Source organism: Pseudomonas sp. EggHat1 (genome assembly GCF_014892995.1).
In the GTDB taxonomy this organism is placed as follows: domain Bacteria; phylum Pseudomonadota; class Gammaproteobacteria; order Pseudomonadales; family Pseudomonadaceae; genus Aquipseudomonas; species Aquipseudomonas chaetocerotis.
Genome location: NZ_JACKQK010000006.1, coordinates 229052 through 271290 on the forward strand (window position 1 = coordinate 229052; position 42239 = coordinate 271290).

Consider the following 42239-nt stretch of genomic DNA (forward strand, 5'->3'; position numbering starts at 1 on the left):
GGACAACTCGACGGCCGGGCGCGGCTGACGCTTCTTCACATCGCTCGGACGCTCCGCTACCGGCGTGCCGCGACCGTTTTCACGACGCTCGCCACTGTCCTTGCGCGGGCCGCGCGGCGCGCGCTGCTCACCATCCTCGCGGCGCGGTGCACGGCTCGGGCGAGCATTTTCTGCGCCTGCCTGGTCCTTCGCCGGGCGCAGCACACGCTTGCCGCGCACCTCCACCGGTTTGGCGGACTTGCGCTGCAGGCGGTCGAGCTTCTCGCGGGTCTTTTCCTTCATCGCTGGCAGCGCCTGCGGGGTCAGGCCCACTTCGGCACTGAGAATGTCCACTTCACGCTGGTCCATCTCGCGCCAGCGACCCATGGTCAACTCGGAAGTGAGGAACACCGGACCAAAACGCACGCGTTTCAGGCGACTGACCACCAGGCCCTGGGACTCCCACAGGCGACGCACCTCGCGGTTACGCCCTTCCATCACCACGCAGTGATACCAGTGGTTGAAGCCCTCGCCGCCAGGCGCTTCCTTGATGTCGGTGAACTTGGCCGGACCATCTTCGAGCATTACGCCGTTCTTGAGGTTCTCCAGCATTTCCTCGGTCACTTCGCCCCGTACACGCACCGCGTATTCGCGGTCCATCTGGTAGGACGGGTGCATCAGGCGGTTGGCCAGCTCGCCGTCAGTGGTGAACAGCAACAGACCGGTGGTGTTGATATCGAGGCGACCGATATTGATCCAGCGGCCCTCTTTCGGACGCGGCAGGCGATCGAATACGGTGGGGCGACCTTCCGGGTCGTCACGTGTGCAGATCTCGCCGTCCGGCTTGTTGTAGATCAGCACGCGGCGAACCGAACCGGTAATTTCTTCGCGCTTGAGCAAGCGGCCATCGAGGGCGATGGCGTCGTTGGCATCGACACGCTGCCCCAGGGTCGCCGCAGCACCATTGACCTTGACCCGACCCTCGGTGATCCAGGTCTCGATCTCGCGACGCGAAGCAAGCCCGAGGCGGGCCAGGACTTTCTGCAGTTTCTCGCCTGCAGGACGCGGTTGTTCGTGCTCAGTCATCTTGGGCACCTCCCGGTGTAGTAGTTGATGATCGAAGGGCGCGCATCATACGCGCTGTAGAGCCCATAGGGTAGACGATACTGCGGCATTCGCCTGGTAGAAGCAGGAACACCGCACCGGATCGCAGGAGCCCCGCCCCGGGGCGAAGCTTTTGCGCACAAGCCTTGTACTATCGACGTCCCCGCCATTCACCTCGAGACGCGGCTCCTACACGAATGGGCGCTCAATACTTGCGCCTCCCGGTCGCCTCCAGCGCCAGCAAGCGCATATCGGCCTCGGCCAACAGCGCCAGGCGCTCACTCTTGTCCAGGCGTTTCCAGCCTTTGATTTCCTCACGGCTGCGGCCACAGCCCAGGCAGATATCGCGTTCGAACTCACAGACCTTGATGCAGGGACTCTTGCTCACTGGATCGCCTCGAACAGAAAGAATCGAATGCGCGCAGGATAAGGGCCTGAAACCGGCAAGAGAGATTGAAGTATTCGATACCCGGCTTAAACGCTGTCAATGCAACGATTCATCGCCGTCCAGGTCGGCGAGATCGTCTTCGACCGCTTCATCCTCTTCGTCCTCTACCAGACGCAAGTCATCGAAGTCGGTCTTGAGCCCCTGCTCCATGTCGTCCAGCTCGGCCAGCAGGCTGCGGAAGCTGGTTTCCTCACGCGGCTCGGCAGCTTCGCCGTCTTCCTGCAAGGCCAGATCGGCACGCGCCTGCAGGCCTGCCGGCACTTCGGCGTCATCATCCAGCGCCAGTTCAGGCTCCGGCTCCAACTCGCGCAAGGCAGCGAGCGGCGGCAGTTCGTCAAGGCTTTTCAGGTTGAAGTGATCGAGAAAACCCTTGGTGGTGGCGAACATCGCCGGGCGCCCCGGCACGTCGCGATAGCCCACCACGCGAATCCACTCGCGCTCCAGCAGGGTCTTGGTGATGTTGCTGTTGACCGCCACGCCGCGCACGTCCTCGATCTCGCCACGGGTGATGGGCTGGCGATAGGCGATCAGCGCCAGGGTTTCCAGCAGTGCACGGGAATAACGCTGCGGGCGCTCCTCCCAGAGCCTGCCGACCCAAGGCGCGAAGCGCTCGCGCACCTGCAGGCGGTAACCCGAAGCCACTTCTTTCAACTCGAAGGCGCGCCCTTCGCAGGACTGACGCAGGAGTTCCAGCGCTGCCTTGAATTGCTCGGGCTCGGGCCGTTCGCCCTCTTCGAACAGCTCGAAGAGACGCTCGAGCGACTGCGCCTTACCAGAAGCCAGCAGAAAGGCCTCGAGCAATTGGGCCAGGTCTTTGGGGTCGTTCAGGTTCATTCGGCACGGGCTCGGACGTGGATGGCGGCGAAGGGTTCATTCTGCACCAGCTCGACCAGGGATTCCTTGATCAATTCGAGCACCGCCATGAAGGTCACCACCACGCCAAGCCGGCCCTCTTCGGCGGCGAACAGCTCGACGAAAGGCACGAAAGCGCCGCCCTTGAGGCGCTCCAGCACTTCACTCATGCGCTCGCGGGTGGACAGCGCCTCGCGGGTGACCTGGTGGCTTTCGAACATGTCGGCGCGGCGCAGCACCTCGGCCATCGACAGCAACACTTCCTCCAGGCTGACGTCCGGCAACAGCTTGCGTGCGCGAGCTTCGGGCGCATCCAGTTTCGGCACGGTCAGGTCGCGGCCGACGCGCGGCAGTTCGTCGATACCTTCGGCAGCGGCCTTGAAGCGCTCGTACTCCTGCAGGCGGCGGATCAGCTCGGCACGCGGGTCGTCTTCCTCCTCCTCGGCCTCGGTCGAGCGCGGCAGCAGCATGCGCGACTTGATCTCGGCAAGCATGGCGGCCATGACCAGGTATTCGGCGGCCAGCTCCAGGCGCACCGTATGCATGAGTTCGACATAGCCCATGTACTGCTTGGTGATCTCGGCAACGGGGATATCGAGGATGTCGATGTTCTGCTTGCGGATCAGATACAGCAGCAAGTCCAGCGGCCCCTCGAACGCTTCGAGGAAGACTTCCAGGGCATCCGGAGGAATGTACAGGTCCAGCGGCAGCTCGGTGACCGCCTCACCGTAAACCAGGGCGAACGGCAGCTCCTGCTGGGCGCCGGCCTGGCTGTCCGGGACTGGTGCGGCGGGCTCACTCATCGACTGGCGCTCCTTCAACGATAATTCAGACCCATGGCCATGCGTACTTCGGCCAGGGTTTCACGCGCTTCGTCACGCGCCCGTTCGGCGCCTTCGGCGAGGATGCTGCGCACCAGGTCCGGGCTATCCTCATAGTCGACGGCCCGCTGCTGCAGGGGCGCCAGCTCGCTCTGCAGCGAGGAGCACAGCGCGCTCTTGCAGTCGAGGCAACCAATCGAGGCGCTGCGGCAGCCCTCGATCACCCAGTGCAACTGCTCGTCAGTGGAATACAGCTGGTGCAGCGGCCAGACCGGGCAACGTTGCGGCTCACCCGGATCGTCACGGTGCACCCGAGCTGGATCGGTGGGCATGCGCCGCAGTTTTTCCTCGAGCTCGGCATCGCTATCGCGTAGGAATATCGCATTGCCACTGGACTTGGCCATCTTCTGCCCGTCCAGGCCAGGCACGCGCGAAAACTCGGCAAGAATCGGCTGCGGCTCGCTCAGGATCACCTTGCCGCCACCTTCCAGGTAGCCGTACAGGCGCTCCTGATCGCCCAGGGTGATGCTGCTCTGCTCCTTGAGCAAGGCCCGCGCCGTCTCCAGCGCTTGTGCGTCACCCTGCTCCTGATAGGCCTTGCGCAGGTTGCTGTAGAGCTTGCCGAGCTTCTTGCCCAGCTTGCCGACAGCAGCTTCGGCCTTCAGCTCGAAATCCGGCTCGCTGCCGTACAGGTGATTGAAGCGGCGCGCCACTTCACGGGCAAATTCGATGTGGGGGAGCTGATCGGCACCGACTGGAACCTGTCCCGCGCGGTACAGCAAAATATCTGCCGCCTGCAGCAAGGGGTAACCGAGAAAGCCGTAGGTGGACAGGTCCTTGCCACTCTGATGCTCCTGCTGCTCCTTGTAGGACGGCACGCGCTCGAGCCAGCTGAGTGGGCAGATCATCGACAGCAGCAGATGCAGCTCGGCATGTTCCGGCACCTGCGACTGCACGAACATTGTTGCGGAGCTGGGGCTTACGCCTGCAGCCAGCCAGTCCACCGCCATATCCATGACGTGCTGGGAAAGCTGGCCTGCATCGGCGTATTCGGTGGTCAGGGCATGCCAGTCGACGATACAGAAGAAGCAGTCGTACTCATGCTGCAACCTGACCCAGTTTTTCAGCACACCGTGGTAGTGCCCGAGATGAAGACGACCGCTGGGACGCATCCCTGACAGCACCCGACGTTCGGAGTCGTTAAGGCTCAAACCGTTCTATCCAAAATCCAGACAAGGCCACGGAGTATAGGGCAGCTACATCCACAACGGAAAAGACGGTGTCAGAGATCGTTGAACGGCGTCGGGTCGCCGCAACCGACGCGCAGAACTTCCGGGCTGTCGTCAGCAAGATTGACCACGGTGGACGCTTCCAGCCCGCCAAAACCACCGTCGATGATCAGGTCGACATGGTGTTCGAGAATCTGGCGCATTTCGTAAGGGTCGGACATTGGCAGCTCGTCGCCCGGCATGATCAGGCTGACGCTCATCAGCGGCTCGCCCAATTGCTCCAGCAAGGCCAGCGCTATCGGGTGGCTGGGTACGCGGATGCCGATGGTGCGACGCTTGGGGTGCAGCAGCATCCGAGGTACTTCGCGGGTGGCATTGAGGATGAAGGTGTAGGGACCCGGGGTGTGATTCTTCAACAGGCGGAAGGCCGCAGTGTCGACCTTTGCAAACAGCCCTATCTGCGAGAGATCGCGGCAAACCAGGGTGAAGTTGTGCTTGTCGTCGAGCTGACGCAGGCGACGAATGCGCTCTACCGCATTCTTGTCACCGATCATGCAGCCCAGCGCATAGGAGGAGTCGGTCGGATAGACCACCACGCCGCCGCCACGAATGATTTCCACGGCCTGTTTTATCAGGCGTGCCTGTGGGTTTTCCGGGTGAACCTGGAAAAATTGACTCACACTTGCTCCCAGCTCATGAAGTGACAGCGGATGGCTGTGCATGTTCGAAGCGCTCCCAGAGCGCAGTCAGGTCATCAGGCAACGGGCGATACATGCCCAATTCGGACCAGTCGCCAGGCGCATGGAAATCGCTGCCGACACTGGCCATCAAGCCGAACTCGCGCGCCAGAATCGCCAAACCTCCGACTTGTTCAGCGGGCTGCATGCCATTGACCACTTCCAGGGCATGACCGCCAGCCGCCGCGAAATCGGCCACCAGACGTCGACGCTTACTGCGAGTAAAGTCGTACTGCCACGGGTGCGCCAGGCTGATCCAGGCTCTGGCCGAACGCAGGGTGGCGATGGTTTCCTCCAGCATAGGCCAGTGCTGCTTGACGTCACCCAACTTTCCCGAGCCCAGCCACTTGCGAAACGCCTCGGCGCGATCACGCACATGGCCGGCGCGCACGAGAAATTCGGCGAAATGTGGCCGGGCCGGCGCATTACCGCTATCGCCCAGCTCCTGCTGAACAGCCCGCGCGCCCTCCAGAGCGCCTGGCATACCTTTGGCCGCGAGGCGTCGGTCGATTTCTTCAGCACGCTGCCAACGTCCATGGTGCAAGGCATCGATGGCAGCACACAGCGCCGGCGCCTCACGCTCGAAGGCATAGCCCAACACGTGGATGGTCGCTCCACCCCAGGTGCAGGAAAGCTCGATGCCATTGATCAGTTGCATATTCAGAGCCGCTGCTGCGCGGCCTGCTTCATCGAGCCCTTCCAGGGTGTCGTGATCGGTCAGTGCCAGCAGCCGCACGCCACGCTCGTGCGCCCGGGCCACCAGTACGGCGGGGGCCAGGGCGCCATCGGAGGCGGTGCTGTGGCAGTGCAGATCGACAATCATGGCGGCGCTTTCGTTGAGATTGATGTTTGTTATTATGCCCCACATCCGCGCCAAGGCTGTTACCGCGTGGCGAAAATGCTTCATCCCTCCCCGCTTCGACCCTAAATAAGGATTGAGATGCTCTACGCCATCATCGCCACCGACGTCGAAAACTCCCTGGAAAATCGTCTGGCCACCCGCCCTGCTCACCTCGCTCGTTTGGAGCAGTTGAAGCAGGAAGGTCGCCTGCTGCTGGCCGGCCCTCACCCGGCCATCGACAGCAATGATCCAGGCCCGGCGGGCTTCAGCGGCAGCCTGGTGGTTGCCGAGTTCGACTCCCTTGAAGCTGCCCAACAATGGGCCGATGCCGACCCGTACCGCACAGCCGGCGTGTATGCCAACGTTTTGGTCAAACCCTTCAAGAAAGTACTGCCCTGACGAAGTGCCACCCACGCTGCTTTCGCACACAAGGAATCGCGATGCGCTCGATCCCGCTGTCCCTGCTGGTCACCGTGATGCTGACCTGTGCTTCGGCACAGGCAGAAGAACAACCCGCTCAGCCGTCTGTCCCGGCAGCCACGCTCGACAGCCAGGTGTTGGAACAGCGCCTGGCGCAGAGTGAGCAACTGCGCAATGAGCAGGAAGCGAGCAGCACCGTGCAATTGCAGCGCCTGCGCCAGGAAAATCAGCGCCTGCGCTTGCAGCTCAAGGAGAGCCAGGCGCAGGCTCAACCCCGGCTGCTCAGCGAGGAACAGACCTGGTTCGCCCTGGGCGCCGCCCTGAGCCTGATCTCGATGCTATTCGGCGTCCTGTTGCGTGGCTCTCGCAAGACTCGTCGCGAGTGGATCAACTGAGCCATGAACCGCCTGCTGCTGATCGATGATGACCAGGAACTCTGCGAACTGCTTACTCGCTGGCTGACCCAGGAAGGTTTTCAGGTCACCGCTTGCCACGAAGCCGGCGGCGCGCGTCATGCACTTGCCGCACAGACGCCTGATGCGGTGGTGCTGGATGTCATGCTGCCAGACGGCAGCGGCCTGGAGTTACTCAGGCAATTGCGTGGCGAGCATCCGGACCTCCCGGTACTGATGCTCTCCGCCCGCGGTGAACCGCTGGATCGCATCATCGGCCTGGAGCTGGGCGCCGATGACTACCTGGCCAAGCCCTGTGACCCTCGCGAGCTGACCGCACGCCTGCGTGCCGTTCTGCGCCGCACCGTGCCCGCACCGGCCAGCAGCCAACTGGAGCTGGGCGATCTCAGCTTCAGTCCCAATCGCGGGGTGGTCAGCATTGGCGAACATGACGTTCCCCTGACGCTTTCCGAAAGCCGCCTGCTCGAAGCCCTGCTGCGCCAACCCGGCGAGCCGGTGGATAAACAGGCATTGGCGCAACTCGCCCTGGGCCGCAAATTGACCCTGTATGACCGCAGCCTGGACATGCACGTCAGCAACCTGCGCAAGAAGATCGGCCCGCACCCGGATGGCCGCCCACGCATTCTCGCCCTGCGCAGCCGCGGCTATTACTACGCGCAGTGAGTGCTCCCTGGCGCAGCGTAAATAACCCGCAACATTGCCTTTACCCAAGCTTTACCCACGGCTGACTGCCCTTGACCTTGACCGCCGCATAATGAGCCCATCCGGTACTTACCGGCCTCGGAACCTGTTTACGACCTGCTGCGCGTCGGCCCTGCTGCGTTGAAAACAGACTCGGAATGCTCATGTACAACAGTACACTCCGCTTCCTCGTCTGTTTTCGCCTTGCATGACTCTAGCTCGCTAGATCGTAAAACAGGTTCTCAAGACAAGGAGAATCACCATGCGCAAGACCCTTACCGCCCTGCTGCTCGCTGCCACCCTGCCGACCCTGGCATTCGCCATGCCCATGCATGACGGCAGCCCTCGCCACCATGATCGCGACCATGGCATGTTCAAGGAGCTGAACCTGAGCAAGGAACAGCGCCAGGAGTTTCGCAAGCTGATGGGCGAGCAGATGAAGACCCATCGCGACATCACCAAGCGCTACCTGGACAAGCTGCCGGAAGCCGAAAAGCAGGCCATGAAGAAGGAACTGGACAAAGCCCGCGCCGACCAGCACAAGGCCCTGCGTGACCTGCTCAACCCCGAGCAGCAGAAAGCCTTCGACGAGCACCAGAAGAAAATGGAAGCTCGCCGCGCGGAAATGGCCGAATTCAAGGCCTGGAAGGCCGAGAAGGACAGCAAAGGCAACTGATCGACTCCCCCTAGACCCGCCGCCGCGCTCCCTGAGCCCGGCGGCTTTTGCATGAGGAATAACCGTGCGTTCACTGTTCTGGCGCATTCTGGCGACCTTCTGGCTGGGCATCGCTCTGGTGGCCGCTCTGTCGCTGCTGCTTGGCCGCGCCCTGAATCAGGACGCCTGGATTCTGAGCCTGCACCCGGGCCTTGATGATCTCGATAGCAAGTGGGTCAAGCGTTATGAACAGCAAGGGCCAGCAGCCGCCCAGGACTTTCTCGAACAGCGCAAGCGCAAGTACCGTATCGACACTCAGGTGCTTGGCGAGAGTGGCCAGCAACTGGTCAAAGGCACCTTTCCGTCCCGTGCCGCCGCCTTCGAGGCGCGTCACGGCGACGACCGTCGCTTGCCATGGCGGCGCCTGACCGCCGAATACACCAGCCCGGAAAGCGGCGAAAGCTACCTGTTCATCTACCGTATTCCACACCCGGAGCTAGCAGCCTGGCACCGTGGCAGCCTGTTCTGGCCACTGAGCGCCATCGTCATCGCCCTGGTGGTGCTAACGCTGTTCAGCCTGATGCTGACACTGTCGATCACCCGTCCGCTGGATCGCCTGCGCGGTGCCGTACATGATCTCGGCCAGACCGCCTACCAACAGAACAGCCTGGCTCGTCTGGCCACGCGCCGCGACGAGCTGGGCCTGCTGGCCAAGGACTTCAATCGCATGGGTGAGCGACTGCAAGGCTTGATCGGCAGCCAGCGCCAGCTGCTACGCGATGTTTCTCACGAACTGCGCTCGCCCCTGGCGCGCCTGCGTATTGCACTGGCACTGGCGGAGCGCGCCGATGCTGCGGAACGAGAAAGGCTCTGGCCTCGTCTGAGTCAGGAGTGTGATCGACTGGAAGCACTGATCAGCGAAATTCTTGCCCTGGCCCGCCTGGACGCGGACCCGGGTGCCGCGCAGCCCGTCGATCTGGCCGCCCTGCTCGGCAACCTGCAGGAAGACGCTCGCCTGACCGCCCCGCAACAACAGCTGCAGATCGATCTCGACCCACGCGCACGCCTGGAAGGCTGGCCAGACATGCTCGAGCGCGCGCTGGACAACCTGCTACGCAATGCCTTGCGTTTCAGCCCAGCGGATCAACCTGTCCTCATCAGCGTGCAAAGCCAGGGGCACAGCGTAACGCTGAGCGTGCGCGATCACGGACCTGGGGTCGCCAGCGAATACCTGGGGCAACTGGGTAAACCGTTCTTCCGCGCACCGGGCCAGAATGGCTCCGGCCATGGCCTCGGCCTGGCCATCGCACGCCGGGCGGCGCAGCGTCACGGTGGTGAACTGCTGCTGAACAACCACCCGGAAGGGGGCTTCATCGCCACGCTCAGCCTGCCGGCAAAACAGCAGGCAAGCTGAATCGACGCGCGATCAGCCCTCCCAGGCGCTGACGAAGTCTTCGACGGTGACTTCTGGCGCTCGCCGCAGCTCACGCTCCGGTTTACCCAGGTAGAGATAGGCGATGATCTGCTCGTCCGCCGCCAGGCCCAGACCTTTGGCGACATGGGCGTTGTAGGCCATGTCGCCGGTACGCCAGACGGCACCGATACCCTGAGCATGGGCGGCCAGCAGCATGCCGTGCGCGGCACAGCCGGCTGCGATCACCTGCTCGGAGGCGGGCACCTTGGGGTGAGCCTGAACCCGGGCGATCACCACCACCAGCAACGGCGCGCGCAGCGGCATGCCACGTGCCTTGTTCAGCGCCTCCGGCGCAGCCTGCGCATCGGCGACCTGCAAGGCCTCGGCGAACAGCTCGCCCATGCGCTCACGCGCTTGCCCCTCTACCGTCAGAAAACGCCACGGCCGTAGCTGACCATGGTCAGGCGCACGCAGGGCCGCGCGAAACAGCATCTCGCGCTGCGTCGCATCCGGAGCTGGTTCGACCAGGCGAGGCACGGAAACACGGTTGAGTAGAGCGTCGAGGGCATCCATCGGCCACCTCCAAAAACAAAGATGGCGCATTCTCAATGCTGCAAGCTGCAAGCTGCAAGCTGACCAATGCACGGAGCGGATGTCAGAAGCCTGTCGAGCCGTAGCCCGGATACAATCCGGGGATCGCTGACCCCGGATTGCATCCGGGCTACCCGCTAACCTGCAGCCACCATCAGGCTACCCGGTCAGGCGATATCACCGGTTGCACTGGCGGAGTGAGCGGCGGCAGACCGTAAGCCTTGCGCGCATCGTCGCAACGCGGGTTGTGCTCACCGTTCGCCCATGACGCTTCGAACTCGCGGCAGCTACTCGAGCGCTGTTCGTACATGGTGCAACGCACACCACAACCGACATCGCCCAACAGTTGCGTGCAACGTGCCGGTTTGCTCTCCGTGCCACGCATGGCGACGTAGTGGGGGCTGATCTGGATGACCTGCTCGTCCGGAACGCTACCGCCCGCGGATTGGCACTCGCCCCAGAAGAAGGACACACGAAAAAACGCGCAGCAGGCGCCGCACGTAAGGCAGGGATTAGCTTCGGACATTTGAGGAGAACTCGGAAACCGACGGACGTCGGCAGCTGGCGGCTATTCTATGCACGGCCATGCGCTTGTAAAGCCCCCCACCGTTGCGGTTTACAGCCGCTCGTCCGCAGGTAGAATGGCGCATTTTCCAACCCGCCAGAGCCCTCTACATGGCCTTGCCGACGCTGCGCATCATCGGTTTCATCATCGGCATATTCCTGATTACCCTGGCGATCAGCATGGCCATCCCCATGCTGACCCTGCTGATCTTCGAGCAACCTGAAGATCTCAATGCCTTTCTCTGGTCAAGCCTGATCACCCTGATCGCCGGGCTCGCACTGGTGATTCCCGGCCGGCCGCAGAACGCTCAGTTACGCCCGCGTGACATGTACCTGCTGACTACCGGGAGCTGGACCTTGGTCTGCAGCTTCGCCGCGCTGCCCATGATGCTGATCGCCCATATCAGCTACACCGACGCTGTGTTCGAAACCATGTCCGGCATTACCACTACGGGCTCCACCGTACTGACCGGGCTGGATGACATGTCGCCCGGTATTCTGATCTGGCGTTCGATGCTGCAATGGCTCGGCGGTATCGGCTTCATCGGCATGGCCGTGGCGATTCTGCCGCTGCTGCGCGTCGGCGGCATGCGCCTGTTCCAGACCGAATCCTCGGATTGGGGCGAAAAGGTCATGCCGCGCTCGCACATGGCCGCCAAGTACCTGCTGCTGGTCTACCTGGCACTCACCGGGTTCGGCTTCCTGGCCTACTGGGTCGCTGGCATGTCGCCTTTCGACGCCATCAACCACGCGATGACCTCGATTTCCACTGGCGGTTACTCCACCTCGGACTCATCTCTGGCCAACTGGCAGCAACCGGCCGTGCATTGGACGGCAGTGGTGCTGATGTTGCTCGGCGGCATGCCATTCATGCTCTATGTCGCCTTCGTTCGCGGCAATCGCCAGGCGCTGTTCAAGGACCATCAGGTTCGCGGCTTCATCGGTTTTCTGCTGCTGACCTGGCTGGTGTTCGGCACCTGGTTGTGGATCAACTCGGACCATGCCTGGCTCGACGCCTTTCGCATCGTCGCAGTGAACGTCACCTCGGTGGTCACCACCACCGGCTTCGCCCTCGGCGACTACACCACCTGGGGCAGTTTCGCCGTGCTGCTGTTCTTCTATCTGACCTTCGTCGGCGGCTGCTCCGGCTCGACATCGGGCGGCCTGAAGATCTTCCGTTTCCAGGTTGCCTACGTACTGCTCAAGGCCAACCTGATGCAGCTGGTACACCCACGTGCAGTGATCAAGCAGCAGTACAACAACCACAACCTGGATGAAGAGATCGTCCGCTCGCTGATCACTTTCTCCTTCTTCTTCACCATCACCATCGGCGTGCTGGCCCTGGCCCTGACCCTGGTCGGCCTGGACTGGGTCACCGCGCTGACAGGCGCCGCCACTGCGGTGTGCAACGTGGGCCCAGGGCTTGGCCCGATCATCGGTCCGGCCGGCAACTTCGCCAGCCTGCCGGATTCGGCCAAATGGCTACTCAGTGCCGGCATGCTGCTCGGCCGCCTGGAAATTCTGACCGTACTGGTGCTGGTCACCCGTAGTTTCTGGAAACACTGACCGATGCCCCTAGCCAGCCTGCGCATCCTCGCCTTCATCAACGGCATCTTCCTCGTCACCCTGGCGCTGAGCATGCTGGTACCGGTGATCACCCTGTTGATCTTCGAGCAGCCGCAAGGCATCAATGCCTTTCTCTGGTCGAGCCTGATCACCGCACTCACCGGCATCGCCATGATCGCTCAGGGCAGACCCCAGCAAACGCAACTGCGCCCACGCGACATGTACATGCTGACGGTTTCGAGCTGGGTGATGGTGTCGATCTTCGCCGCCTTGCCATTCATCTTCGCCGAACGGGCGAGCATCACCGACGCGTACTTCGAGAGCATGTCCGGCATCACCGCTACCGGCGCCACGGTATTCAGCGGCCTCGACGACATGTCTCCGGGTACGTTGATCTGGCGTTCGCTGCTGCACTGGCTGGGCGGCATTGGCTTCATCGGCATGGCCGTGGCGATCCTGCCGATCCTGCGCATCGGGGGCATGCGCCTGTTCCAGACCGAGTCGTCGGACCGCTCGGAGAAGGTCATGCCGCGCTCGCACATGGTCGCCAAGTACATGGTGCTGGCCTATGTCGGCCTGAGCACACTCGCGGTGCTGGCGTTCTGGTGGGCCGGCATGGGTCTGTTCGATGCGATCAACCACGCCATGTCGGCGATCGCCACCGGCGGTTTCTCCACATCCGACTCTTCCCTGGGTAAATGGCAGGAACCGGCGATTCACTGGGTCGCTATCATCGTGATGGTGCTCGGCAGCCTGCCCTTCGTGCTCTATGTCAGCACCCTGCGCGGCAACTACCGCGCACTGTTTCGCGACGCGCAGGTGCGTGGCTTCCTGGTGCTGCTGGTGGGAAGTTGGTTCGTGCTGGCTGGCTGGAAATGGCTCACCACCGACCTTTACTGGCTCGATGCGCTGCGCCTGGTGGCGGTGAACATCACCTCAATCATGACCACCACCGGCTTTGCCGTGGGCGATTACCACCTGTGGGGCCCGTTCGCCAGCATGATGTTCTTCTACCTGGGTTTCGTCGGCGGCTGCTCCGGCTCCACCGCCGGCGGCCTGAAGATCTTCCGTTTCCAGGTCGCCTACATCCTGCTCAAGGCCAACCTCAGGCAGCTCATTCACCCTCGTGCAGTGATCAAGCAACAGTACAACCGCCACCGACTGGATGAAGACATCGTTCGTTCGATCCTGGCCTTCGCCTTCTTCTACACCATCACCATCGCCACCCTGGCGCTGGCGGTGGCGATGTGCGGAGTGGACTGGATCACTGCCCTGACCGGCGCTGCGGCGATGGTTTCAGGCGTTGGCCCGGGGATGGGCGAGATGGTCGGCCCAGCCGGCAACTACGCCACCATTCCCGACCTGGCCAAGTGGCTGCTGAGTTTCGGCATGCTGCTCGGGCGCCTGGAAATCCTGACCGTGCTGGTGCTGTTGTTCCCGGCCTTCTGGCGCCATTGAGCGGCAGGTGAACCCTAGCCGACCAGACCACGACGGCTGCGATACTCACCGGGCGTTTCACCGAACCAGCGGCGAAACGCCCTGAAGAAGTTGCTCGGATCGGCAAAGCCCAGCAGATAGGCAACTTCCAGCAACGTCAGGTCGACCTGACCGAGATACTGCTCGGCCAGCTCGCGGCGGGTATCGTCGAGCAGTTGCTGGTAGCTGGTGCCCTCCTCCTGCAGACGCCGCTGCAGAGTACGCTGCGACAGGTGCAGCGTTTGCGCCACCACCTCACGCCGTGGTTCGCCCTGGGGTAACAGGCGACACAGTACCTGACGTGCCTGATGGGTGACACGGCTGCTGCAGAAACGCGCCAGGTATTCGCCGGCAAAACGGTCATGCAGCTGCGCCAGCGCCTCGTTGGCACTGGGCAATGGTGTTTCCAGATCAGCACGCTCGAAGATCAACCCATAGTGCTCGGCATTGAACTTCAGAGGCGCCTGGAACACCTGCTGGTAGGGCGTCAGATCGACAGGTGGCGGGCCTTGCAGACGAATCTCGCGCGGGCGAATGGGCTTGCTGGTCATCCAGCGGCAAAACGCCAGACAGTACGCCAGCGAGGCCTCCGCGCTCTGCCGGGCCGGCGGCAGGCGGTCGCCATGAATGGCCAGCGTCAGCGCATAGCCGTCGGGTTGCGGCATAAAATTCAGGTCCGCACCTTCACCGATGATGCGCTGATAGCGCACCAGACGAGTGAAGCCATCACGCAGGTTGCGGCTGGACATCAGCGCGTAGCCCACGACATGGAAGGACGCAGGGCGCACCACCTGCGCCATGTTCAGGCCGATCGCCGGGTTGCCCGACAGCGCCACGGAGCGCTGCCACAGACGGGTCATGCCGTCCTGCGGGAAGCGCGCATCCGGGTCATTCAACGCGGCGTAATCCATGCCCAGCTCGGCGAACAGGCTGGTGCAGTCGACGCCGCCCAGCTCCAGCGCCTGCACGATGGCCAAGGCCCAATTGGAAGAGGTAGTTCTTTCGCTCATCGTCTTGTTCTTGTGATCAATCAGCAAGGCCATGGTTGGCGGCGCAAGGATACTAGACTGGCACTTTAAGTCAGTGGCCCGCGGAGACAGCGCATTTACACTGATAGTGACAATAACAGGAGGTGCGCCATGACCGCCCAGACCACCGAACGCTACCAGAGCTTCGCCGAGTTCTATCCCTATTACCTGCAGGAACACAGCAACCCTGTGTGCCGCCGTCTGCACTATGCCGGTAGTCTGCTGGTGCTGGCGATCCTCGCCTACGCCCTGCTCACTCAGCAATGGCTCTGGCTGCTGGCCATGCCACTGGCCGGTTATGGCTTCGCCTGGGTCGGCCATTTCGTCTTCGAGAAGAACCGACCGGCCACCTTCGACTATCCGCTGTACAGCCTGATGGGCGATTGGGTGATGCTCAAGGATGCCTTCACCGGCCGTATCCGTTTCTGATGAAACGGATGTACGCCTCTCTACAGAACAACAAGAACGAGAACGCCCATGAATAGCCGCGCCCGCTTTACCCATATGCAAGACGGCCAGGCCGAGGACTGGGCCATCATCGCCCAGGACTTCGCCGCCTACGCCGCTCAGTTGCCTGCTCGCATCCTCGACCACCTGCGCCTGCTCGACGGCGATTTCGGTGGTTTCCCGGTGGACCGCCTGACCCACTCGCTGCAGACCGCCACCCGCGCCTATCACGACGGCCGCGACGAGGAGTACGTGATCTGCGCGCTGCTGCATGACATCGGCGATACCCTCGGCAGCTACAACCACCCGGACATCGCCGCGGCCATCCTCAAACCCTTCGTCAGTGCCGAGAACCACTGGATGGTGGAGAAGCACGGCATCTTCCAGGGCTATTACTTCTTCCATCACCTGGGCATGGATCGCCATCTGCGCGAGCAGTTCAAGGATCACCCCCAGTACCAAGCGACCATCGAGTTCTGCGCCAGGTACGATGCGGCCGCCTTCGACCCGGACTATGAAAGCCTGCCACTGATCTTCTTCGAGCCCATGTTGCAGCGCGTGTTCGCCCGGCCGAAGAACTCCATCTATCTGGCTGCAATGGAAAAGACCAGCGCCTGACCGCCGGCCACTGTTGCGCCACCGTTCGGCGGCCATGCTTGGCTGGCCGCCACCCCCTTGGTTATGATCCCCGCCCAGCGAGCCTCTGGCTCAGGTCTTGCAGACCAGCCAGGCGTCCAGCAGAGACGCCAGAAATCCAGCAGGGACAGTTCCAGCAGATGAAGCCAGCAATCACCAGCCGTGCCAACGGGCTACCGACGCCGCCGTTGCGTGAATACTATTCGCGCGTACTGGCCTATATCGCCACGGCCGCCAGCATCGCCGCCGGCACCTATGTCGGGCACTTCGCCTACGACATTCTGTGGATGGTGCCCTACGCCCTGCTCTACCCTCATCTGGCGCACAATCTCAGCCGCCGCTTCAAGCGCGACTATCCGCAGCAGACTGACCTCGCCCTGCTGTTCTTCGATGCCCTGCACGCCGGCGCATCCTGCGTGCTGCTGGGTTTCTCCGCCGTACCCAGCCTGATGTTCCTGCTGATTCTGTGTTTCAGTGCACTGGTCGTCGGTGGCATGCGCTATCTCGGCATGGCGCTGCTGGTGGCCGCCAGTGGCCTGGCGCTGTGCGCCGCGCTGGTGGGGGTTCATCCCAATACCGACACGCCGACCCTGGTGGCGCTGGTCAGCATCCTCTTCACCACCCTGTACATCTGCATCACCGCCTATTTCGTCAACCAGCAGGGCCTGCGCCTGGCCCAGGTACGCAGCGAGATCAAGCGTGAGCAGGAAAAGGCCGCACGCCTGGCGCGCAACCTGGCCAAGTACCTGTCACCACAGGTCTGGGAATCGATCTTTACCGGCAAGAAGAGCGTGCGCCTGGAAACCCAGCGCAAGAAGCTCACGGTGTTCTTCTCCGACATCAAGGGCTTCACCGAACTGTCGGAAGAACTGGAAGCCGAAGCCTTGACCGACCTGCTCAACACCTACCTCAACGAAATGTCGAAGATCAGCCTGAAATACGGCGGCACCATCGACAAGTTCATCGGTGACTGCGTCATGGTGTTCTTCGGCGACCCGAGCAGCAACGGCGCCAAGAAGGATGCGGTCGCTGCGGTGTCCATGGCCATCGCCATGCGCAAGCACATGAAGGTGCTACGCCAGCAATGGCGCGCACAGGGCATCACCAAACCGCTGGAAATCCGCATGGGCCTCAATACCGGCTACTGCACGGTGGGCAACTTTGGCGCCGACACGCGCATGGACTACACCATCATCGGCCGCGACGTGAACCTGGCCAGCCGCCTGGAGAGCGCCGCCGAATCCGGCGAGATCCTGATTTCCCACGAGACTTATTCACTGGTCAAGGACGTGATCATGTGCCGCGACAAGGGCCAGATCGCCGTCAAGGGCTTCACCCGTCCGGTACAGATCTACCAGGTGGTGGACTTCCGCCGTGACCTGGGTGCCACCTCCAGCTACGTCGAACACGAACTGCCGGGCTTCTCCATGTACCTGGACACCAACGGCATCCAGAACTTCGACAAGGAGCGCGTGATCCAGGCGCTAAACCAGGCCGCCGAAAAGCTGCGCGACAAGGTCATTCTGTAAGGGCACCGAGGTGTAGAGCGAACCGGAACGCCGGCCGCTCGTAGCGAAGCGAACAGTCCGCCGTTTTCCGGTGCTCCACACGTACGGCGGCGTACTGCTTCGCGAGTACGCCCTACGCCTCCAGTGCCTCGGTCAACACTGGCTCACCATCGATCAGCGCCTGCAATGCCAGAAACTCCAGCGCCGAAGCGCGCCAGGACTGCGCTGCCGCCAGCTCTGCACAACGCCCCCGATCCAGCTCCAGCGCAGCCAGACAGGCAGCGCGCAGATCCTCGTCCATCACCCCGCTCTGCCCTTGCAACAGCACATCCAGCGGCCCGGCCACGGGAAACGCAGCCACCGGCGTACCGCAAGCCAGCGCTTCCAGCATCACCAGCCCATAGGTATCGGTACGCGAGGGGAAGACCAGCACCGAGGCATCCTGATAGGCCTCGGCCAACGCCTGGCCATGGCGATAACCGAGAAAGCGCACCAGCGGATACTGCTGTTGCAGCGCCTCACGCTGCGGGCCGTCGCCGACCACGCGCTTCTCTCCCGGTAAATCCAGATCGAGAAAGGCCTGCAGGTTCTTTTCCGGAGCGATGCGTCCGACATAGAGAAACACTGGCCGCACCGGACGAGTGCGCGTCTCGTCCGGCCGGAACAATCGGGTATCCACCCCTTTACGCCACAGTTGCAGCCGCTGCAGAGCCCAGTTGGCGAACTCCTCGCGCAACCGCTCGGTGGTCACCAGCACGGCCTGACTGGGGCGATGGAAAGCGCGCAGGAAGGCATAGCCCCAACGCGGCGCAATCCAAGGCCAGCGGGTGCTGACGTACTCCGGAAAGCGCGTATGGATAGCCGTGGAAAACGCCAGCCCACGCTTGACCAGCCAACGCCGCGCTGCCCAACCCAGCGGCCCCTCGGTCGCGAGGTGCACGCAGTCCGGACGAAAGTCGCGAATCGCAGCACCGACACGCCAAAGGTCCCACACCAGCGGAATCTCAGGGTAAGTGGGACAGGGCACGGCGCGAAAATCGGCGGGCGACAGCAGTTTCACCTGATGGCCCAACCCACGCAGTTCGCTGACCAACGCGGTCAGGCTGGTGACCACGCCATTGACCTGAGGCGCCCAGGCGTCGGAGACGATGAGTATCCTCATGCGCCGGTCTCGAGGGCGACGGCCGGCTCCTCGCTGGCCAGTTGCGCTTCGGCCAGGCGATAGAGTTCGATCTGCCCGTCCCAGTGCTCGATCAGCGCCGTGCAGGATTCCACCCAGTCGCCGCAGTTCATGTATTCCACACCGCTCACCTGGCGAATCTCGGCATGGTGGATATGGCCGCAGACCACGCCCTGCAAGCCGCGTTTGACGCACTCGTGAGCGATGGCTTCCTCGAAATCGCTGATGAAGTTCACCGCCGTCTTGACCTTGTGCTTGAGGTAGGCCGACAACGACCAGTACCCGTACCCCCAACGACTGCGCCAATGATTGAGCCAGCGATTGAGGGTCAGGGTGAACTCGTAGGCAGAGTCACCGAGAAAGGCCAACCAGCGGTGATAACGGGTGATCACATCGAACTGATCGCCATGGATCACCAGCAATTGACGGCCATCGGCCGTGACGTGCACGGCCTCGTCCACCAACTGGATATTGCCCAACAGCAGGCTGGAGTAACGGCGCAGGAATTCGTCATGGTTGCCGGTGACGTAGATTACCTCGGTACCGCGTTTGCTCATGGTCAGCAGGCGACGGATCACGTTGGTGTGCGCTTGCGGCCAGTAAATGCCACCGCGCAGTTTCCAGCCATCGATGATGTCGCCCACCAGATAGATGCGGTCAGCGTGATAGCGCTTGAGAAAGGCTGCCAGGTGTTCGGCCTGACAATCGCGTGTGCCGAGGTGCACGTCGGAGATCCACAGGGTACGGACACGTTGCTTGCGGCTGGGCTTGGCGAGCTGGGCGCTGGTCATGGGCGACCTCCGGCTGGGTTTAGTCGAGCTTGAAGGGTCGCGGTGAAATGCTTGTGACAGGAAAAAGACCGTTCGATGACGCAGCATCACCTCGGCCCAGGCGTTACACTCCGGCGGTTACCGAGGAAACCGCCATGCTCCCGACCCTGTCCCTGCGTCATTACAGTCACGAAGTGCTCAGCCATAGCCACGACCATGCGCAACTGGTGTTCGGCCTGGCGGGCGAGCTGCAATTCGAAGTGGATGGTCAGGGCAGCCAGGTACTGCGCCACCATCTGGCCGTAGTACCGGCCGAAGCCCGCCATACCTGCGGCAGCCCACGTGGCAGCCAGTGCCTGGTGCTGGACCTGCCGGCCAACGACTGGCTGGAACGCCAGCTCGGCCACCATGCGAACGATATCCAGCGTCTGCTGGACAAGCCCAACGCCCTGCAACTCGATGCCTCGCAGGGCCAGCTCCTCAACTGGCTGGCCAGCAGCCCGATCAATGACCCGATCATCGCCGGCCAGGGTGCGGCCTTGCTACTCGGCAGTCTGGCCTGCAGCCGCCGGCATGCCGAAGCGCCCGGCTTGCCGATGGCTGCCGTGGATCGCTACATCGAGCAGCACGCGGCGCATCCGCTGCAGGTGGCTGATCTGGCGCGCCTGGCCGGTCTGTCGGTGGCGCGCTTCCACGCCCGCTTCCTCACCGAGACCGGGCGCACGCCCATGGAACACATTCGCCAACGGCGCCTGCACCTGGCCGAGCAACTGCTGCGTGGCAGCGACCTGGCCGTTGGCGAAATCGCGGCCCGAGTCGGCTACAACTCACAAAGCGCCTTCACCGCCGCCCTCTCCCGCCATCTTGGCATGACCCCGCGACAGTTGCGCCGCACGCGCTAACAACCTTATTCGCGCCCCGCCCGTGAAATCGCCCCGGATTTCATCCGGGCTACAGCGGGTTCGCCGCACGCACCCGAGATGCTAACGAGAGTCTGGCGACAAAACTCATCACTCCCGCGACAGACAGCTGCCGTCTGCGCCGCCTAGACTGCGCCGCATCATCGAGGAGTACCCCATGCAAACCATCGAATGGCAGGATTTCGAGAAAGTGGAGCTGCGCGTCGGCACCATTCGCAGCGCCCGCCCCAATGAAAAAGCGCTGAAGCCGGCCTACGTGCTGGAGGTGGATCTCGGCGAGCTGGGCATCAAGACCTCCAGCGCCCAGATCACCGCGCACTACAGCTGTGGCGAGCTGCCAGGTCGCCAGGTGCTGTGCGTGTGCAACTTCGCCCCCAAACGCATCGCCGGCGTGCGCTCGGACGTACTGGTCACCGGGGTGTATGACCGCGAAAACCGCGTTGTCCTCGCCGGTTTCGACCAGCCATTGCCCAACGGTGCGCGCCTGGCATGACGGAACGTAACGCCCTGTTGGCGATTCACCTGGGTGCACTGCTGTTCGGCCTGTCGGGCATTTTCGGCAAACTCGCGGCGACCACCCCGAACATGATTGCAGGCGGCCGCGCATTCTTCGCCGTGCTGGCCTTGAGCCTGGCTGCGGTGCTCTGGCGCAGTCGCAACGCGATTCGCCCGAGCCTGCGACAGATGGCTTTGCTGGCACTCGGTGGCCTGCTGCTGGGCACGCACTGGGTCACCTTCTTCGAAGCGGTGAAGGTCTCCGGCGTGGCCATCGCCACCCTGGGTTTCGCCAGCTTCCCGGCCTTCACCGTACTGCTGGAGGGGATGCTGTTTCGCGAACGCACCCGTCCCAGCGAGTTCGCCATGGTCGGCGTGGTGTGCGTGGGGCTGATCCTGGTTACGCCACAGTTCAGTCTGGACAGTGATGCCACAGTCGGACTGCTGTGGGCGGTGCTGTCGGGGTTCCTGTTCGCTCTGCTGTCGCTGCTCAATCGCGCCAGCACCCGCGGCCTCGATCCGGTAAAGGCCGCGCTGTACCAGAACATCACCGTACTGCTGTGCTTTCTGCCGCTGGCCTGGCCGCTGCTGCCCAGCGTGCGCGCGGTAGACTGGCTGTGGCTGGCCATGCTCGGCATCTTCTGCACGGGCCTGGCACACAGCCTGTTCGTCGCCAGCCTGCGCGTGCTCAAGGCGCGCACCACGGCAGTGATCTTCGCCCTGGAACCGGTTTACGGGATTCTGTTCGCCTGGTGGCTGTTCAGTGAACAGCCGACGCTACGCATGCTGGCCGGAGGTGTGCTGATCGTCAGCGCCATCTTCGTATCGGCGCGCATGGCGCGTTGAAACGAGCGGTGCGCACGGCGCACCCTACCGGTCGTTGTGGCCCAGGTCGCGGGTTGGATCGATGAGATCGCGCACCCGTTGCTTGAGCAACTTGGCCTCGGGGAAGCCTCCATCAGCCTTGCGTTCCCAGATCTGCTGGCCATCGCAGAGGATGCGGAACACGCCGCCCGTGCCCGGCTCCAGGCTGACCCGGCCCAACTCGTCGGCAAAGGTACTCAGCAGCTCCTGAGCCAGCCACGCGGCGCGCAGCAACCACTGACACTGGGTGCAATAGGTGATGACGATTTCGGGCTTCTGATCGGGCATGGCAGCGGCTCTACTGTGGGGCTTGATGCCTATAATAACGGTCTTTGTCTCTGCTCCTGCCGGAATCCATCATGCGCCGCCTGCTCCTTTCGCTGCTTTGCCTGTTCGCTCTGTCCAGCCTGCCTGTCATCGCCGCCGAACGTGTCGGCCTGGTGCTGTCGGGCGGCGCCGCTCGCGGCCTGGCACACATTGGTGTGCTCAAGGCGCTGGAAGAACAAGGCATTCGCATCGACGCCATCGCCGGTACCAGCATGGGCGCCATCGTCGGCGGGCTCTATGCCGCCGGCTATTCGGTGGCTGAGCTTGAGCGCCTGGCGCTGGAACTGGACTGGCAACAGGCGCTGTCCGACTCACCGCCACGCGAGGACATCCCCTTTCGCCGCAAGCAGGACGACCGCGATTTTCTGATCAAGCAGAAACTCAGTTTCCGTGACGATGGCAGCCTTGGCCTGCCGCTGGGCGTGATTCAGGGCCAGAACCTGGCGCTGCTGCTGGAAAGCCTGCTGGTGCATCGCAGCGCCACACGCGATTTCGATCATCTGCCGATCCCCTATCGCGCCGTGGCCACCGATGTGGTCACGGGTGAACAGGTGATCATGAGCAGCGGCCACCTGCCGCAGGTGATGCGCGCCAGCATGTCGATCCCGGCGGTGTTCGCCCCTGTGGAAGTGGACGGCCGCCTGCTGGTCGACGGCGGCATGGTCAACAATGTGCCAATCGACGTCGCGCGGCAGATGGGCGTCGATCACGTCATCGTCGTCGACCTGGGTATGCCACTGAAACCGGCCAAGGACCTGCTCACCGTGGTCGACGTGATGAACCAGTCGATCAACCTGATGATGCGCAAGAACTCCGAGGCCCAACTCGAAACGCTGGGGGCAGACGACGTATTGATCCAGCCTGCTCTGGCCGGTTTTGGCGTCGCCGACTTCAATCGTGGCGAACAGATGATGGACGCCGGTTACCGTGCCACGCAGATCCAGGCAGAGCGCCTGGCCCGCTTGCGTACCAGCAGCGCCGGCAGCCCTGCGCTGGCCATGGCGCGCTCGCGCGAACAGCGCACACCGGTGATTCGCGAGATTAAGGTGGAAAACGACTCGAAAGTCGGCGACGCGGTGATTCGTCGGCACATTCGCCAACCCCTCGGCGAGCCGCTGGACATGAATCGCCTGCAGAAAGACATGGGCACGCTGTACGGCCTGGACTACTTCGAGCGCGTGCAATACCGCGTGGAGCCGCTGGACGAACAAGGTAGCGCGCTGGTGATCGATGCGCGTGGCAAGCGCACCGGAACCGACTACCTGCGCCTGGGGCTGAATCTGTCCGACGACATGCGTGGCGACAGCGCTTTCAACATCGGCGCCAGCTACCGCGTCAACGGCATCAACGAGCTCGGCGCCGAATGGCTGACACGCCTGCAGTTGGGTGACCGCCAGGAGCTCTACAGCGAGTTCTATCAGCCGCTGGACGCCGGTTCGCGCTACTTCGTCGCGCCCTACCTGTTCGGTGAGGCGCAGAACGTCGAAGCGATCCTGGACAACGACCCCATCGCCGAATACCGCCTGGAGCGTTACGGCTATGGCCTCAACCTCGGCCGGCAGATTGCCAACAACGGCGAGATTCGTTTCGGCATTGCTCAGGCCTGGGGCGAAGCGGATGTCCGCGTCGGCGAGCGCGACCTGCCCAGCTTCAGTTTCAGCGAGGGTTACTACGAACTGCTGTACTCCTTCGACACCCTGGACAACCTCGACTTCCCGCGCAGCGGCGAGGACATCGGCCTGATGCTGCGCAAGTACGACCGTGGGCTGGGTTCGGACGAGGAATATCGACAATGGCAGCTGAAGCTGGACAAGGCCTACAGCCATGGCCCCAACACCTGGCTGTTCGGTGGTCGCTACGGACGCACCCTGGATGAGGCGGAAGTGGTCACCTCGGGCTTCATTCTCGGTGGCGCCCAGGAGCTGTCGGGCTTTCGCCAGGACTCGCTGAGCGGCCAGAACATGGCGCTGGCGCGGATGATCTACTACCGACGCATGACACCAACCTCGATGTTGCCGCTGAACTTCCCGCTGTACCTGGGCATGTCGCTGGAGCGCGGCCGCGCCTGGAACAACGACAACGCCTTCGACAGCGGCTACATCAACGCCGCCAGCATCTTCCTCGGTCTGGATACGCCGCTGGGGCCGCTGAACTTCAGTTACGGCTTCAACGACGAGCGGGAAAAAGCGCTGTACCTGAACCTGGGCAAGAGCTTCTGAAACGAAGAGGCCGCGCATGTGCGCGGCCTCTTCACATGACAGCGGGGTCGATCAGGCGATTTCTGCCAGCAACTGGCGAGCGGCCTTTTTCTGCTCGTCGTCACCGTGATCGATCACCTCGTTGAGGATGTCGCAGGCGGTGGCGATATCGCCCTGTTTGATGTAAGCCAGCGCCTGGTTGAGCTGGGCCATATGCTCCGGGTTTCCCGCCAGGTGGTCGATGTCGCCCTGCAGCGCGGCAGTGGCATCGGCATCGCCGGCGAAAGCGTCGAGGAAGTTGTCATCCAGCCCCGGCGTGTCATCGCTCAGCACCATTTCCATCTCACCGAAGGCACTCAACTGTTCGTCTTCATGATGCAGCTCGAACACCTCGGGCAGCTCCTGCAGGTTGCTGGCGAACGACGCATCGAACTCCGGCTCCGCAACAGCCTTGGGTCTGGCCTTGGCGGCAGCCGGAAACGGGCTGACCAGATCCCAGTCGGCATCCAGCGACAGATCATCGAGATTGAGCTGAAAATCAGGTTCAGTCGCTGGCACTGCCGCAGGCTGCAGCGCAGCGACAGGCTCGAGAGGTGCCTGCTGAGTCATCAGCAGATCAGGATGACGTGCCTTCAGCGCATCGATGCGCGCGGCGTCGAACGCTTCGGCACGCAGCACCGCTTCCTCGCGCGCGAAGCCCGCTCCATCGCCCAGCAGCGCCAGAACTTCCAGCAGACGGAAGCGCAGATCGCTGCGCTGCGGGTCCTGAGCCAGCGCCTTGCTCAGCTCACCACGCGCCTCGCTGACACGGCCGTAGGCGATGTAGACATTGGCTGCCTCGAGCGGGTCGACCGGCCCTTGAGCACGCACCGGAGCCGGCGCCGGTACTGCCCTGGCCACCGGAGCTGCGCCAACGGCAGCGGCAACCGCCGCGAGTTGGGGACGAGGCGGTTGCTGAGGCGGCTGCGCCTTGGGTTGAACCTGCACCACCGGCCTGGTTTTCTCGCCACGCCGCCGCACGGCCCAGAAAAGCGCACCGAGCAACAACAGAAGCCCAATACCACCGGCCAACAATGTCGACCACCAACCGTGCTCCGCTGCTGCGGGCTCCTCGACACTGACCGGCGCGGCGGCAATGGGCTGGGCGACCGGCTCGGCCGGCGTACGCGCAGCCAGCTCAGCCAACTGAGCGTCCTTCTGCGCCAATTGCTCCTGCAACTGCTGCAGTTGCAATTGCAGTTGCGCCAAGCCTTGTTGCAGCTGCAGATTTTCCGCCGCCTGATTGGCCAGCTCCAGATCGACCTGACGCTGCTTCTCGGCCAGCAGCTCCAGGCTTTCGCTTTGCTGCGGTGCTGGCTCCAGGGCAGCCAGAGGCGCGCTAACGGGTCCTTCGGCAGTGTTTTCAGCGAGCGCAGGTGCGGCCTCGGCAGCAGCCGGAGCAGCAGTCGGCTGGGCAGCCCCCGCACGCGCCGCATCAGGCAGCAGCAGGTCGGCGCCAGCCTGTAGACGACTTGGATCGCCGCCAGCAAAGGCATTCGGGTTGAGAGCAAGAATGCCCTCCATCAGCGCCTGCTGAGATAGCGTACTGCCCTGCTCACGCAGACGCGCAGCGATGGACCAGAGGCTGTCGCCACGGCTGACCTGATGACGGTGCCCTGCAGATGCACTCGGTGGTGTGACCGTGCTGACCGGCGAGAGCGGTGCTACGGCGCGAGTGGTAGGTTGCGCAAGGGCTGCTGCGCTTGGCGCAGCCACAGCGGAGTAAGCCGAAGAGCTGGGAGGGTCCAGCAACACGGTGTATTCACGCAGCAACTGGCCATTGGGACGCGCCACTTCGACGATGAAGTTCAGGTATGGCTCACGAACCGGACGGTTCGACACCACGCGGATCACGCTACGTGACCCCTGCAGAAGCGGCGTGAAACGCAGATCATTGAGAAAGTAGAAGCGCTCGACACCCGAACGGCTGAACACTTCGGCCGGTGCCAGAGCGACACGCAGATCCTGCGCGCCCAGATCGCCCACTTCCAGCAGCTCGATTTCAGCCTCGAAAGGCTGATTCAGCGCCGAATGCAGCGTTATTTCACCCAAACCCAGCGCCGGCGCCATTCCCGAATAGAGAGCGGATCCCGACGCCAAACCCAACATCAACTGACGCACCCGAGCCATGTGACCTCCAGGGTTATCCGGCTCGAACGCCACCTCCTCGACTTCCTGTCTGAGCATCCCTTGGCCGGGAGGCTGGCGCCCTTGATAGTTTCGAAACGGGTGACAAGGTCCTTGTCGAGGCCGTCTCGAATTGCATTATGGCTACTAATTCACAAAGTAGCGGCTTGGACGCCAGTTTGCCGACGAAAGCACGGTGCCATCAAGGTAAATCAGTCAAAAATTAGGCACAGAAAAAACCCGATCAAAAATTGATCGGATTTTTGACAGTGCAGGCGTTTCACTTCATCAGGTTGCCGAGCACTCGAGCATGCACCTGCTGACAGCGACGCAGGTCCTCCTCGTCGATGCCGGCGAAGACTTCATGGCGCAGTTGGGTGGAAATCGCTTCGATCTTCTCGATCAAAGGCTGCGCGTCCGGCTGCAACGCAATCTTCTTGGCACGGCGGTCTTCGGGTACCGCCACGCGAATGACCAGCCCCTGGCTTTCGAGACTGTCGAGCAGGCGCGCCAGCGTCGGCCCTTCCACGCCGATGCTTTGCGCCAATTCACGCTGGGTCGGCATTTCGCTGAAGCGCGCCAGGTGCAGCAGCACCAGCCAGCGAGCCTGGGACAGGCCCAGCCCTACCAGGCGTCTATCGAGTTCGGAACGCCAGGCACGGGATAGCTGGGCAACCTGCATGGCAAAGCGATGTTGATCGGGGTAAGACATGGGCAAGCGGACTCATACAAAGGTCAAAAACTAATTATTAGCCAGCTAGCCATAACCCGATGCGCAGGGCAAGCGCAGATTGCGTCACGAGCATTGCAGAATGCGACCGACTCGCAGCCCCGGCTCCAGCTCAGGCCGCTACCAAGGGACGCTTACACCTCGAACTCGGCCTGCAGTGCTGCACGCACGCAGTAGAGCACCGCCTCGTCGACCCGCCCAGCGAACAGCGGGGCGATCTCGCTGACTGTCGGCAACTCGCCCTCGCCATCGAGGAAGGCTTCCTGAATCTCGCCCAGCAGTTCCTCCGGAAGATCCAGCGCCTGTTCCAGGCTCAATTGCTGCTGGGCGATGGCCTCGGCCAGCAGGCTGTAGACGTTTTTCTCAGTGCACCCCAACTGGCCGGCGATCTGCGTCGGGGTCATACCCGCGCGAGCCAGGCTGACCAGCTCGTGACGCAAATCGGCCACCGGAGCCGGCGCGTCATCTGCGCCGCTGCCGTTGAGCACTTCCAGGAAGGCCTGGCCGTAGCGCTCCAGCTTGCGCGCGCCAACGCCACTGACCTCGGCCATATCGCTCAGCGAGCTGGGCTGGCTGCGCAGCATCTCCAACAACGTGGCATCGGGGAAGATCACGTACGGCGGTACGCTGTGCTCCTCGGCCAGCTTACGACGCAGACTGCGCAGCGCCTCCCACATTTCCCGCTCATGACCACGCACCAGTTGGCTGGCGGCGCTGCTGGAGGCCTTGGCCGCCTGCGCCGGCTTGGGTTCACGGCGCAGTTGCAGGCTGACCTCACCACGCAGCAGTGGCCGGCAGGTCTCACTCAGGCGCAGACCGCCGAAACCGTCCAGATCGACATCGGCCAGGCCGCGAGCGACCAACTGGCGGAACAGGGTGCGCCATTCGACTTCGGAAAAGCCCTTGCCCACACCGAACACCGCCAGGTGCTGATGACCAGCGGCGCGAATCTTCTCGTTGTCACGGCCCAGCAGAATGTCCACCAGATGGCCGACGCCATAGCGCTGGCCGCTGCGATAGACGGCCGACAACGCCTGGCGCGCCGGCTCGGTGGCATCCCAGGTCTCGACGCCATCGATGCAGTTGTCGCAGTGACCGCAAGGGTTGGGCAATTCTTCATCGAAGTAGGCCAGCAGCGCCTGACGGCGGCAGCGTGTCTCCTCGCACAGGGCCAGCATGGCATCGAGCTTGTGCTGCTCGATGCGCTTGTGACGCTCATCGCCGTCAGAATTATTGAGCATCTGCTTGAGGAAGATCACGTCCTGCAGGCCGTAAGCCATCCAGGCATCGGCCGGCAAGCCGTCGCGGCCGGCGCGCCCGGTTTCCTGGTAGTAGGCCTCCAGCGACTTGGGCAGATCCAGGTGACAGACGAAGCGCACGTTGGGCTTGTCGATGCCCATGCCGAACGCGATGGTCGCCACCATGATCAGGCCTTCCTCATTGAGAAAGCGCTTCTGATTGAAGGCACGCAATTCGTTGGGCAAGCCGGCGTGATAGGGCAACGCCGGGAAGCCCTGACTGCTGAGAAAATCGGCGACCTCCTCGACCTTCTTGCGCGACAGGCAGTAGACGATGCCGGCATCGCCCTTGCGCGCGGCGAGAAAGCCGAGCAGTTGCTTGCGCGGCTGATCCTTGGGCTGGATGCGGTAGAAGATGTTCGGTCGATCGAAGCTCGACAGAAAGCGCTCGGCGTTGTCCAGATGCAGGCGCTGGACGATTTCCTCGCGGGTACGTTTGTCCGCGGTAGCGGTCAGGGCGATGCGCGGCACATTGGGAAAGAGCTCGGCAAGCTGACCGAGTTGCAGGTACTCAGGCCGGAAATCATGACCCCACTGCGACACGCAGTGCGCCTCGTCGATGGCGAACAGGGCAATATCCAGGCCCTGCAGGAAGCTCAGCATACGCGGCTGCACCAGGCGCTCGGGCGCCAGGTAGAGCATCTTGATCTGCCCGCGACGGATACGGTCGGCGATCTCGCGCTGCTCGTCAGGGCTCAGCGTGGAATTCAGCGCCACGGCTGCCACACCCAGCTCGTCCAGGGTGGCCACCTGATCATCCATCAAGGCGATCAGCGGAGAGACCACTACTGCCAGGCCCTCGCGCATCAGTGCCGGCACCTGGAAGCACAGCGACTTGCCGCCGCCGGTAGGCATCAACACCAAGGCATCGCCGCCGCCGGCCACACGCTCGATGATCGCGGCCTGATTGCCGCGAAAAGCGTCGTAGCCGAAAACGTCTTTGAGAATGCGCATGGCGTGGTCGAGCATGAAGGCCTCCAAATCTAGCCGCGCATTATGCCGCAGGATCGCAGGCAACAGGGCACCTACCCGTCCGAAGCCGCTGAATCACCGTTAGTAGAGCGCCCGTGCTGGTCGCAGAGGCGGCGGTGAACTAGAATCCTTCCTCGTTTATCCCCTAAGCCTCAAGGTAACCCCACGATGTCCTTCGCTGAGCAACTGTCCCGCCTGCAAGCCTTTCTCGATGCCGATGAGCTGCACGAAGAGGCGTTGGACTACGTGGCCGCCCATGGCTACCTGACCGCCCTGGCGATCTGCCCGGATCAGGTACCGGAGCGTGAGTGGATCGATGCGCTGTTCGCCGAGACGCCGAACTACCGCAGCGACGCCGAACGCGAAGAGATCGAAAGCACGCTGGTCCACCTCAAAGCCCACATCGCCCGCCAGCTGGCTGGCGAGGAAGAGCCCGAGCTGCCGTGCGACCTGGACCTCGGTGACGAGCCGGATGACTCCGATCTGCGCGGCTGGTGCATCGGCTTCATGGAAGGCGTGTTCCTGCGTGAAGCCGTGTGGTTCGAAGATGCCGAAGACGAAGTCAGCGAATTGTTGCTGCCAATCATGGTCGGCTCGGGCCTGTTCGACGAACAGACCGAGTTTGCCGAGATCGCCCGCGACCGCGACCTGGTGGACAGCATGATCGACCAGATTCCCGAACTGCTTACCGCCCTCTTCCTGCTGTGTCAGGCTCCGGAAGAAAAACCCGCACTGCTCAAGCCCCGCCACTGACCTTACCAGCCGGGGCACTGCCCCGGCCGCCGCCAAGACCCGCACATGCCGCGTGACATCCAGCCAAGCCGCCATCGCAGTGTCCGCTACCTGCTGCTGACCATCGGCTGGCTGAGCGTGGCACTCGGGGTTATCGGCATCTTTCTGCCGGTGCTGCCGACCACGCCGTTCCTGCTCCTGGCGGCGGCCTGTTTCGTGCGCAGCTCACGGCGCTTCTACCTCTGGCTGGTCACTCACCCGCGCCTGGGCCCATGGATTCGCGACTACCTGGAGGGCCAGGGCATCCCGCTAAAGGGCAAGGTCTACGCCCTGGTGCTGATGTGGGCCAGCATCAGCTTCTCCTGCTATCTGGTGCCCATGCCCTGGGCGCGAGCCTTCATGCTCGGCAGTGCGGTGCTGGTCAGCCTGTACATCCTCAAGCAGAAGACCCTGCCCAATCCCTGAGTGCTCTGCGTAGCCCGGATTCAATCCCCCAGCGCCAGCCCCCCGGATTGCGTCCGGGCTACGGGAGCCAGTCACCTCCTCGACAACCTTTTGACACTGCTTTCTCGTTCCAGCGAAGCGGCCGGCAAAAAGCCGACACCTCGCCTAGACTCTGCCAATCGAGCCTGGAGACGACGACCCCATGCGACGGCTGCGCGTTCAGGGATGGCGTTGGCGGCTGCTGATCCTGTGGATCGGCGGCGGGCTGCTGGCCGCGCTGGCAGTGGCAGATTGGGACTTCGCCGTGATCGTGAAGAACGCGGAAAACCGCTACGGCAACCTCGGCCCGGCACGCAACCGCATTCTCGACTGGGAAGAGTCGATCAAGAGCAGCACCAGCCTGAACGAGGCGGACAAGCTCAACGAGGTCAATCGCTTCTTCAACCGCACCATCCGCTTCGTCGATGACAGTCAGCTCTGGCGCGAGAACGACTACTGGGCAACCCCCGTGGAAATGCTGGTCAAGGGCGCAGGCGATTGTGAGGACTACTCCATCGCCAAGTACTTCACCCTGCGCCGCCTCGGCATCCCCAGCGAGAAGCTGCGCATCACCTACGTCAAGGCACTGAACTACAACCAGGCGCACATGGTGCTGACCTACTACGCCAGCCCCACTGCCGAGCCGCTGGTGCTGGACAACCTGATCAACGACATCCGCCCTGCCTCACAGCGCAAAGACCTGCTGCCGGTGTACGCCTTCAACGCCGAAGGCCTCTATCTCGCAGGTTCCAATACGCGCAAGAGCGACACCAAGAAGCTCTCTCGCTGGCAGGACATTCTGAAAAAAATGCGTGCGGAGGGCTTCGCCATCGGCGAAGGCTAGGAGGAATCCCATGTCTCTACTCAAGCAGCTGTTTCTCGCCATCTGCCTGTTTCTGGTGGTGGCCTTCACCGGCAGTTTCATCGCCGGAGTGGAGAGCTCGCGCGAACAGTTGATCAGCCAGCTGCGCTCGCACGCCCAGGACGCTGCCACGGCGCTGGGGCTGTCGATGACCCCGCACGTGGACGACCCGGCAATGATCGAGCTGATGGTCAGCTCGATCTTCGACAGCGGCTACTTCGCCAGCATCCGCGTGGTGCGCATTGCCGACGACGGCGTGATCGTCGAGCGCAGCACCGAGATCAGACCCGAAAATCTGCCCGGCTGGTTCGTCGATCTTGTCGATCTGCAGCCCCAGGGCGGCGATGCGCTGATCATGCGCGGCTGGGAGCAGGCTGCCAGAGTGGAGGTGCTCAGCCATCCGCAATTCGCTCTGGCCAAACTGTGGGACAGCGCCCTCGGCAGCCTGTTCTGGCTGCTGCTGTGTGGCCTGGTCAGTGCCGTGCTCGGTGGCTGGCTGCTGCGTACCCAGCTGCGGCCGCTGGACAACATGGTGCAGCAGGCGCAAGCGATCAGCCGCCGCGAGTTCCTCACCCTGCCGCGAGTGCCGCGCACGCCGGAGCTCAAGCGTGTGGTGCTGGCCATGAACCAGATGGTCGACAAGCTCAAGACTCTGTTCGCCGAAGAAGCCGCGCGCAGCGAGAAACTGCGCGGTGAGGCCTACCAGGACACCCTCACCGGCCTGGCCAACCGCCGCCAGTTCGACATACGCCTGAGCAACCAGTTGGTGATCAACGAGCAGCATCCTGATGGCTACCTGCTGCTGCTGCGCCTCAACGACCTGGGCGGCCTCAACCAGCGCCTCGGCGGCCAGCGTACCGACGCGCTGATCGCCGCATTGGGCGATCAACTCAAGCAACTGCTGGCGTTACCGGAGCGCAGCCAATGGCTGGCATCGCGCAACCGCGGTGGCGAGTTCACGCTGCTTGCGCCCGGCCTCAATGGCGAGGACGCAGAGCGCCTGGCCAGCGAGCTCAGTGAAGCCCTGAACAGTCTGAAGCAGACCGGTGCCAGTGACTGCGATCCCGTTGCCCACATCGGTATTGCCGCATTTCGCCCCGGCGAACAGAGCGAAGCCGTGCTGAGCCGCGCGGATCAGGCGCTGGCTCAGGCACAGAGCAACACAGACAGGTGCTGGGAACGCCTCGACGACTTCACCGCCCGGACCACTCAGGGCCTGCACGACTGGCGCGCCTGGATCGACGATGCGCTGACCCAGGGCAAATTGCAGCTGTATTTCCAGCCTGTCGCCGAATGCGCTACGGGCACGCTCATGCAAAACAAGGTGCTGGCGCGTCTGCTCGATCCGGCTGGCGAAGCCATCACGGCCGGGCGCTTCCTGCCCTGGATCGAGCGCCTGGGCTGGGCCGCACGCTTCGATCTGGCAATGCTCGAACATAGCCTGGCCCACCTCACACAACATCCTCGTCCGCTGGCGCTGAGCCTGTCTGCCGCAACCCTGCGCAATGAACAGGACAAAGCGCGCCTGCTCGATGTACTGAACCGTCATGAGGACGTCGCACACCTGATGACGCTGGAAATCGACGAACGCCACCTGCCACCGCCTGCCGAGCTGGAAGCGCTGAGCCAGGCGATTCGTGAGGCGGGTTTCAACCTGGGCCTGCAGCATTTCGGTGGGCGCTTCAGCCTGATTGGCAACCTCACCCACCTGGGCCTGGCCTACCTGAAGATCGATGGTACCTACATCCGCGCCATCGACCAGGAGAGCGACAAGCGGCTGTTCATCGAAGCGATCTTCCGCGCCACCAACAGCATCGATCTGCCGTTGATCGCCGAGATGGTGGAGACCGAAGAGGAACTTGCAGTGCTGACCGAACTGGGCATCCACGGCGCCATGGGCCGCCTGATCGGCGCGCCGGCGCCCTGGGGCAACCAATAATTGCAGGAGCCCCGCCCCAGGGGGAGTTTCCAGAGGTTACAGGTTGTCGCACCGACTGCTTCGCCGCGGGGCGCGGCTCCTACAATGGCGGGTTCTAAACCAGATCGTGCTCGTCGTCGCCAAGCAGGCCGCTGAGGCCCTCGATTTCAGCACGGGCGATGGCACGCTGGTCGAGCTTCTGTCGCGCGGCCTCGGGCAGGTCGGTGTAGCGGATAACACCTCGTTCGACCAGCACGCTGACCACGTCTTCCAGTACGCGCACCAGCTCCAGGTCAGACTGTTTCAGGCTGTCCAAGCGCGCTTTGACCTCTTCCTTGGCCTCGAGCCAGCTATGCAGCTCTTCGCTCTCGACAGCCAGGTTCTCCGTCATCCCCTCGAAGGGTTCATGTTCGACTCGCAACAAACGCCCGGCCGCGTCGCGCTGTACGTAAACCATTGCTGCCTCCAGCAAACGCCATAAAAAAACCCGCTACTCGGAACGAGTAGCGGGCTTACTCTAGTTGAGTGCACCAACTAAGGAAACTCTGACAAGCATTTCCCCTTGCCTGAAAGGCCGCCAGCGCAGCGCTGACGGCCTCCCTTACACCTCAGGCGACCAACTGATTCTGGTCCAGCATGCCCTGGATGATATCCGCAGTATTGCCACCGGAGAGGATGGTGTTCTCCAAGGTGATGGTCTGATCCACCGGTGTGCCACCTCCTGCGCTGGCGATGTTGATCACCGTACTGCCCGGATCGCTGGCGAAGTCGAAGCTCAGGTACTGGGTCAACACATCGGCGCTCCCCGGATCAGTGACGCCCTGCAGCAGCTGGGACAGATCCAGTGCATCCTCGCCATTGCCGAAGTCCTTGACGATATCGTGATAGCTGCCGCCGCGATCATCGACGGTCCACACGAAGGTGTCGTTGCCGGCACCGCCAATGAGGATGTCGTTACCCTTGCCGCCGACCAGGGTGTCATTGCCATCACCGCCCTCCAGACGGTCATTGCCACCCAGACCGTCGAGCGTGTCGTTGCCACCCAGACCGAGCAACACGTCGCTGCCTTCACTGCCCAGCAAGGTGTCGTTGAGCGCGTCATTGCCCATCACCACATTGGGTTGCACTGCAGCGCTGGAGCCGATACCGACCACCAGACGCGCCGTGCTGACATCGCCGTCGGGCTGGGTCAGCTGATAGGTGAAGACATCTTCCCGGCCCAGGTTGGCGTAGTCGGGATCCGGCGTGTAGATATAGGCGCCGTCGCTGTGCAACAGCAGGCTACCCCACTGCCCGTCGATGGTTTTCGAGGTGCCCACGGCGACGAAGCTGCCGTTGTCCAGCACGCTGAGCGTCGCCCCCTCGCTCCCCTTGCTGTCCACCGCGCCCCATGGATGGTCGCTGTAGAGGTACTTGTTGGCATCGGTCAGCACGTTGCCCGCCACCGCCGTGGCCGTGTCGACCAGCATGGCAGCAGCCACGGTGATCAGGGTGATGTTGTCTACCCGAACACGGAAACTGCCGCCGTTGTTGGTGCGATCATTGACCTCGAAATAGAGGCGATAAGTACCCTCGCCCACGCTGTTGCTGGTGACGGTAGTCGAGTTGTTGGAGGCATGGGTGCCGCTCTGCACCAGCGCCCAGGCACTGCCGCTCTGCTTGTACAACGTCCAGGTGAACTGGTCTCCCGAACCGCTGCTGCTGAAGTTACTGATATTGCCCAGGTTGAAAGACACCTTGGCAGTGTTGCCCTCGGCCACCTCGAAGGTCGGTGTTGCAGCCTTGGTACTGACGCCGGCATTACGATTGCTGTCGACGAGCTGCAGGGTACTGTTCTGCACGCTGACGCCATTGGACGAGCTGATTGCGGTCACGCCCCATTTGCTACCCGAAACATCCAGCACACTGGCTTGCGTGATCACCGTGGTTTCATCGCCTGTCACGTTACCGTCGTTGCTGGTATCGAATATCCAGGGGTCGTAGTCAGGCCCTGAAGACGCCGAGTTTTTGACATCGGAAAAGTCCGCCAGTACCTTGGTTACCGGGTCGGGCGTGACCCATTTCTGCCCGACGATAGCCTGGTTGTAGTTGTCGTAGACATAGACCTCGCTGCTGTCGGTAATGGTCAGATTCAGGTCGGCAGACACCGCATCGCCATCGCGATCGATCAGGGTGTAGCGGATGGTATCCGTCACATCTTCGGCGACATCGTCATTGAAGATGTAGGTGTAAGCCCCGCTGACCAGGTTGACGCTGAACGAGCCACCACCTGCCGTGTTGAAGGTCAGCGTATGGCTCGCCTCATCGTAGGCAGCCGACTCACTGGTGTAAGTCACACCGTTGTGGGTGATAGCGGCGATTGGCTGCAGACCCGGACCATCGGCACCGAAGCCATTGCTGCCTTCGCTGATCAGGTTGCCGGAGATCACCGTCCCCGTCACCGTGCCCTGCAGGGTGTCGTTGAGCTGGTTGAGGTTGGAGACCAGGATGCCATCGGTGTTGACGCCCGCCTTGCCGTCATAGGCAATGGGGTTGAGCAAGGTCTTGTCGAGGTCACTGCCCAGCCCCATACCCAGCGCATAGGACTTGATGTCCTTGGCCGTGAGGAAGGCGATCCAGTCCGCCTCTTCGCCGGTACCGATGCCATCGCCCAGTTCCGGGTTGTACTGGCTACCACTGTTGTTGCTGCCCGGGTTGGCGTTGGACAGGGTTGGTTGACCATCGGAGAGGAAGTACGAAACGTTCTGTACCTCTGCGCCGGTGAGCTTGCCGGATGAATCGTAGGCATTCATCGCCTTGATCAGCGCATCGTCATAGTTGGTCGCACCGTTGCCAGCGTTGTTGGCCAGGTCAGTGAGCCAGGCCTTGGCATCGACGGCGCTCATCCAGACATTGCCCACAGCACTCGCGCTGTTGGAGAAGGTCACGATGCGTACCATCACGTCACCGAGGTTGTCGTAGCTGTCGATCAGACGTTGCACGGCATCCTTGGCCAGCGCCAGCTTGCTGCTGAGACCGCTGACACCCGACGGGGCGTCGTCCATGCTGCCGGACAGATCCAGCACGACCATCAGGTTGGTCTGGATGCCTTGCGGCTCGCTGGCAGACTTGGCGATGTCGTCGGGCGTGGCCGGCGAGTCGTCATCCACCGTGATCGTCAGGCTACCCGTGGCCGGAGCCGAAGGCGCAGCAGAGTCCCAGAGCGTGTAGGAGAAGGCCAGGTTCAGGTCGTTCTCGTCTGCCGTACCATCGACGTCTGGTGCCGGATGGTCGAGCGGCTTGAACAGCTTGAAGCTGTATTGCCCGGTATCCGAGTTGGTCAAGCTGAGGGTGAAGACCGGATTGCCACCGGCATCGAACGCACTCAGCGTCTTGCCATCAGCGCTGAGCTGATAGTTGAGCGCCGAACCGCCTGAAGACAGGCTGCCAAGACCACTGGTATCCCAGGCGAAACCACCGAAGCTGTCCACCTGATAACCGAGCGCACCACCAGCCGTGGTGGCTTCACCAGCCAGGTCGTTGGGACCTCCGGTCAGCCCATGGGTCAAGCCATCCTCGTCGACGCTGCCGGAAGCCTGGCCGCCGACCGGGTCATTGCCGCCAAGCGTGAGAGTCACGGTGGCCGTGGAAACGTCGCCATCGCCGTCGGTGATCTGATAGGTGAACACCTCCGAACCGGCGCTGGCACCACTGCCAGCGCTGTAGACCAGATTACCGCCGGCATCGATGACCAGCGTACCGCCCTGGCTGCCCTGGCCGATGATCTGCACCGGCGAGACGCTTGCCTTGCCATCGTTACCAAAGTTGTCGTTGCCGATGAGAGCGTTGATGTTGCCGACGACCTGATCGACCGCCGTGCGTGAGACCTCACCGGCAATCTCATCGTTGACCGCCATCGGTGCGTCATCACGGAAGCCCAGCACCTGGCCCAGGTCGATACTGGCCGAGGCCTGATCGTCGTCGGCATCGGTGATGGTGGCCTGCAGTCCGATCTTGTCACTGCCCAGCAGATGCAGTTCATCCGGCTGGGCAGTGGGATGAACCACGGCCCTCAGTTGCGTCAGGGTCACCAGCCCCGCAGCATCGACCCTCAGGGTGAAGACCAGCTCATTGCCGGTTTCGGTACGACCTTCGAGCACCGAACCGTTGAACACCAGCTTGACCGCTTCATCGCTCTCGGTATCGACCAACCCGGAGTCTGGCGATTTGATCACCAGCTCATAAGTCAGGGAACCAGGACCATCGGCACCATATTCGGCGTTGAAGGCCGAACTGAAGTTGCGGCTGACCGTCGCATCCGGTGTCCCCAGATAGGTCTCGTCCACCTGCAGCGGCATACCCCAGGTAACGTTGGTGTTGACGTCGTTGTAGTCATAGTCGGGAGCGTCGGTGAGATCCTCCCAGTTCTGGTTGCCTGGTTCGGCGTTGTCCTGCAGATGCGAGCCGCCCGGATTGAACTCGGCACGGTCGAACAGCACGTTGGCACCACCAGCGCCAGTCAGTGGCACTCCGCCCAGCAGGGCCTGCCAGTTGCCATCAACATCCTGCTCGAAGGTCAGCTCGGCACCATTGCTCAGCGCAACATTGGCTGCACCATTGGGGATGATGAAGAAGCCGATCTCACTCGGATCGAGCCCATCCAGATCGAAGGTGGCGCCTGCCACCTGCGCCTTCACATCAGCCCAGATCACCTTGCCAACGGATGGATTGCCGTCGGCATCTCGCGAGTAATAGCCATAGCTGTTTTGATAACCGGCATCGCTGCCGAGGAAAGTGGCCTGCGATTCGAAGCCCGGCTGCATGGCCTGGATGGTCGGGGTGTCGTCGTCGACGGTGACCACGAGCTTGCCCTCGGCGGTATCACCGTCACGGTCGGTCACGGTGTAGCCGATCTGCAACTTGATGTCGTTTTCATCCTGGCCAGCCGGATGCATCAGAGGTTGATGCAACTCCAGCTCGTACTTGCCGAGCGCCGGATCGGTCAACACCACGGTCACCAACGTGCCGCGCTCGGCACTGCTGATGGTCAGCGTGTTGGTGACGGCGTTCCAGGTCGAGGTGACATCCTCGCAGCCCAGCACGCTCGGCCCGGACAAGGCGATACCACGCAGACCATCGGAGCCGGCGTCGAACACCAGCGTGCCGGTGACCGTGGTATTCGCCCCAGTTACATCACCCTCACCACCATTGATGCCATTGGGCAGGCCTTCATCGTCCAGCGCATGGGCCGCCTGAGTGATGCAAGCGGAAGGGCCGTCGTCCTCGAAGCCGACGACCTTGCCCAGATCCAGGTTGGAGCTCCACGAGTCGCCGTCCTTGTCATAGACAGTCACACCAAGCTTCAGCACACCGGCACGAATCAGTGCCAGTTCGTCATGGTTGCTGGTCTTGCCGTGGACGATGGCTTCGTATTGCACGAGGGTCACACTGCCATTGCCGGCATTGACGCTGATCTTGAATACGGTCACGCCATCGGCGACACCCAGCACGTTGCCGTCACCGTCCTTGTAGAGGCGAATGTCGCCGCCAGCAGTGGCATCCAGCCCAGAGTCCACGCCGTCCTGACTCAGATTCAGCTGGTAACGGGTACGCGATGCGTCCAGGCCATCCGACCCCGCATCCACGGTGAGCCTGAACAGGTCTTTGCCGTCGATGCTGGCGTAGCCGAGCACATCGCCGTGGCCTTGCTCATCGTTCGGCGCAACATGGCCCTGCTCGTTCTGGCTGGAACCTGTGGTGTCGACCGATTCGTCGACGTACAGCTTGGTACCGTGGCGCAACTCGAACTTGGTGATTTTCGGGCCGTCGTCTTCGAAACCGACAATCTTGCCCAGATCCAGGCTGGCGCTCTGCGAGTCGCCGTCCTTGTCATAGACGGTCACGTTCAGTTTCAGCACGCCATCCTTGAGCAGCGCCAGCTCGTCATGGTTGCCGGTATCACCATGCGCGATGGCCTTGTATTGCACCAGGGTCACGCTGCCGTCAGCGGCGTTGACGCTGATCTTGAACACAGTAACGCCATTGGCCTTACCCAGAATGCTGCCATCGGACTCCTTGTACAGCAGAATGTCGCCACCGGCCGTGGCATTTAGCCCCGAGTCCACAGCATTGCCGGCAAGGCTCAGGGAGAACCGGGTACGGCTACTGTCCAGGCCATCGGAGCCGCCATCGGCGATCAGCTTGAAAAGGTCCTCGCCATCGACTCGCGCATACCCGAGCACATTGCCATGGTCGGGCTCATCGTTCGGCGCAACATGACCTTGCTCGTTCTGATTGGAGCCGCCTTTGCCAACTGACTCGTCAACGTAGAGCTTGACGCCATGCTCCAGCTCGAACTTGCCGATTTTCGGACCATCATCCTGAAAGGAGAAGTAGGACGAATTACCGCCAGCAAGCTCGATCTTCGCGGTACGGGTCACCGCGTCACCATCACCGTCGACACGGGTGACCTGGTACTGCAGCTGCAATGAGCCCTGGTGTTTGATCAGCAGGTCGAGCGCCTCGTCAAAGCGCTGATCATTGTCTGGATGACGGATCGCTTCGAACAGCGTGGTCTGCAGTTGCGGCTGACCATCGACGGTGACGATGGCAATGGTAAAGACCGTATCGCCAGTGGCATCGACACCCTTGATAACCTGACTGTTGGCCGGGTCAACGAACAGCCGGATGGCACCGCCAACGGTGGCCGACAAGGTCGTGGCCAGCCCGTGGGGCGGCACCCCGGAGAAGCTCAGCGTGCCATTGAGCGAAGCCTCGCCATCAGCCCCTGCCGCCCCGCCGACGGTGAACAGCGAGGTCAAGCCGCCAGCGAGCTGAGTGGTGACCCTGGCCAGCGCACCATTGTCGTCATTGGTGTACCCAGGGTTCTGGTCATCCTTGGCGGCGTAACGATCCTGATTGCCACGGGTTTCGTCCAGTGCCACTTCCAGTTGAGCCAGTGCCTGAGTGTTGACCCCCAGACTCAGCGTCGGTACATCGTCTTCGATGTTGATCACGAACAGACCGCCAGCCCCCTGCGGTATCTGCAGCGGGTCGCCATCGCCATCGGTGATCGCCAGCAACTGGGTGAAATCGATGCCGAACTGGCCGTCGCTCGACCACAGTTCACTGTCGTTGCCATCGGCCTGCGGATGATCGATCGGCCCCTGCAAGGTGAAGCTGAAGCTGCCATCGGCATGGATAACCAGAGTGAATACCGGATAGCCACCCACGTCTGCGGCAGCCATAGCGGTCAACGTGGTATTGAGCAGAATGCCGTCGCCATCGAAGTTTTCGCTGACCATGTAGACCAATGGTTTTTCGCCAGAGGTCAGCCCCTGCTCGTTGAGTTGCGAAGTGACCGTGGCGCCGTCTACCAGACCGAAGCTGCCAGGACCATCGGCACCGAAGGCAACCAGCGAAGCCAGCGTGCCGGCACCACCAGCAGTACTGATAACCAACGTCTGCCCGCCCTCCTGATTACCGACATTGGGTGCCGTCAGTTTATCTTCGTGCACCGTGCCACCGATGGCAGGTGGCGCCTTGGTAGTCCAGGTGGCCTTGATATTGACGTCGTTGTAGTCGTTGTCGCTGTTGCCGCCGTTGACATCCTCCCAGTTCTGGTTGCCGGGCGCGGCGTTGTCTTGCACATGGGTCTTGCCTGCGGGGTTGAGCGCCGGGTTGTCGAACAGCACATCAGCGCCACCACTGCCGGTTAGCGGCTGACCATCAGCCACCGCCTGCCACTGGCCATCGACCCACTGGAACGTGAGCGCAGTGCCGTCAGGTACGTCATTCGAGGCACCATTGGGGATGATGAAGAAACCCACTGACGCGGGATCAAGCCCCTGCAGCGTGATGGAATCACCGATCTGCATGGCGGTGGTATTACCCCAGACCAGCACGCCATTGACCGGTATGCCATCAGGCCCCTTGATGTAGTAGCCGTAGCTATTGAGGTAGCCGGCATCACCGCCCTTGTAGGTAAGGGTCAGACAGTGACTGGAGCCACCATCCACCAACTCAGGCACATCATCCTGTACGTTGATGACGAACAGTCCGGCAGCATCGAGCGGCATATCCAACGGGTCACCATCGCCGTCGGTGGCGGTGATCAGCTGGGTGAAATCGATGCCAAACCCGCCTTCAGACGACCACAACTCATCGTCGTTACCATCCTGAACCGGATGATCGATGGGCCCCTGCAGTTCGAAGCTGAAGTCACCGTTGGCCTTCACTATCAGTTCAAATACCGGATAGCCTCCTACAGCAGTGGCCGTGAGCGTGGTACTGAGCAGATTGCCACTGCCATCGCACTCTTTGGTCACCACGTATTCCAGGGGCTCACCGCCGGAGGTAAGGCCTTGGGCCCATAGCAGGCTCTCTGCCGTCTCGGCATCCACCAGGCTGAACGCACCGGGGCCATCTGCGCCGAACGACACCAGGGCGGAAAGGCTTCCGCCACCAGTGGCAGTGCTGATCACCAGTGTCTGCAACGCACCATCGGGGTTACCCGCATGCGGTTCGCTCAGCAAGTCTTCGTGCACAGTGCCCCCCACAGCAGGTAGCTGCGGATTGGGTTCGTTGAGCGTCGGCACATCATCTTCGATATCGATCACGAAACTGCCGGCATCGAAACCGTCGATCAGCGGGTCGCCGTCACCGTCGGTGGCCACCAGCAGGCCGGAGAAGTCCAGTGCCAGGCTGCTGTCACCCAGGGTTTCCGTGTCGATACCATCGGGTTCCGGATGATCCAGCGGGCCCTGCAGGGTGAACAGGTAGCTGCCGTTCGGATTGACCACCAGGGTGAACACCGGTGCACCGCCCTCGCCGGCCGTCGCCGTCAGGGTGCTGCCGTCGGCCGAGACGGCGTAGAACAGCTCGACACTGCCCGAGGTCAGGCCCAGGTCCTGCAGGCCGATCAGCGCGCCCGGGG

36 protein-coding genes (1 of these 36 cut by a window edge) are annotated in these 42239 nt (G+C 62.5%); 18 read left to right on the plus strand and 18 right to left on the minus strand.

All coding sequences use genetic code 11. From position 1 onward, the window contains the following. The 7 genes from rluB to INS93_RS12505 form a co-directional block, all read right to left on the minus strand. Positions 1-1065, minus strand: the 5' portion of a protein-coding gene (gene rluB / locus INS93_RS12475) for a 23S rRNA pseudouridine(2605) synthase RluB (RefSeq protein ID WP_160016736.1). 93 nt of this gene lie to the left of the window's left edge; the window shows 1065 of its 1158 coding nt (coding positions 1-1065); it begins with the start codon at positions 1063-1065; the stop codon falls past the left edge of the window. 223 nt (positions 1066-1288) lie between these two features. Continuing rightward, entirely contained in the window at positions 1289-1471 is a 183-nt protein-coding gene (locus INS93_RS12480) for a DUF1289 domain-containing protein (RefSeq protein ID WP_192982354.1), read from the minus strand. Positions 1472-1567: 96 nt separating this feature from the next. Then, positions 1568-2365: an SMC-Scp complex subunit ScpB gene (scpB, locus tag INS93_RS12485; RefSeq protein ID WP_192982356.1), complete on the minus strand. Its 798-nt coding sequence runs from the start codon at positions 2363-2365 to the stop codon at positions 1568-1570. After that, positions 2362-3060 (minus strand): segregation and condensation protein A, encoded by a 699-nt coding sequence (locus tag INS93_RS12490; protein ID WP_178094574.1) that lies wholly within the window; start codon positions 3058-3060, stop codon positions 2362-2364. Before INS93_RS12490 ends, scpB begins: the two co-directional genes overlap by 4 nt. 140 nt (positions 3061-3200) lie before the next feature. Then, positions 3201-4415, minus strand: a complete 1215-nt coding sequence (locus INS93_RS12495) for a tryptophan--tRNA ligase (RefSeq protein ID WP_192982358.1) — start codon at positions 4413-4415, stop codon at positions 3201-3203. A gap of 71 nt (positions 4416-4486) precedes the next feature. After that, on the minus strand, positions 4487-5113 hold the full coding sequence (locus tag INS93_RS12500; RefSeq protein ID WP_160016741.1) for an L-threonylcarbamoyladenylate synthase: 627 nt from the start codon (positions 5111-5113) through the stop codon (positions 4487-4489). Between the two features lie 13 nt (positions 5114-5126). Beyond that, positions 5127-5993: a PHP domain-containing protein gene (locus INS93_RS12505; RefSeq protein WP_192982359.1), complete on the minus strand. Its 867-nt coding sequence runs from the start codon at positions 5991-5993 to the stop codon at positions 5127-5129. Between the two features lie 117 nt (positions 5994-6110). Here INS93_RS12505 and INS93_RS12510 point away from each other — a divergent pair, with 117 nt between their 5' ends. From INS93_RS12510 to INS93_RS12530, 5 genes are all read left to right on the plus strand, one after another. Continuing rightward, positions 6111-6410, plus strand: a complete 300-nt coding sequence (locus tag INS93_RS12510; protein WP_003460961.1) for a YciI family protein — start codon at positions 6111-6113, stop codon at positions 6408-6410. A 41-nt stretch (positions 6411-6451) separates the two neighbouring features. Beyond that, positions 6452-6826, plus strand: a complete 375-nt coding sequence (locus INS93_RS12515; RefSeq protein ID WP_192982361.1) for a translation initiation factor 2 (IF-2, GTPase) — start codon at positions 6452-6454, stop codon at positions 6824-6826. A 3-nt stretch (positions 6827-6829) separates the two neighbouring features. Continuing rightward, complete coding sequence (locus INS93_RS12520; protein ID WP_160016744.1) at positions 6830-7507, plus strand: response regulator transcription factor; 678 nt, start codon at positions 6830-6832, stop codon at positions 7505-7507. 280 nt (positions 7508-7787) lie between these two features. Beyond that, complete coding sequence (locus INS93_RS12525) at positions 7788-8201, plus strand: Spy/CpxP family protein refolding chaperone (RefSeq protein WP_192982365.1); 414 nt, start codon at positions 7788-7790, stop codon at positions 8199-8201. Positions 8202-8265: 64 nt separating this feature from the next. Continuing rightward, entirely contained in the window at positions 8266-9594 is a 1329-nt protein-coding gene (locus INS93_RS12530) for a sensor histidine kinase (RefSeq protein ID WP_192982367.1), read from the plus strand. Between the two features lie 12 nt (positions 9595-9606). On the opposite strand, the gene INS93_RS12535 is transcribed toward INS93_RS12530, so the two are convergent. Beyond that, positions 9607-10167: a nitroreductase family protein gene (locus INS93_RS12535; protein ID WP_192982369.1), complete on the minus strand. Its 561-nt coding sequence runs from the start codon at positions 10165-10167 to the stop codon at positions 9607-9609. Between the two features lie 172 nt (positions 10168-10339). Continuing rightward, positions 10340-10711, minus strand: a complete 372-nt coding sequence (locus INS93_RS12540; protein ID WP_037002400.1) for a YkgJ family cysteine cluster protein — start codon at positions 10709-10711, stop codon at positions 10340-10342. 149 nt (positions 10712-10860) lie between these two features. Between INS93_RS12540 and INS93_RS12545 the strand changes: the two genes are divergently transcribed. After that, positions 10861-12315, plus strand: a complete 1455-nt coding sequence (locus INS93_RS12545) for a TrkH family potassium uptake protein (protein WP_192982371.1) — start codon at positions 10861-10863, stop codon at positions 12313-12315. Between the two features lie 3 nt (positions 12316-12318). Then, positions 12319-13773 carry a TrkH family potassium uptake protein gene (locus INS93_RS12550; RefSeq protein WP_192982373.1) on the plus strand — a complete coding sequence of 485 codons (1455 nt, stop codon included), beginning with the start codon at positions 12319-12321 and terminating at the stop codon, positions 13771-13773. Positions 13774-13787: 14 nt separating this feature from the next. Here INS93_RS12550 and INS93_RS12555 read toward each other — a convergent pair whose 3' ends face one another. Further along, positions 13788-14801, minus strand: a complete 1014-nt coding sequence (locus tag INS93_RS12555) for an AraC family transcriptional regulator (RefSeq protein ID WP_192982375.1) — start codon at positions 14799-14801, stop codon at positions 13788-13790. A 129-nt stretch (positions 14802-14930) separates the two neighbouring features. On the opposite strand from INS93_RS12555, the gene INS93_RS12560 reads away from it, so the two are divergent. The 3 genes from INS93_RS12560 to INS93_RS12570 all read left to right on the plus strand — a co-directional run bounded on the left by INS93_RS12560 (position 14931) and on the right by INS93_RS12570 (position 17431). Next, a complete protein-coding gene (locus INS93_RS12560) occupies positions 14931-15248 on the plus strand; it encodes an Mpo1-like protein (RefSeq protein WP_160016751.1) in 318 nt (105 codons plus the stop codon). A 48-nt stretch (positions 15249-15296) separates the two neighbouring features. Then, entirely contained in the window at positions 15297-15884 is a 588-nt protein-coding gene (locus tag INS93_RS12565) for an HD domain-containing protein (protein WP_192982378.1), read from the plus strand. A gap of 158 nt (positions 15885-16042) precedes the next feature. Next, positions 16043-17431 (plus strand): adenylate/guanylate cyclase domain-containing protein, encoded by a 1389-nt coding sequence (locus INS93_RS12570; protein WP_192982380.1) that lies wholly within the window; start codon positions 16043-16045, stop codon positions 17429-17431. A 112-nt stretch (positions 17432-17543) separates the two neighbouring features. Here the strand turns inward: INS93_RS12570 and INS93_RS12575 are convergent, their stop codons facing one another. Then, positions 17544-18572: a glycosyltransferase family 4 protein gene (locus tag INS93_RS12575; RefSeq protein WP_192982383.1), complete on the minus strand. Its 1029-nt coding sequence runs from the start codon at positions 18570-18572 to the stop codon at positions 17544-17546. After that, positions 18569-19381 (minus strand): UDP-2,3-diacylglucosamine diphosphatase, encoded by an 813-nt coding sequence (locus INS93_RS12580; RefSeq protein WP_074675017.1) that lies wholly within the window; start codon positions 19379-19381, stop codon positions 18569-18571. Before INS93_RS12580 ends, INS93_RS12575 begins: the two co-directional genes overlap by 4 nt. A gap of 134 nt (positions 19382-19515) precedes the next feature. Between INS93_RS12580 and INS93_RS12585 the strand changes: the two genes are divergently transcribed. The 3 genes from INS93_RS12585 (at position 19516) to INS93_RS12595 (ending at position 21621) form a co-directional block, all read left to right on the plus strand. Beyond that, positions 19516-20262 (plus strand): AraC family transcriptional regulator, encoded by a 747-nt coding sequence (locus INS93_RS12585; RefSeq protein ID WP_192982385.1) that lies wholly within the window; start codon positions 19516-19518, stop codon positions 20260-20262. Positions 20263-20437: 175 nt separating this feature from the next. Next, positions 20438-20773 carry a tRNA-binding protein gene (locus tag INS93_RS12590; RefSeq protein ID WP_160016757.1) on the plus strand — a complete coding sequence of 112 codons (336 nt, stop codon included), beginning with the start codon at positions 20438-20440 and terminating at the stop codon, positions 20771-20773. Further along, entirely contained in the window at positions 20770-21621 is an 852-nt protein-coding gene (locus tag INS93_RS12595; protein ID WP_192982388.1) for a DMT family transporter, read from the plus strand. Before INS93_RS12590 ends, INS93_RS12595 begins: the two co-directional genes overlap by 4 nt. 24 nt (positions 21622-21645) lie before the next feature. On the opposite strand, the gene INS93_RS12600 is transcribed toward INS93_RS12595, so the two are convergent. Continuing rightward, a complete protein-coding gene (locus INS93_RS12600) occupies positions 21646-21927 on the minus strand; it encodes a SelT/SelW/SelH family protein (protein ID WP_192982391.1) in 282 nt (93 codons plus the stop codon). Between the two features lie 71 nt (positions 21928-21998). Here INS93_RS12600 and INS93_RS12605 point away from each other — a divergent pair, with 71 nt between their 5' ends. Further along, positions 21999-24185 (plus strand): patatin-like phospholipase family protein, encoded by a 2187-nt coding sequence (locus tag INS93_RS12605; RefSeq protein WP_192982393.1) that lies wholly within the window; start codon positions 21999-22001, stop codon positions 24183-24185. Between the two features lie 51 nt (positions 24186-24236). Here the strand turns inward: INS93_RS12605 and INS93_RS12610 are convergent, their stop codons facing one another. The 3 genes from INS93_RS12610 to recQ all read right to left on the minus strand — a co-directional run bounded on the left by INS93_RS12610 (position 24237) and on the right by recQ (position 29327). Then, on the minus strand, positions 24237-26273 hold the full coding sequence (locus INS93_RS12610) for a FimV/HubP family polar landmark protein (RefSeq protein WP_192982429.1): 2037 nt from the start codon (positions 26271-26273) through the stop codon (positions 24237-24239). A gap of 337 nt (positions 26274-26610) precedes the next feature. Beyond that, entirely contained in the window at positions 26611-27042 is a 432-nt protein-coding gene (locus INS93_RS12615) for a MarR family transcriptional regulator (protein ID WP_090336714.1), read from the minus strand. Positions 27043-27194: 152 nt separating this feature from the next. Continuing rightward, positions 27195-29327: a DNA helicase RecQ gene (gene recQ / locus INS93_RS12620; RefSeq protein ID WP_192982396.1), complete on the minus strand. Its 2133-nt coding sequence runs from the start codon at positions 29325-29327 to the stop codon at positions 27195-27197. A 171-nt stretch (positions 29328-29498) separates the two neighbouring features. Here recQ and INS93_RS12625 point away from each other — a divergent pair, with 171 nt between their 5' ends. The 4 genes from INS93_RS12625 to lapD all read left to right on the plus strand — a co-directional run bounded on the left by INS93_RS12625 (position 29499) and on the right by lapD (position 33346). Continuing rightward, positions 29499-30083 (plus strand): YecA family protein, encoded by a 585-nt coding sequence (locus tag INS93_RS12625; protein WP_160016762.1) that lies wholly within the window; start codon positions 29499-29501, stop codon positions 30081-30083. 45 nt (positions 30084-30128) lie between these two features. After that, positions 30129-30527: a YbaN family protein gene (locus INS93_RS12630; protein WP_160016763.1), complete on the plus strand. Its 399-nt coding sequence runs from the start codon at positions 30129-30131 to the stop codon at positions 30525-30527. Between the two features lie 181 nt (positions 30528-30708). Beyond that, positions 30709-31389 carry a cysteine protease LapG gene (lapG, locus tag INS93_RS12635; RefSeq protein ID WP_192982399.1) on the plus strand — a complete coding sequence of 227 codons (681 nt, stop codon included), beginning with the start codon at positions 30709-30711 and terminating at the stop codon, positions 31387-31389. 10 nt (positions 31390-31399) lie between these two features. After that, on the plus strand, positions 31400-33346 hold the full coding sequence (gene lapD, locus INS93_RS12640; protein WP_192982402.1) for a cyclic di-GMP receptor LapD: 1947 nt from the start codon (positions 31400-31402) through the stop codon (positions 33344-33346). 94 nt (positions 33347-33440) lie between these two features. Here lapD and INS93_RS12645 read toward each other — a convergent pair whose 3' ends face one another. Continuing rightward, positions 33441-33782 carry a tryptophan synthase subunit beta gene (locus tag INS93_RS12645; RefSeq protein WP_079784014.1) on the minus strand — a complete coding sequence of 114 codons (342 nt, stop codon included), beginning with the start codon at positions 33780-33782 and terminating at the stop codon, positions 33441-33443. Between the two features lie 151 nt (positions 33783-33933). After that, on the minus strand, positions 33934-42239 hold an 8306-nt coding region (locus INS93_RS12650), incomplete at its 5' end, for a DUF5801 repeats-in-toxin domain-containing protein (RefSeq protein WP_192982404.1).

Excerpts from the sequence above, each read along its gene's own strand:
- scpB (WP_192982356.1), bottom strand. The coding sequence starts at position 2,365 with ATGAACCTGAACGACCCCAAAGACCTGGCCCAATTGCTCGAGGCCTTT.
- INS93_RS12505 (WP_192982359.1), bottom strand. The coding sequence starts at position 5,993 with ATGATTGTCGATCTGCACTGCCACAGCACCGCCTCCGATGGCGCCCTG.
- INS93_RS12510 (WP_003460961.1), top strand. The coding sequence starts at position 6,111 with ATGCTCTACGCCATCATCGCCACCGACGTCGAAAACTCCCTGGAAAAT.
- INS93_RS12515 (WP_192982361.1), top strand. The coding sequence starts at position 6,452 with ATGCGCTCGATCCCGCTGTCCCTGCTGGTCACCGTGATGCTGACCTGT.
- INS93_RS12520 (WP_160016744.1), top strand. The coding sequence starts at position 6,830 with ATGAACCGCCTGCTGCTGATCGATGATGACCAGGAACTCTGCGAACTG.
- INS93_RS12525 (WP_192982365.1), top strand. The coding sequence starts at position 7,788 with ATGCGCAAGACCCTTACCGCCCTGCTGCTCGCTGCCACCCTGCCGACC.
- INS93_RS12535 (WP_192982369.1), bottom strand. The coding sequence starts at position 10,167 with ATGGATGCCCTCGACGCTCTACTCAACCGTGTTTCCGTGCCTCGCCTG.
- INS93_RS12540 (WP_037002400.1), bottom strand. The coding sequence starts at position 10,711 with ATGTCCGAAGCTAATCCCTGCCTTACGTGCGGCGCCTGCTGCGCGTTT.
- INS93_RS12545 (WP_192982371.1), top strand. The coding sequence starts at position 10,861 with ATGGCCTTGCCGACGCTGCGCATCATCGGTTTCATCATCGGCATATTC.
- INS93_RS12550 (WP_192982373.1), top strand. The coding sequence starts at position 12,319 with ATGCCCCTAGCCAGCCTGCGCATCCTCGCCTTCATCAACGGCATCTTC.
- INS93_RS12555 (WP_192982375.1), bottom strand. The coding sequence starts at position 14,801 with ATGAGCGAAAGAACTACCTCTTCCAATTGGGCCTTGGCCATCGTGCAG.
- INS93_RS12560 (WP_160016751.1), top strand. The coding sequence starts at position 14,931 with ATGACCGCCCAGACCACCGAACGCTACCAGAGCTTCGCCGAGTTCTAT.
- INS93_RS12565 (WP_192982378.1), top strand. The coding sequence starts at position 15,297 with ATGAATAGCCGCGCCCGCTTTACCCATATGCAAGACGGCCAGGCCGAG.
- INS93_RS12570 (WP_192982380.1), top strand. The coding sequence starts at position 16,043 with ATGAAGCCAGCAATCACCAGCCGTGCCAACGGGCTACCGACGCCGCCG.
- INS93_RS12575 (WP_192982383.1), bottom strand. The coding sequence starts at position 18,572 with ATGAGGATACTCATCGTCTCCGACGCCTGGGCGCCTCAGGTCAATGGC.
- INS93_RS12580 (WP_074675017.1), bottom strand. The coding sequence starts at position 19,381 with ATGACCAGCGCCCAGCTCGCCAAGCCCAGCCGCAAGCAACGTGTCCGT.
- INS93_RS12585 (WP_192982385.1), top strand. The coding sequence starts at position 19,516 with ATGCTCCCGACCCTGTCCCTGCGTCATTACAGTCACGAAGTGCTCAGC.
- INS93_RS12590 (WP_160016757.1), top strand. The coding sequence starts at position 20,438 with ATGCAAACCATCGAATGGCAGGATTTCGAGAAAGTGGAGCTGCGCGTC.
- INS93_RS12595 (WP_192982388.1), top strand. The coding sequence starts at position 20,770 with ATGACGGAACGTAACGCCCTGTTGGCGATTCACCTGGGTGCACTGCTG.
- INS93_RS12600 (WP_192982391.1), bottom strand. The coding sequence starts at position 21,927 with ATGCCCGATCAGAAGCCCGAAATCGTCATCACCTATTGCACCCAGTGT.
- INS93_RS12605 (WP_192982393.1), top strand. The coding sequence starts at position 21,999 with ATGCGCCGCCTGCTCCTTTCGCTGCTTTGCCTGTTCGCTCTGTCCAGC.
- INS93_RS12610 (WP_192982429.1), bottom strand. The coding sequence starts at position 26,273 with ATGGCGCCGGCGCTGGGTTTGGGTGAAATAACGCTGCATTCGGCGCTG.
- INS93_RS12615 (WP_090336714.1), bottom strand. The coding sequence starts at position 27,042 with ATGTCTTACCCCGATCAACATCGCTTTGCCATGCAGGTTGCCCAGCTA.
- recQ (WP_192982396.1), bottom strand. The coding sequence starts at position 29,327 with ATGCTCGACCACGCCATGCGCATTCTCAAAGACGTTTTCGGCTACGAC.
- INS93_RS12625 (WP_160016762.1), top strand. The coding sequence starts at position 29,499 with ATGTCCTTCGCTGAGCAACTGTCCCGCCTGCAAGCCTTTCTCGATGCC.
- INS93_RS12630 (WP_160016763.1), top strand. The coding sequence starts at position 30,129 with ATGCCGCGTGACATCCAGCCAAGCCGCCATCGCAGTGTCCGCTACCTG.
- lapG (WP_192982399.1), top strand. The coding sequence starts at position 30,709 with ATGCGACGGCTGCGCGTTCAGGGATGGCGTTGGCGGCTGCTGATCCTG.
- lapD (WP_192982402.1), top strand. The coding sequence starts at position 31,400 with ATGTCTCTACTCAAGCAGCTGTTTCTCGCCATCTGCCTGTTTCTGGTG.
- INS93_RS12645 (WP_079784014.1), bottom strand. The coding sequence starts at position 33,782 with ATGGTTTACGTACAGCGCGACGCGGCCGGGCGTTTGTTGCGAGTCGAA.